This is a genomic window from Pseudomonas sp. WS 5011, from assembly GCF_012985775.1.
Lineage (GTDB): Bacteria > Pseudomonadota > Gammaproteobacteria > Pseudomonadales > Pseudomonadaceae > Aquipseudomonas > Aquipseudomonas peli.
This window is the reverse complement of the sequence record NZ_JAAQXA010000002.1, coordinates 111,212-168,184: the sequence shown is the minus strand read 5'-3', so window position 1 is coordinate 168,184 and position 56,973 is coordinate 111,212. Positions and strand designations below refer to the sequence as shown.

At 60.9% G+C, this 56,973-nt stretch carries 50 protein-coding genes (2 of these 50 only partly in view); 22 read left to right on the top strand and 28 right to left on the bottom strand.

The features are described 5' to 3' along the window. The 6 genes from HBN63_RS03165 to HBN63_RS03140 all read right to left on the bottom strand — a co-directional run. Nucleotides 1-1,047: the 5' portion of a MoxR family ATPase gene (locus HBN63_RS03165; protein ID WP_262498869.1), read on the bottom strand. It extends 60 nt beyond the left edge of the window; 1,047 of the gene's 1,107 nt are visible here — the first part of the coding sequence; it begins with the start codon at nt 1,045-1,047; its stop codon lies beyond the left edge, outside the window. Beyond that, on the bottom strand, nt 1,044-2,291 hold the full coding sequence (locus tag HBN63_RS03160) for a DUF4350 domain-containing protein (protein WP_170048362.1): 1,248 nt from the start codon (nt 2,289-2,291) through the stop codon (nt 1,044-1,046). Before HBN63_RS03160 ends, HBN63_RS03165 begins: the two co-directional genes overlap by 4 nt. Continuing rightward, entirely contained in the window at nt 2,288-3,871 is a 1,584-nt protein-coding gene (locus HBN63_RS03155) for a DUF4129 domain-containing protein (protein ID WP_170048361.1), read from the bottom strand. The genes HBN63_RS03160 and HBN63_RS03155 overlap by 4 nt, the downstream gene beginning before the upstream one ends. Next, entirely contained in the window at nt 3,858-4,838 is a 981-nt protein-coding gene (locus HBN63_RS03150) for a stage II sporulation protein M (protein ID WP_167142347.1), read from the bottom strand. Before HBN63_RS03150 ends, HBN63_RS03155 begins: the two co-directional genes overlap by 14 nt. Continuing rightward, nucleotides 4,835-5,557, bottom strand: a complete 723-nt coding sequence (locus HBN63_RS03145) for an RDD family protein (protein ID WP_170048360.1) — start codon at nt 5,555-5,557, stop codon at nt 4,835-4,837. Before HBN63_RS03145 ends, HBN63_RS03150 begins: the two co-directional genes overlap by 4 nt. A gap of 101 nt (nt 5,558-5,658) precedes the next feature. Next, nucleotides 5,659-6,420: a hypothetical protein gene (locus HBN63_RS03140; protein WP_167142342.1), complete on the bottom strand. Its 762-nt coding sequence runs from the start codon at nt 6,418-6,420 to the stop codon at nt 5,659-5,661. Between the two features lie 171 nt (nt 6,421-6,591). Here HBN63_RS03140 and sbcB point away from each other — a divergent pair, with 171 nt between their 5' ends. After that, entirely contained in the window at nt 6,592-8,022 is a 1,431-nt protein-coding gene (gene sbcB, locus HBN63_RS03135; protein ID WP_170048359.1) for an exodeoxyribonuclease I, read from the top strand. 103 nt (nt 8,023-8,125) lie between these two features. Here sbcB and mvaT read toward each other — a convergent pair whose 3' ends face one another. After that, nucleotides 8,126-8,500 carry a histone-like nucleoid-structuring protein MvaT gene (gene mvaT / locus HBN63_RS03130; protein ID WP_090248939.1) on the bottom strand — a complete coding sequence of 125 codons (375 nt, stop codon included), beginning with the start codon at nt 8,498-8,500 and terminating at the stop codon, nt 8,126-8,128. A gap of 295 nt (nt 8,501-8,795) precedes the next feature. On the opposite strand from mvaT, the gene purU reads away from it, so the two are divergent. From purU to HBN63_RS03115, 3 genes are read left to right on the top strand one after another with little or no spacing between them, the layout of a single operon-like run. After that, on the top strand, nt 8,796-9,647 hold the full coding sequence (purU, locus tag HBN63_RS03125) for a formyltetrahydrofolate deformylase (RefSeq protein WP_090248938.1): 852 nt from the start codon (nt 8,796-8,798) through the stop codon (nt 9,645-9,647). 44 nt (nt 9,648-9,691) lie between these two features. Next, a complete protein-coding gene (locus tag HBN63_RS03120) occupies nt 9,692-10,117 on the top strand; it encodes a CBS domain-containing protein (RefSeq protein ID WP_167142336.1) in 426 nt (141 codons plus the stop codon). A 27-nt stretch (nt 10,118-10,144) separates the two neighbouring features. Further along, complete coding sequence (locus tag HBN63_RS03115; protein WP_090248936.1) at nt 10,145-10,330, top strand: hypothetical protein; 186 nt, start codon at nt 10,145-10,147, stop codon at nt 10,328-10,330. A 43-nt stretch (nt 10,331-10,373) separates the two neighbouring features. Here the strand turns inward: HBN63_RS03115 and HBN63_RS03110 are convergent, their stop codons facing one another. Then, nucleotides 10,374-12,251, bottom strand: a complete 1,878-nt coding sequence (locus HBN63_RS03110; RefSeq protein ID WP_167142333.1) for a methyl-accepting chemotaxis protein — start codon at nt 12,249-12,251, stop codon at nt 10,374-10,376. A gap of 122 nt (nt 12,252-12,373) precedes the next feature. Here HBN63_RS03110 and HBN63_RS03105 point away from each other — a divergent pair, with 122 nt between their 5' ends. Beyond that, nucleotides 12,374-13,870: a helicase HerA-like domain-containing protein gene (locus HBN63_RS03105; protein WP_170048358.1), complete on the top strand. Its 1,497-nt coding sequence runs from the start codon at nt 12,374-12,376 to the stop codon at nt 13,868-13,870. 55 nt (nt 13,871-13,925) lie between these two features. Here HBN63_RS03105 and HBN63_RS03100 read toward each other — a convergent pair whose 3' ends face one another. After that, complete coding sequence (locus tag HBN63_RS03100) at nt 13,926-14,138, bottom strand: hypothetical protein (RefSeq protein WP_090251216.1); 213 nt, start codon at nt 14,136-14,138, stop codon at nt 13,926-13,928. Between the two features lie 243 nt (nt 14,139-14,381). Next, the gene (locus HBN63_RS03095) at nt 14,382-15,137 is read right to left on the bottom strand and encodes a transporter substrate-binding domain-containing protein (RefSeq protein WP_244152836.1); all 756 of its coding nucleotides are present in this window, start codon (nt 15,135-15,137) and stop codon (nt 14,382-14,384) included. 339 nt (nt 15,138-15,476) lie between these two features. Between HBN63_RS03095 and HBN63_RS03090 the strand changes: the two genes are divergently transcribed. Continuing rightward, entirely contained in the window at nt 15,477-15,761 is a 285-nt protein-coding gene (locus tag HBN63_RS03090; protein WP_170048357.1) for a hypothetical protein, read from the top strand. Nucleotides 15,762-15,771: 10 nt separating this feature from the next. On the opposite strand, the gene HBN63_RS03085 is transcribed toward HBN63_RS03090, so the two are convergent. After that, entirely contained in the window at nt 15,772-16,317 is a 546-nt protein-coding gene (locus tag HBN63_RS03085; RefSeq protein ID WP_170048356.1) for a tetratricopeptide repeat protein, read from the bottom strand. Nucleotides 16,318-16,547: 230 nt separating this feature from the next. Between HBN63_RS03085 and HBN63_RS03080 the strand changes: the two genes are divergently transcribed. After that, entirely contained in the window at nt 16,548-17,681 is a 1,134-nt protein-coding gene (locus HBN63_RS03080; protein WP_170048355.1) for a carboxypeptidase family protein, read from the top strand. Between the two features lie 59 nt (nt 17,682-17,740). Here the strand turns inward: HBN63_RS03080 and gcvT are convergent, their stop codons facing one another. The 5 genes from gcvT to gcvH all read right to left on the bottom strand — a co-directional run bounded on the left by gcvT (nt 17,741) and on the right by gcvH (nt 25,023). Beyond that, on the bottom strand, nt 17,741-18,862 hold the full coding sequence (gcvT, locus tag HBN63_RS03075) for a glycine cleavage system aminomethyltransferase GcvT (RefSeq protein ID WP_170048354.1): 1,122 nt from the start codon (nt 18,860-18,862) through the stop codon (nt 17,741-17,743). Between the two features lie 68 nt (nt 18,863-18,930). Next, nucleotides 18,931-20,307, bottom strand: coding sequence for an L-serine ammonia-lyase (locus HBN63_RS03070; protein ID WP_170048353.1), 1,377 nt, complete (start codon nt 20,305-20,307; stop codon nt 18,931-18,933). Between the two features lie 98 nt (nt 20,308-20,405). Further along, on the bottom strand, nt 20,406-21,659 hold the full coding sequence (glyA, locus tag HBN63_RS03065; RefSeq protein WP_170048352.1) for a serine hydroxymethyltransferase: 1,254 nt from the start codon (nt 21,657-21,659) through the stop codon (nt 20,406-20,408). Between the two features lie 118 nt (nt 21,660-21,777). Continuing rightward, nucleotides 21,778-24,630 carry an aminomethyl-transferring glycine dehydrogenase gene (gene gcvP, locus HBN63_RS03060; RefSeq protein WP_170048351.1) on the bottom strand — a complete coding sequence of 951 codons (2,853 nt, stop codon included), beginning with the start codon at nt 24,628-24,630 and terminating at the stop codon, nt 21,778-21,780. 9 nt (nt 24,631-24,639) lie between these two features. Then, on the bottom strand, nt 24,640-25,023 hold the full coding sequence (gene gcvH / locus HBN63_RS03055; protein ID WP_090248917.1) for a glycine cleavage system protein GcvH: 384 nt from the start codon (nt 25,021-25,023) through the stop codon (nt 24,640-24,642). 567 nt (nt 25,024-25,590) lie between these two features. Here gcvH and HBN63_RS03050 point away from each other — a divergent pair. The 3 genes from HBN63_RS03050 (at nt 25,591) to HBN63_RS03040 (ending at nt 31,460) form a co-directional block, all read left to right on the top strand. Next, nucleotides 25,591-27,363 carry a DUF1302 domain-containing protein gene (locus HBN63_RS03050; RefSeq protein WP_170048350.1) on the top strand — a complete coding sequence of 591 codons (1,773 nt, stop codon included), beginning with the start codon at nt 25,591-25,593 and terminating at the stop codon, nt 27,361-27,363. Between the two features lie 29 nt (nt 27,364-27,392). Further along, a complete protein-coding gene (locus tag HBN63_RS03045) occupies nt 27,393-28,763 on the top strand; it encodes a DUF1329 domain-containing protein (protein WP_170048349.1) in 1,371 nt (456 codons plus the stop codon). A 156-nt stretch (nt 28,764-28,919) separates the two neighbouring features. Further along, nucleotides 28,920-31,460 carry a LuxR C-terminal-related transcriptional regulator gene (locus tag HBN63_RS03040; protein WP_170048348.1) on the top strand — a complete coding sequence of 847 codons (2,541 nt, stop codon included), beginning with the start codon at nt 28,920-28,922 and terminating at the stop codon, nt 31,458-31,460. Here the strand turns inward: HBN63_RS03040 and HBN63_RS03035 are convergent. Next, a complete protein-coding gene (locus HBN63_RS03035) occupies nt 31,457-32,260 on the bottom strand; it encodes a transglutaminase family protein (protein WP_170048347.1) in 804 nt (267 codons plus the stop codon). The two genes, HBN63_RS03040 and HBN63_RS03035, sit on opposite strands and share 4 nt — an antisense overlap. Before the next feature lie 115 nt (nt 32,261-32,375). Here HBN63_RS03035 and HBN63_RS03030 point away from each other — a divergent pair, with 115 nt between their 5' ends. Beyond that, nucleotides 32,376-33,107 carry a hypothetical protein gene (locus HBN63_RS03030; protein WP_170048346.1) on the top strand — a complete coding sequence of 244 codons (732 nt, stop codon included), beginning with the start codon at nt 32,376-32,378 and terminating at the stop codon, nt 33,105-33,107. Nucleotides 33,108-33,173: 66 nt separating this feature from the next. Further along, complete coding sequence (locus tag HBN63_RS03025; RefSeq protein ID WP_170048345.1) at nt 33,174-34,193, top strand: Glu/Leu/Phe/Val dehydrogenase; 1,020 nt, start codon at nt 33,174-33,176, stop codon at nt 34,191-34,193. Between the two features lie 65 nt (nt 34,194-34,258). On the opposite strand, the gene HBN63_RS03020 is transcribed toward HBN63_RS03025, so the two are convergent. Both HBN63_RS03020 and HBN63_RS03015 read right to left on the bottom strand, forming a co-directional pair. Beyond that, a complete protein-coding gene (locus HBN63_RS03020; RefSeq protein WP_108485834.1) occupies nt 34,259-34,519 on the bottom strand; it encodes a YebG family protein in 261 nt (86 codons plus the stop codon). 147 nt (nt 34,520-34,666) lie between these two features. After that, complete coding sequence (locus HBN63_RS03015) at nt 34,667-35,665, bottom strand: MBL fold metallo-hydrolase (RefSeq protein ID WP_170048344.1); 999 nt, start codon at nt 35,663-35,665, stop codon at nt 34,667-34,669. A gap of 144 nt (nt 35,666-35,809) precedes the next feature. On the opposite strand from HBN63_RS03015, the gene HBN63_RS03010 reads away from it, so the two are divergent. After that, complete coding sequence (locus HBN63_RS03010; protein ID WP_170048343.1) at nt 35,810-36,991, top strand: diguanylate cyclase; 1,182 nt, start codon at nt 35,810-35,812, stop codon at nt 36,989-36,991. Between the two features lie 157 nt (nt 36,992-37,148). Next, entirely contained in the window at nt 37,149-37,616 is a 468-nt protein-coding gene (locus tag HBN63_RS03005) for a phosphate-starvation-inducible protein PsiE (RefSeq protein WP_170048488.1), read from the top strand. Between the two features lie 13 nt (nt 37,617-37,629). On the opposite strand, the gene HBN63_RS03000 is transcribed toward HBN63_RS03005, so the two are convergent. The 4 genes from HBN63_RS03000 to arsB form a co-directional block, all read right to left on the bottom strand. Beyond that, nucleotides 37,630-40,266, bottom strand: a complete 2,637-nt coding sequence (locus HBN63_RS03000) for a DEAD/DEAH box helicase (RefSeq protein WP_170048342.1) — start codon at nt 40,264-40,266, stop codon at nt 37,630-37,632. 175 nt (nt 40,267-40,441) lie between these two features. Then, entirely contained in the window at nt 40,442-41,320 is an 879-nt protein-coding gene (locus HBN63_RS02995) for an AraC family transcriptional regulator (protein WP_170048341.1), read from the bottom strand. An 86-nt stretch (nt 41,321-41,406) separates the two neighbouring features. Next, the gene (locus HBN63_RS02990; protein ID WP_170048340.1) at nt 41,407-42,162 is read right to left on the bottom strand and encodes a transporter substrate-binding domain-containing protein; all 756 of its coding nucleotides are present in this window, start codon (nt 42,160-42,162) and stop codon (nt 41,407-41,409) included. 193 nt (nt 42,163-42,355) lie between these two features. Next, nucleotides 42,356-43,426, bottom strand: a complete 1,071-nt coding sequence (gene arsB / locus HBN63_RS02985; RefSeq protein WP_170048339.1) for an ACR3 family arsenite efflux transporter — start codon at nt 43,424-43,426, stop codon at nt 42,356-42,358. 150 nt (nt 43,427-43,576) lie between these two features. Here arsB and HBN63_RS02980 point away from each other — a divergent pair, with 150 nt between their 5' ends. From HBN63_RS02980 to HBN63_RS02950, 7 genes are all read left to right on the top strand, one after another. After that, nucleotides 43,577-44,350: a metalloregulator ArsR/SmtB family transcription factor gene (locus HBN63_RS02980; RefSeq protein WP_170048338.1), complete on the top strand. Its 774-nt coding sequence runs from the start codon at nt 43,577-43,579 to the stop codon at nt 44,348-44,350. 24 nt (nt 44,351-44,374) lie between these two features. Beyond that, nucleotides 44,375-45,085, top strand: a complete 711-nt coding sequence (arsH, locus tag HBN63_RS02975; protein WP_170048337.1) for an arsenical resistance protein ArsH — start codon at nt 44,375-44,377, stop codon at nt 45,083-45,085. Nucleotides 45,086-45,103: 18 nt separating this feature from the next. Next, nucleotides 45,104-45,598, top strand: coding sequence for a dual specificity protein phosphatase family protein (locus HBN63_RS02970; RefSeq protein WP_170048336.1), 495 nt, complete (start codon nt 45,104-45,106; stop codon nt 45,596-45,598). 1 nt (nt 45,599) lies between these two features. Further along, nucleotides 45,600-45,932 (top strand): YnfA family protein, encoded by a 333-nt coding sequence (locus HBN63_RS02965; protein ID WP_345940466.1) that lies wholly within the window; start codon nt 45,600-45,602, stop codon nt 45,930-45,932. Between the two features lie 24 nt (nt 45,933-45,956). After that, nucleotides 45,957-46,961: an ArsJ-associated glyceraldehyde-3-phosphate dehydrogenase gene (locus tag HBN63_RS02960; RefSeq protein ID WP_170048334.1), complete on the top strand. Its 1,005-nt coding sequence runs from the start codon at nt 45,957-45,959 to the stop codon at nt 46,959-46,961. Nucleotides 46,962-47,065: 104 nt separating this feature from the next. Beyond that, nucleotides 47,066-48,286, top strand: coding sequence for an organoarsenical effux MFS transporter ArsJ (gene arsJ / locus HBN63_RS02955; RefSeq protein WP_170048333.1), 1,221 nt, complete (start codon nt 47,066-47,068; stop codon nt 48,284-48,286). A gap of 148 nt (nt 48,287-48,434) precedes the next feature. Next, nucleotides 48,435-49,340 (top strand): DMT family transporter, encoded by a 906-nt coding sequence (locus HBN63_RS02950; RefSeq protein ID WP_170048332.1) that lies wholly within the window; start codon nt 48,435-48,437, stop codon nt 49,338-49,340. Here HBN63_RS02950 and HBN63_RS02945 read toward each other — a convergent pair. Together HBN63_RS02945 and HBN63_RS02940 are read right to left on the bottom strand one after the other, a co-directional pair. Further along, nucleotides 49,337-50,518 carry an AAA family ATPase gene (locus HBN63_RS02945; protein ID WP_170048331.1) on the bottom strand — a complete coding sequence of 394 codons (1,182 nt, stop codon included), beginning with the start codon at nt 50,516-50,518 and terminating at the stop codon, nt 49,337-49,339. The genes HBN63_RS02950 and HBN63_RS02945 overlap by 4 nt on opposite strands. A gap of 52 nt (nt 50,519-50,570) precedes the next feature. Further along, nucleotides 50,571-52,940 carry a DNA polymerase II gene (locus HBN63_RS02940; protein WP_170048330.1) on the bottom strand — a complete coding sequence of 790 codons (2,370 nt, stop codon included), beginning with the start codon at nt 52,938-52,940 and terminating at the stop codon, nt 50,571-50,573. Nucleotides 52,941-53,092: 152 nt separating this feature from the next. Between HBN63_RS02940 and HBN63_RS02935 the strand changes: the two genes are divergently transcribed. Next, the gene (locus HBN63_RS02935; RefSeq protein WP_170048329.1) at nt 53,093-55,090 is read left to right on the top strand and encodes a U32 family peptidase; all 1,998 of its coding nucleotides are present in this window, start codon (nt 53,093-53,095) and stop codon (nt 55,088-55,090) included. Between the two features lie 29 nt (nt 55,091-55,119). Here the strand turns inward: HBN63_RS02935 and HBN63_RS02930 are convergent, their stop codons facing one another. The 3 genes in view from HBN63_RS02930 to HBN63_RS02920 are tightly spaced (at most 43 nt apart) and all read right to left on the bottom strand, a layout consistent with a single transcriptional unit that may run on beyond the window. Continuing rightward, on the bottom strand, nt 55,120-55,980 hold the full coding sequence (locus tag HBN63_RS02930; protein WP_170048328.1) for a DMT family transporter: 861 nt from the start codon (nt 55,978-55,980) through the stop codon (nt 55,120-55,122). A 43-nt stretch (nt 55,981-56,023) separates the two neighbouring features. After that, nucleotides 56,024-56,413: a hypothetical protein gene (locus tag HBN63_RS02925; protein ID WP_170048327.1), complete on the bottom strand. Its 390-nt coding sequence runs from the start codon at nt 56,411-56,413 to the stop codon at nt 56,024-56,026. 11 nt (nt 56,414-56,424) lie between these two features. Further along, on the bottom strand, nt 56,425-56,973 hold the 3' portion of the coding sequence (locus HBN63_RS02920) for an SDR family oxidoreductase (protein ID WP_170048326.1). Its footprint extends 282 nt past the window's final position; the window shows 549 of its 831 coding nt (coding positions 283-831); its start codon lies beyond the right edge, outside the window — the gene reads right to left on this strand; it ends in the stop codon at nt 56,425-56,427.

The following is a 56,973-nucleotide window of genomic DNA, read 5'->3' as shown; positions in this document are numbered from 1 at the left end:
GCCTTCGATATCCAGCTCTGGTGACAGCCGCACGCGGTGGCGCAGTACGGCCAGGGCGCAGCCCTTGATGTCATCTGGCAGCACGAAATCGCCGCCGCGCAGCAGCGCTCGGGCGCGGCCGCAGCGTACCAGGGCAATCGAGGCGCGCGGCCCGGCGCCGATGGCCAGGCCAGGCCAGGTGCGGGTGGCGCGGGCGATGCGCACAGCGTAGTCGAGCACCTGCTCATCAATCGGCAGGTCGCTGGCAATTTTCTGCAACGCCAGTACATCGCGGGCCTGCAGCAGGGTGCGCAGCGGGGTTATTTCGAGCATGTCGGCTTTGCTTGAGCGCGCCACCTGGCGAACCATGTTCAGCTCTTCGCTCTGCTCGGGGTAATCCATGCGCAGCTTGAGCATAAAGCGGTCGAGCTCGGCTTCCGGCAGCGGGTAGGTGCCTTCCTGCTCAATCGGGTTCTGCGTGGCCAGCACCATAAACGGCAGCGGCACATTCAGGGCGCGGCCTTCCAGGGTGACCTGACGTTCCTGCATGACTTCCAGCAACGCCGCCTGGGTCTTGGCCGGGGCGCGGTTGATTTCATCCGCCAGCAGCAGGTTGGTGAATACTGGGCCCTTGCGCAGTTTGAACTGCTCGCTTTGCAAGTCGTACACAGCGTGGCCGGTGACGTCGCTGGGCATCAGGTCCGGGGTGAACTGGATGCGCGCGAACTCGCCGCCAAAGCAGCGCGCCAGGGCACGCACCAGCAGGGTCTTGCCGAGGCCGGGAACGCCTTCGACCAGCACATGGCCGCCGGCGATCAGGGCGCTGAGCACGTCATCAATCACCGCCGTCTGGCCGATCAGGGCTTTCTGCAGTTCACCACGCAGTGCCTGAGCCAACTGACTAGCGCGCTGGCGCTGCGCATTCGGATTGGCTGCTGCGGCTGCCGGGGCAGCTGGTGCCGGGGCCGGTACAGGCGTTTCGCTGGCCGCAGCTTCGACGGTTTCAGCGGCGACGGGGGCTGATTCGATATCGCTGTCCGGCTGTTCGGGTGTGTGTTCGCTCGTCATAGGGCATTCCTGAGGGTTTGCAGGTTGGCGACCTGGCGGGTGAAGTCGGCGGCGGCCAGGCGCTGCTTGGGCAACGGCCGCATGGCTTGGCTGATAACGCTAGAAGGCTGGCGGGTCAGGCGGCTCAGCACCTGCCACTGCTCGGCCACGGCAAGGCGTTCGAAACCGGGGTGACGATGCCGCGCGCGGCGCTGGATGTCTTGTTGCAAGCCTTGCAGCAGGCTGTGCTGGCCGTTGTGGCGCAGCAGGAAGTCAGCGCTACCGCGCAGGTGTTCCTGCAGTTGGCGGCGATTGCGGCTGGCGGGCAACAGCAGCGGGCCTTGGCGCATGCCCAGATGCCACAGGCCGAATGCCAGCAACAGCACGAGTGCAACCAATGCCTGGGGGAAGTGCTCAAGCAGCAGGCTGAACAGGTCATCGCGGTCGGCGCGGTAGAGCAGGGTGACCTGGCTGTCTTGGGTCATGTACCAGAGCAACCAGGCGTTGTCGTATTCGCCGATGCCCTGGTTTTGCCAGATCCAGCTGTCGCTGACCACGCTGATCAGGCCATCGCCATGGTAGAGCTGCAGCAGGTGGGTGGCGGCGTCGCTGTTGGCCCAGGCGTGGGCGCGATTTTCGGAGTCGTAGAGGTGGAAGTCGGTGTCGAAGTTGAAGTAGGCCGGCGCCTCTTCGTTTTCCAGATACAGCTGGGTCAGTTCTGGGTAGGCATTGTCTGAACCCTTGGTTACCTCTGCCGCAGCCTCCGGTTCGGCTTGTGGTTCCGCGTCGGCCTTGTCCTCTAAAGCGGCGTCTTCTTCTGCTGCTTCGCTGGCGTCCTCGTCGAGTTCTTCACTTTCGTATTGCTGGATGCCCAGGCTGTCGAGCAGCAGATCGCCGCTTTTGCCTTCTTCTTCATCCCACAGCCGCTCTGCGACAAACAGCAGGTGGCCGCCTTTGGCCGTCCAGGCCAGCAGGCGTTCGGCCTGCTTGGGCGTCATGCGGTTGCGGTCGCCGAGCAGCAGCAGGGTTTGCCCGGCGCTCGGCAGGTCCTTCATGACCTCCAGGCCATCGGCGCGTTGTACCTGCAGGCCCTGTTTGCGCAGGAAATGCTCGGCTGCGAGATAAGGGTTGGCTCGGGCCTCGGGTGCGGGGCCGTGCTCGAGAGTCTCCTCATAGGGTGTGAGTTTGCCCAGCAGGTAGATGCCCAGCAGGCCGAGCACCAGCAGTAGTCCGGCACCGAGGAGGAACTGGAGACGCCGGTTCATGCCTGCGCTCCTTGTTCGAACAGGCGTCGCCAGGCATTGCACAGGCCCTGTTTAAGTGCCGCGGGCGGCAGTCGATGGCCGTAGGCGAGGTTCTGCCAGTGGCGGGTCAAGGCCTGGCTGAAGTGGCTGAGGTCTTTTTGTTGCAGCGCCTGCACCAGTTGCAGCACTTCTGCTTCGGTGTGCGAGCTTTTCAGCGGCAGGCGCTGTTCGTGCAACAAGCGGCTGAGCAGGGCGCGGTAAAGCAGGCCGAGGGCGGCGCGTGGCTGTTCATCCCAGAGTCGTTCCACTTCACCGGGGATATCCGCTGGCAGGCTTTGTGGCGCCACTTCCAGGCCAAATAGCTGCTCAGGTGGCTGATAGGTGCGCCCCTGCGGCAAACGCAAGCGTCCGGCAAAGGCGCTCAGCCAGTCGCGGTAGCGCCACAGCAACCAGGCGATCAGACTGAACAGCGCCGCCCACAGCAGCACCTCGAAGAACAGCGCCACTGCATCGACGCTTTTCCAGAACTCGGTGAGTTTGAAGAATTTTTCCAGCAGTTCGATCAGGGCCTTGGCGTCTTCCTCGCTCGGCTCCTTGGGCTCTTCGCCGAGGCGCCAACGGGTGACGGTTTCACGGTGCTCGAAGGGCGGCTGATCGAGCAGCTGGCCTATGCTTTTTTGCGCTTCGGCGCTGGTCAGCGGCTGCTTGAGCAGGCGGTCGGCTTCTGGCCCCATGGGGTCTTCAGCCGGCAGCGGGCAGCTACTTGCGGTTGCGGTATCGGAGGCCATGGCGCTGTTTGGCAGCTGCATCAACAGCAGGCCGCAGCCCAGCAGCAGGGCATAAGCCACGCCCGTCAGGCGCTGGCGTAGCTGGCGGAAGACCAGTTCGATGTCCCAGGCTTCCAGAGCAGTGCGGCGATTCAGGTAGAGGGTGAAGCCGCAGGCGACGTAGATCGGTTCCCAGAGGATCAGCAGCAGAACGTAGGTCAGGTTGGACAGATGTTCCAGCCATAGCCACTCGCCAGACGCCGCATTGATCAGGCTGTCCCAGGTCCAGTCCAGCTCCATCTGCGCCGGCAGCAGCATGTAGACGAAGCTGATGATGCCGAACCACAGCGCCATTTCCAGGTGCACGCCGACGATGGTGAGCCAGCTGGCACCGCCGGCATCGCGCTGGCCGAGGACGATCAGGCGCTGGCTGCGCGCCTTGCCGGACAGGCCTTCCAGCTGCATCACCGGCAGGTCGAAGCTGCGTGTGGGGCTTAGCCGGCGCCAGGTCAGGCTGGCCAGCAGTTGCGGTTTGAGCAGGCCGGGCAGGGCTTTTAGCGCCTGCCTGAGGCTTGGCGTAGCGCCGAACAGGGCATGCGAGAGGATATACAGAGGCAGGCGTTCGTAAGCCGGTTTCAGCCACCAGAAGATCAGTACGGCGATGCTCGGGTAATCCCACAGCAGCAGGCACAGCAGGGCGAAAATCGGCACGGTGACCAAGGCCCAACTGAGCATCAACAGGCCTGCATGCTGTTTGGCTAGTAACACGCCGAGGTCGACGGCTTCCCAGGCGCTACGAGGGCGGATGGCGACGCTGGCATCAGTCAGGCGCATGCGCACCTCGGCCAGCCAATAGCAGATAAGCCAGCACCAGCAGCCAAAGACCAGCGCCGACTGCATATTTGATCGCAGGGCTGGCCAGGTCCATGGATGACCAGTAGGCCTCGATAAACGCCGCCAGCAGCAGAAATACGATCACCCCGCCGACCAGCCGCACGCTGCTGCCGGCGGCTACGCGCAGCGCCTCGCCGCGTGGCAGTCGGCCGGGAACCAGCAGTGCCCAGCCGAGCTTCAGGCCGGCCGCGCCGGCCAGGGCAATGGCGGTGAGTTCGAAAGAACCGTGGCCGATGACGAACGACCAGAAGGTTTCACCGTAGCCAATTTGCGTCAGATGGCCGGCCACTGCGCCGATCATCAGGCCGTTGAACAGCAGGAAGAACAAGCTGCCCAGGCCAAACAGCAAGCCGCTGGCAAAGGTCTGAAAGGCGATGCCGATGTTGTTCATGATGTAGTAGCCGAACATCATCCAGTCATCGCCGGAGTCGCGTTCGCTGAAGCGGCCGATGCGCCTGGCGTCGGGGTCGTACATCTTTTCCATCTCGCCGACCTGGTCAGGTGCCATCACCCCGTAGACTAGGTCGGGGAAGTGATACACCAGCGTGCCCATCAGCAGCAGGCTGCCGAAGAACAGCAGGCTGGCGGCCACGACAAAACGCCACTCGGCGCGCACCAGGCGTGGAAATCCAGCCAGGATAAACCCGAGCAGTTGCGCCCCCAGTGGGCTGCGATGGCGATAAAACTGCTGATGGCCGCGCATGGCCAGCAGCTGCAACTGCTCGATCAGGTGGCTGCTGTAACCCCGGCTCTGGGCCAGGGCTAGGTGCTGGCACAGGCTGCGGTAGTTGGCGGCAAAGGCCTTGCATTGCTGGCTATCGGCCTTGCCGCGCTCAAGGGCTTCTAGCTGCGCATTAAAGGCCTGCCACTCGGCTTGGTGCTGGTGTTCAAACAGGCTCTGTTTCATGTCGGCCCCAACAAGCCACGGGCAATCCCGTGGATCTGCTGTTCGGCCTGCTCAGCAGGTACCTGCAAGGGCTCGGCAAGAATGCTTGCCAACTCCTGGCGTCGTGCGGTGGACAGACTCTGCGCGCGTTCGGCAAAACTGAGCAGGGCGCGCTGTTCACTCAAGCTCATGCTGAAGGGGGCACGCAGTGCTTCGGCTTGCGGTAGTTCGGGGGCGGCCGGGGCGTTATCGCGATACACCACCAGGGTGCCGGCGGCGATATCGCCCAGGCGCTTGAACGCCGGGTGATTCAGGCAGCTGAGAATACCCAAGGTGTAGCCAAAGGGCAGAATGTCGACAAAACGCAGCAGGTTGCGCGTGAGCGAGGCGGCCCAGCCAATCGGCGTGCCGTCGTCATGAATCACCCGTAGGCCCATCATCTGCTTGCCCGGTGAGCGGCCCTGGTTGAGCACTTCAAACAGCACCATGTACCACCAGGTCACGAGAAACAGCAGGATGGTGCCCAGGCCCATACCGAACTGCCCGAGCAACGCCAGCACGGCAAACATTGCGCCGAGCAGCGCACCGCGAATCAGCAGGTCAATGCTAAATGCCAACGCGCGCGGCACTACCCCGGCTGGGCGCAGGATCAGGTCGATGCCTTCCGGTGTTTCCACCTTATAGCGGGTATCCAGCAGCGGGCGAGCGGCGACTGAAGCAGGGGTTGGCGTGGGCGACATCGGCAGACTGCGTCGAGGAAAGCCCGATGCTAGCCAGCAGCAGGCAGGGAAGCAACCGGCTCAGTGATCTGAACCGGCGCAGCGGGGTTATTTAGTGAGGATTATTGCGGCGCAGGCAGTACACCGAAGATGGTGCGATAGAGCACGCCCATGGCGATGACAAACAGCGGAATGGTCCAGACCAGACCAATACCGAGCGGAATAGCGCTGATAAGCGTGATCAGGCCCAGCAGCAGGAACAAGCCGAACACCTTGAACCAGTGCTGGGTAATCGCCTTGCGCGATGCTTCCAGTGCTTGCCACGGCGTCAGGCCGCGCTCCACCACCAGCGGAATGGCCAGCATATAAGCGATGGCCAGGTACAGGCCGGGAATGATCAACAGGAACATGCCGAGGTAGATCAGCAGCATGCTGATAATCGCGGTGATCACTAGCGGCACGGTGCGGCCGAAGTGACTGAAAATGTCATTGAAGCTGATCGGTTGGTCGGCGGCGCGACGGATACCGATCATATTGATCCCAGCCATAAAGGGATAAGCCAGGGCCGAAGCCAGAATGCCGATGACCAGTTCGGCCACGACCGCGAGCATTGGGCTGTCGCTGACCACGCCCAGCAGGCCGAAGAATCCGCCAATCAGGAAGGATGCAGTCAGCAGCACGGCGTAGAACACCAGAAAACCACCGATGATGATGCCCTTGGTGCCTTTTACCCGTTGCCAGGCTTCGCTGAGCAGGTCACTGATGGTGAAGTCGTAGCCACGGCTCAGGGCTTCTTCGATGCTGGGCACCTGGCTGTCGCGTGGTGCTTCCTGCAGCGCGCTGGCAGGTGCTGCGTAGGGATTGCTGGGGTTGATCTCACTCATGGGGCGTCCTTGTACAGAGTGGTTAATCGGGTTTCCCACTTTAGTCTCCGCCAGGGGGGCCTACAAGGCACAGACCCCACGTGCGGCGTGCGCTGGCGCAAGGTTCTGCGCTTGTCTGCGTGATGCTGACGGGGTGGTAGACTGCCTGCGCCTCAGCATCAGGACATAACTGTGACTTCCAGCCTCTTTTGGTACGACTACGAAACCACCGGTATTGACCCACGGCGCGACCGGCCGCTGCAGGTCGCGGGGATTCGCACTGATGAAGACCTCAATGAAATTGCTGAGCCGCTGAACATCTACTGCCAGCCCAGCGACGACATCCTGCCGCATCCGGCAGCTTGCCTGGTGACCGGAATTACCCCGAGCAAGCTGGCGCAGCATGGCCTGGATGAAGCCGAATTTATGAGCCGTGTGCATGCCGAGTTGTCGCAGCCGGGCACCTGCGGGGTGGGCTACAACAGCCTGCGTTTCGATGATGAGGTGACGCGTTACAGCCTATATCGCAACTTCTTCGATCCCTACGCTCGTGAGTGGCAGGGCGGTAATAGCCGCTGGGATCTGATCGACCTGGTGCGTACGGCTTATGCATTGCGCCCGGAAGGCATCGTCTGGCCGGAAGAAGAGGGACGGGTGACCCTCAAACTGGAGCGTCTGACTGCTGCCAACGGCATCGAGCATGGCCAGGCCCACGACGCGCTGTCCGATGTGCGAGCAACCATCGCCCTGGCGCGCTTGCTGCGCAACAAACAGCGCAAGCTCTATGACTACCTGTATCAACTGCGCAGTAAACAGCGTGTGCAGGATCAAATACGCCTGTTGCAGCCGTTGGTGCATATCTCCGGGCGCTATGCCGGTGCGCGGCATTACCTGGCGGTGGTCTTACCGTTGGCTTGGCATCCGCGTAATCGCAATGCGTTGATTGTTTGTGATCTGCAGGCCGATATCTCGCCGCTGCTCAATGAGTCAGCTGAAACATTACGTACACGCCTGTACACCCGTCGCGATCAATTGGTCGACGGCGAGTTGCCGGTGCCGCTGAAGTTGCTGCATATCAACCGTTGTCCCGTTGTTGCTCCGATGAATGTCTTGCGCGCCGAGGATATTCAGCGTCTGCAGCTCGATGTGTCGGCCTATCAGGCACAAGCTGAACAATTACGCAGTAGTCCTGGGCAGTGGCAGGAAAAACTGGTGCAGGTGTATGCCGAAGAGCAGTTCGCCGCCAATCAAGACCCTGAGCAACAGCTATATGAGGGCTTTATTGGCGATCGCGATCGCCGACTGTGTGAGCAGGTAAGGCGTGCCGAACCGCAGCGTTTGGCCGAGGCAGTTTGGCCATTTGATGATGGGCGTTTGCCGGAGCTGTTATTTCGATACCGCGCGCGAAACTTTACCGCGACGTTGAGTGTGGAGGAGCAACAACGTTGGCGAACATTCTGTCAGCAGCGTCTGACCCAGCCCGAATACGGTGCCCCGAATACGCTTGAACAGTTCAACCAAGCACTTGCGGACGTTCTTCCAGAGAGTGATTCGGCACAACAAGCTATTTTGTTGGAGTGGCGCGATCATGCAGAACAGTTACGCCAGCGTTATGCCCTGTAGTTGATAGGGCTAAATGCTGTGGGCGTGACTGAAACAATGCCCATAAAAAACGCCAGCATCGCTGGCGTTTTTGCGTGAAGCTTTTGGCGCTTAAGCGGCAGGCTTAGCCCAGCAGGGTTGCCCAGCCTTCAACGACGTCACCGCCCCACTTGGCTTTCCACTCTTTCAGCGTCTTGTGGTTGCCGCCTTTGGTTTCGATTACTTCGCCGGTATTCGGGTTTTTGTACTGCTTAACTTTACGGGCGCGTTTGGTGCCAGTTGTTTTGGCTGCGCGGGTGATTTTGCTGCCTTTGGCTTCTGGGTCGAGCATGGCAATGATGTCGCGCAGCGATTTCTGGTATTCACCCATCAGTGCGCGCAGTTTGCCTTCGAATTCCAGCTCTTTCTTCAGTTTGTCGTCTTGCGACAGATTTTTCAGGCGATCTTGCAGTTCTTTGATTGCTTCTTCGGTGGCGCGGTATTCGTTGATCAACGACATGATGGGTACCTGTATTCGGGATTGGCGATTAAGTGATAGCAATAGTAGTCAGGCACTTTTAACAAGTAAACCGCTTTATAGGTATTTTTTATGAATTGTATTGTTAAGTAACTGGATGGCCGCTTGGCCTGTTGTATATAGCGAGTTATTAACTGTTTGGGCGTAAGTACTGCGCTATTTCGCCAGCGACAACTGTCCTGTCCCATTGCATGCTCTGGCATGTGCTGTCTGAGTACTGCAGTTTTTCCATGTTGAGACTAGAATGGCCGACTTTATTTGAGCCCCGGAGCCGTTGATGCGTACTTTTCGATTGGTCATTGCCTGTCCTGATCGGGTTGGAATTGTGGCTAAGGTGAGTAACTTTCTGGCCACCTATAACGGCTGGATTACCGAAGCCAGTCATCATTCGGATAATCAGAGTGGCTGGTTTTTTATGCGCCACGAGATTCGCGCTGACTCGCTGCCATTTGATCTGGACGGTTTTCGCCAGGCTTTTGCACCGATTGCCCGTGAGTTTTCTATGGAGTGGCGGGTTACCGATTCGGCGGTTAAGAAACGTGTGGTGCTGATGGCCAGTCGCGAATCGCACTGCCTGGCCGATTTGCTGCACCGCTGGCACAGCGACGAATTAGATTGCGATATTCCATGCGTCATTTCCAACCACGATGACCTGCGCAGCATGGTGGAGTGGCATGACATTCCGTATTTCCATGTGCCAGTTAATTCGCAGGATAAACAACCGGCATTTGATGAGGTGGCGCGGTTGGTAAAAGCCCATGCCGCCGACGTAATTGTGTTGGCGCGCTATATGCAGATTTTGCCTGCGCCACTTTGCGCCGAGTTCTCCCAGCGCGTCATCAATATCCATCACAGCTTTCTGCCGTCGTTTGTCGGGGCCAAGCCATATCACCAGGCATCGCTGCGAGGGGTCAAACTGATTGGTGCGACCTCGCACTATGTGACCGAGGAGCTGGACGCCGGGCCGATCATTGAGCAGGACGTGGTACGCGTCAGCCACCGCGATAGCATCGAAGAGATGGTGCGTCTGGGTAAAGATGTCGAGAAGATGGTGCTGTCACGTGGTCTACGCTATCACTTAGAAGACCGAGTGCTGGTGCACGACAATAAAACAGTGGTGTTCGACTGAGGCGTCAGTAGGGTTCGGTTCAGCGCAGATAGAGGGTATTACTGATGCTCAAGTCAATCAAAGTGCGAGATTACATGACCCGCAATCTGGTGACTTTCCGGCCTGAAATGAACCTGTTCACCGCGATTAACCGCTTGCTTGAGCACCGTATCTCTGGCGCGCCGGTGGTTGACGGACAAGGGCATCTGGTGGGGTTGTTGTCGGAGGGCGATTGCTTGCGCGGCATCCTTTCTGGCGCTTACTACGAGTCGGCGGGCGGTGATGTCAGCGCCTACATGACCACCGAGGTGGAAGTGATTTCGCCGGAGGCGGATATCATCGAAATCTCCGAGCGCTTTCTGCGCGGCCGGCGCCGGCGCCTGCCAGTGGTCGAAGACGGCCGTTTGATTGGCCAGGTGAGCCGCAGCGATGTGTTGCGTGCGGTCAAAGAGTTTGCCCAGCATGACGAAGGCCGTGTGGCGCTGAGTTGAAGGCTGGTACCATGCATTGGAGGTGTTATGACTGATCCACTCGCGCGTGGCACATCCAGCGCGCCACCGGTGCTTGGTGAGGGGTGTACGCAGCGCTATGACCCTGAGGCTTTAAGTCCTGAGGACGGTAGCGAATTTGCCGATGCCGCCGAGTTATGGCGGCAGTTGCAGCAAGACGAACAGTCACCAACGAACCACGAAAAGCAGAAATAAAAACGGGGCGCTCACTGAGCGCCCCGTATGTTTTCCGCATGGGTTAAATGCGGAAGCTGTCGACCAGTTGCTTGAGGCGGCTAGCCTGTTGCTCCAGATCGCCGCAGGCACGCAAGGTGGCGTTGAGGTTTTCCACACCTTCCTGGTTGAGGGTGTTGATTTCGGTGATGTCGACGTTAAGCGATTCGATCACCGAGGTCTGCTCCTCGGTTGCGGTGGCCACCGACTGGTTCATGCCATCAATTTCACCGATGCGTTCGGTGACGCTGCTTAGGCGGGCGCCGGCTTGGTTAGCGATCTCCACGCTTTCTTCGCTGTAGCGTTGGCTTTCAGTCATGGTGGTGACCGATTCGCGGGAGCCGACTTGCAGCTCTTCGATCATCTTCTCGATTTCCTGCGCCGATTCCTGGGTGCGGTGTGCAAGGTTGCGTACTTCATCTGCCACTACTGCGAAGCCTCGGCCGGCTTCACCAGCGCGTGCTGCCTCGATAGCAGCGTTGAGCGCCAGCAGGTTGGTTTGCTGGGAGATGCTTTTGATCACCTCAAGTATCTGCCCGATGTTCACCGTCTTGCTGTTGAGGGTTTCGATATTGCCGCAAGATGCGCTGATTTTGCCGGACAGTTCGTTCATCGCTTTGATGGTTTGTTCCACCACTTGGCGGCCGTCTTCAGCCAGGTGGCGTGCATCGGAGGCTTGGTTCGATGCATCGGCAGCGTTACGCGCAATTTCCTGCGCGGCGGCGCCCAGCTCATTAATCGCAGCGGCCACACTGTTGGTTCGGCTGGCCTGCTCGTCGGAGTTGATCATCGACGAGTTAGAGGCGCCGACCACCAGTTTCGCCACTTCATTGACCTGGCTGGTGGCGGATGACACCTCGCGGATTGAACTGTGGATACGCTCAACAAACTGGTTGAAGGCACTGGCCAGGCGGCCAAATTCGTCGTTGGATTGAATGCTCAGGCGTCTGGTCAGGTCACCCTCGCCTTGGGCTATGTCTTCCATGGCTTTACCCATGACATTCAACGGTTGCATCAGCACGCTGATCAGCATGCTCAGCAGCAACATGATCAGCACCACCGCGATGATGGTGGCAACGATCGCCGAGGCGCGGAATTCGCTGAGCATTGAGTAGGCCTTGGCCTTATCAATGGACAGGCCGACATGCCAGTTAACCGAGGGCAGGCCCTTGACCGGAGCGAAGGTGAGAATGCGCGTCTCGCCATTGAGTTCCGCTTCGCTGAACTCGCCGCTGATGCGCGGGGTGTCTTGCGGGTAGACCTCACTGATGTTCTTCATCACCAAGGACTTGTCCGGGTGCACGAGAATCTTGCCATCCGCGCTGATCAGAAAGGCATAACCCATGCCGGCAAAGTCCAGCGAGTTGATGATGTCGACCAGGGTGTTGAGGCTCAGGTCGCCGCCTACCACTCCTGCCGCTTTGGCGGGCGTTGCGATGGTGATGATCAGTTCGCTAGTGGCGGCGTCGACGTAGGGTTCGGTGAGGGTAGTGCCGCCTGCTGCCATCGCATCCTTGTACCAAGGGCGTTGACGCGGATCGTAGCCATCCGGCATGTCCTCGTCCGGGCGCATGGTGAAGCTGCCATCAGCGCTGCCCAGGTAGGTGAAGGCGAAAGTGGAGGCCAGTACCTTCTGCTCCAGCAGTCCGGTCAGAGCGTCGCCGGAAGAGTCGCGGGCGACCGATTGAGCAACGTTTTCTACCAGCAGAATGCGCCCTGACAGCCAGTTGGAAATATTACTGGCGGTGACATTCCCCATCTCCTTTAGGTAGCTTTCCAAATCATCACGGATCGCGTTGCGTTGCAGGTAATCGTTGTAAAGCGTGAACAGCGAGAATGCGGCGATCACCACCAGCGAGGCGGCGAGCAGAATCTTGTGGCTGAACTTCAGGTTGTTGGTCATGGCGTCTTGCGTCCGGTGAGTTCTGGCATCAGTCTTGGGCTGATGTTAGGCAGTGGCTATTGCAGGGCACGCTAACTATGTCGGCCTAATTGCAGTAAAGCTTTAACCATGGAGATAACAAGATGGTGCAAACCGATCAGTTTGTTGTGGGGGCCGATCTTGAGGGGCTGCCGGTGGGGCAGGCGTTGCGTCTGGCGAACCGTCACGGACTGATTGCTGGCGCGACGGGCACCGGTAAAACCGTGACATTGCAACGCTTGATCGAAACCTTCAGCGATGCTGGCGTCACGGTGTTTGCCGCCGATGTGAAGGGTGATCTCTGCGGTCTGGGGGCGGCTGGCGCACCGCAAGGCAAAGTGGCTGAGCGCATTGCCAGCATGCCTTGGCTCAACCATCAGCCGATGGCCTACCCGGTAACCCTGTGGGATGTGCATGGCAAGAGCGGCCATCCACTGCGCACCACGCTGAGTGAGATGGGGCCTTTATTGCTCGGCGCGCTGCTGGAACTGACCGACAGCCAGCAGGCTGCACTCTATTCCGCGTTCAAGGTGGCAGACCGTGAAGGGTTGTTGCTACTTGATCTTAAAGACCTCAAAGCGCTGCTGGCATACTTGAAAAATCACCCCGAGGTGTTGGGGGAAGACAGCGCCTTGTTTACGGCCACCTCATCGCAAGCCTTATTGCGCAAGTTAGCCGGTTTGGAACAGCAGGGCGCCGAGGCACTCTTTGGTGAGCCGGCACTGCAGCTGGAAGACATTCTGCATCCAGACCGCGATGGTCGCGGGCGTATTCACCTGCTCGACGCTAGCCGCCTGGTGCATGAGGCGCCGAAGGTCTACGCGACCTTCCTGCTCTGGCTGTTGGCTGAGTTATTTGAACAGCTGCCGGAGCGCGGGGATGCCGATAAACCGCTTTTGGCACTGTTTTTCGATGAAGCGCACCTATTGTTTGCCGATACCCCAAAAGCCTTGCAGGAGCGCTTGGAACAGGTGGTGCGACTGATCCGTTCAAAAGGCGTCGGGGTGTATTTCGTCACCCAATCGCCGGGCGATTTGCCAGATGATGTGCTGGCACAGCTTGGCCTGCGTATTCAACACGGCTTGCGTGCGTTTACCGCGAAAGAGCAGAAATCGCTGCGCGCGGTGGCCGATGGCTTCCGTCCGAATCCGGCCATCGACACGCTGACGGTGCTTACTGAGCTGGGTATCGGTGAGGCCCTGGTTGGTACGCTGGAAGCTAAAGGCACGCCGGCCATGGTTCAGCGTGTTGCTGTGGCGCCGCCGCAGTCGCGTATCGGTCCATTGAGTGAAAGCGAGCGAGCAGCGTTGATCCAGCAGTCCGCGTTGCGGGGGCGCTATGACAAGCCAATTGATCGTGAGTCCGCCTATGAGTTGCTGACGGCGCGTGCAGAGCAAGCTGCGCAGCAGGCAGAGTCCAATAAACCGAGTTCAGCGAGCAAAGGCGAGGTCGGAGGCGGTATGGCCGGTGCTGCGGGCGAGTTGTTAGGCGGTTTGGCCAGCCAAGTGATGAAAACCGCTATGCGCCAGGCGGCCAATCAGATTGGTCGGCAGCTGGTACGTGGTTTGTTGGGGTCGCTGATGGGCGGTAAACGGCGCTGAAGGCGTGGCCATCCAGTTAGGGATGGCCACGCTATCTGACTGATGCGGCGGGGCGTCAGCCAGCTGCTTCGTCGGCCTTGGATTGGAGCTCTTTTTCGATTTTTACCAGTTCTTTTTCAAACGCTTGGTCGAGAAGGTTAGCCTTCTTGCGCCACGGCTTGCGCTCGGGGTCCGGTTGAGCGGCGTAGGTAATCACTTCTCCGCCGTATACATCCTTGTAACGCTGCGCCTGGCGCTCGAGTTCGGCGCGCAGTTCGTCTTTCGTCACGTAGTTACCCATGGTCTTGAACAGAATAGTGGCTGGATGCCAGGCATAGGGCCTGGGCACTTGAGGCCGCCAAACAGGTTTAGTTCGCGCATTTAATAAGCGTGGCCAATAGTGTTGATGACTATTGCCGCGCCTGTTTGCCCTTTTATTGTGGATTACCTGAACGAGTTGTCAGGTTTGTTAAAGGGCTAATTAGGCTGCGCCCGGCAATTATGGCGAAGCCAAGTTAAATGTCCAGCGTGCTTAATTGGCAGGTTGTAGACCGTAACGCTGCACGATGGTTGCAAGCTGGCCGTTATTACGCAGTGTATTCAGCCCGCGATTAAATGCCTGGAACTTTACTGGGCTGACTCGCTTGCGGGAAAAACCAATGCCGTATGAAATTGACGTCAAATGTCCGGCGTTACGCAGCGCGTAGAGATATTCATGCTCGATCAAGTGACGAGCAACATCGCGATTAAGTAATACCAAACCCTTTTCACCAAAGCGCCCAGCATTAAGCATCAGGAGCAGACGATGGTTGTTGGTCACCAATTTAATGTCGACATCCGGGGTGTTTTTCAGGCTTTCCTGCAGGACGAATGAAGTTCCGGACGGTCCGTATACGCCGATCTGGCGCCCCCGCAAATCATCGGGTTGAGTGAATTGAAAGTGATTTGAACGCAGGGTGTAAAAGTCGTAGCCGGAGGTCACCACCATGGGGGTGATAAGAAATTCCTTACGTCGTGCAGGCGACTGAATCACAGTGAAAATACCATCAACTTCACCGTCTTCGGCTTGTTGCAGGGCGCGCCGCCAAGGCAATACTTCAATTTCGCAATGCCACTGCAAGAGGCCACAGGTTGCATTAACTATCTCGGGCAGCGCGCCGCTGGCAATACCGCCGCGCGAAAAACTGAACGGTGGGAATTCCTCGGTTACAAAGTGCACCGTTTCGGCTGCAGCCGGGACGGCAGTTATCAAGGCCGTGACGAAGAAAAATGCATGGCGTAACAGCACGACTTAATCCTTTAGTTACGATGAACGCTCGCGGGTCTGCATGACCTGGTGTTTCTGGTGTGTACAGGGAACATTATTAACCGCGTCTGCGCGTAATTGCCTAGTGTCCTTTTGTGCCAGCGAAATGAACGATGCATTACGCCTAGCACCCTGCATTGCCAGTGTGCGCCTAGCGGACTGGTAACACCTTGCAAACTCTATGCAATTGAGTAAATCCGTGTGCCTCCCTACATTTGCGCCCGCACCAGTGAGTCCCTGTTTGTGCTAGATCAATCCGGGTCATGGTCACTGGATCGCGGTCGTCAATCAGACCGCTCACGGCTGCTTCTGGAGAACGTTATGCGTAAGTCGATGCAAATGGGTGTGCTGGGGTTGGTACTGATCGGCCTGGTCGGTTGTGAGGCGGCTGAGCAGTCTGCGCAAAAGCTGGCTGAAAAGGCCGAACAAGCCGTGGTGGATGTCGCCCGCGAAGCGGTTGATGAGACGGTGAAAGAGCTCAATAAGCAGGTGGACGAGGTGCAGCAGTCAACCAATGAGTGGTTGGGCGAGCCGGTTGATGAGACTGAGCCGCAACAGCCTGAGCAGCCGGCAAGCGAGCTGGCGGAGCCCGCTACCGAGGCTTGATGCGAAGTTGTTAAGGGGCCTTGTTGAGTGCTTCACAGCTGGCGGCATAGCGTTGCTGGCAGGCGCTCTGGAACAACGCTTTGGCCTGGATCGGGTCGCGCGGCACGCCTTGTGCGCCCTTGAGGTAAAGGTTGCCAAGGATGTGTTGAGCCATCGGGTTGCCACCAGCGGCTGATTGGTTGAGGTACTTGAGCATCAGTTGGGGTTTGTTGAAGTCTGGATTGTCGCGGCCGGTGTACAGGTAGGCCAGGCTCACGGCAGCCATGGCGTGGCCTTTGTCGGCGGCGAGTTTCCACCAGTACTCAGCCTGTTTGAGGTCCTTGTGCGGTTTGCCGACGAAGTACAGGCTGCCGAGCTGGAACTGACTGTCTAGGTCACCCCGGTTGGCCTGGCTGCGCAGGTTGGCCTCGTCGACGCTATTTTCGCTGGCCGCAGCGGTTGTCTGGGGCGGCGGAGCGTTACGGTTTTGCTCTGACTGGTTGGCGCAGCCGACCAGCAGCATTCCTGCGCAGAGCAGTATTACCAGTGAACGATGGCTTGGCAGCGGTTTGATCATGCGAATGGCTGCTCCCTTAAAGGTGGCGTTGGGGGTTAAGTCGAACCTGAGGCGGTTAAACACCAGACTGCAGGCTTACCAGTAAGTTGCGCGTTGTCCGAGGGCTGTCGCAGGCGCGAGTGTCGTTCGCAGTTGCAGAATCCATATCAGTTTGTCGCCTGCAGCGTTTCGCTGCTGCGCCAGAGCTGCGATTCTTGTTCATTCTTGCGCCCCAAGCCATCGAGGTCCCCATGCAGATCAGCTCCAACTTCGACAGCGGCAATATCGAGGTTATCGACGCCAGCAACCCGCAGCAGGTGCAGCTGGCGATTCGTCCGGATCTCAACAGTGAACATTTCCAGTGGTTCCACTTCAAGGTCGAGGGCTTGCAGCCTGGTCAACCTTACGGCTTTAGCCTGGGCAATGCCGGACAGTCGTCTTACAAGAATGCCTGGAGCGGTTACCACGCCGTGGCCTCTTACGATCAGCGCGACTGGTTTCGGGTGCCCAGCCGCTTTGAGGAGGGCGCGCTGAAGTTCGACATCGAGCCGCAACATGGGCAGATCTGGTTCGCCTATTTCGAGCCCTACAGCCGCGAGCGCCATAGCCAGTTGATCGAGGATGCGCAGCGGTTGGCGGGCGCCGAGCTGTTTGCCACGGGTAAGAGCATCGAGGGCCGGCCTATCGAGTTGCTGCGCATCAGCCGTAATCCGCAGGCGCTGCGCAAGATCTGGCTAATCGCCCAACAGCATCCCGGCGAGCATATGGCCGAGTGGTTTATGCAGGGGCTGCTTGAGCGTCTGCAGCGGCGCGATGATGCCGAGCTGAATGCCCTGCTAGATAAGGCCGATCTGTACCTGGTGCCGAACATGAATCCGGATGGCGCCTTCCGTGGCCATTTGCGTACCAACGTCGCCGGGCGCGACCTCAACCGCGCCTGGCAGTCGGCCAGCGAGACGGACAGCCCTGAGGTGTATTTCGTCCAGCAGCAGATGCGCGCGGTGGGCGTCGATCTGTTTCTGGATATCCATGGCGATGAGGAAATCCCGCACGTGTTTACTGCTGGTTGCGAAGGTAATCCGGGCTACAGCCCGCGCCTTGAGCGATTGGAAAACCAGTTCCGCCAGTTGTTGATCGAAAACGGCGCCGAGTTCCAGACCACCTTCGGCTATCCGCGCGACGAACCGGGCCAGGCCAATACCACCCTGGCCTGCAATGCGGTGGGTATGGAGTTTGATTGTTTGGCCTTCACCATCGAGATGCCATTCAAAGACCACGATGATCGGCCCAATCTGCTGACGGGTTGGAATGGCGAGCGGTCGATGCAGCTGGGCAAGGATGTGCTCAGCGTTGCAGCCGCCATGGTTGGGCAGCTGCGCGATTAAAACGACGCTGGCGGGCAGGGTTGTTTGTCCTGCCCGCATAGGTTGTCGCTAAGGTCGCTTTAGCCGCGGTAGTAGCGCTGCGGCACAAACGGGGTTTTGGCCACTTTCATCGCTACGCGCTTGCCGCGCACCATGGCCCATACCTCGGTATCCAGGGCGATATGGCTGCTCTGCAGATAACCCATGGCCACTGGGGCGGCGAGAGTCGGGCCGAAGCCACCGCTGCATACGGTGCCGATCACCGTGCCGTCGGCATCAACAATTTCTGCGCCTTCACGTACCGGTACACGTTCCTGCGGCAGCAGGCCGACGCGCTTGCTAGCAACGCCTTCTTGTTGCTGGGCGAAGATTCGCTCGGCACCTGGGAAGCCGCCAGCACGGGCGCCATCGGCGCGACGTGGCTTGGAGATGGCCCACAGCAGGCTGGCCTCGATCGGCGTGGTGCTGGTGCTCATGTCGTGGCCATACAGGCACAGACCAGCTTCCAGGCGCAGCGAGTCGCGCGCGCCAAGGCCGATGGCGGCCACTTCCGGTTCGGCCAGCAGGCTGCGCGCCAGGGTTTCGGCGTGGGCTGCAGGCACCGAGATTTCGAAGCCGTCTTCGCCGGTGTAGCCGGAGCGGCTGACGTAGCAGTCGACACCCAGCAGACGTACCGGGGCGAATTGCATAAAGGTCATCTTGGCCACTTCTGGGGTCAGGCGCGCCAGTACGTCGACGGCTTTCGGGCCTTGCAGGGCGAGCAGGGCGCGGTCGAAACAGGCTTCGATCTGGCACTGGCTGGCGATCAGCAGTTGCAGGTGCATCAGGTCCTGGTGCTTGCAGGCTGCGTTGACCACCAGGAACAAAGTGTCGTTGCCCAGGTTGGCGACCATCAGGTCGTCGAGGATGCCGCCCTGGTCATCGGTAAACATGGCGTAACGCTGCATGCCCACGGGCAGGTCGATGATATCCACCGGCACCAGACGCTCCAGGGCCTGCGCTGCCTGCGGGCCGCGCAGAATGATCTGACCCATATGCGAGACGTCAAACAGGCCGGCGGATTCGCGGGTGTGCAGGTGTTCCTTCATCACCCCGAGCGGGTACTGCACCGGCATGTCGTAGCCGGCGAACGGCACCATGCGTGCGCCCAGTTCGAGATGCAGGGCATGTAGTGGGGTTTTTGCCAGGGTTTCAGTGCTCATACAGCTCTCCGGTAGGGTGCGCCGTGCGCACCGTTAGAGGGGGTGGTGCGCACGGCGCACCCTACGAATCAGCATTCAATGATGTTTACGGCCAGGCCGCCGCGGGCGGTTTCCTTGTACTTGTTGTTCATATCGGCACCGGTCTGGCGCATGGTGCGGATCACTTTATCCAGCGAAACGAAGTGCTGGCCGTCGCCGCGCAGGGCCATGCGCGCGGCGTTGATCGCCTTGACCGAGCCCATGGCGTTGCGTTCGATGCAGGGTACCTGGACTAAGCCGCCAATCGGATCGCAGGTCAGGCCAAGGTTGTGTTCCATGCCGATCTCGGCGGCGTTCTCCACCTGGTTAACGCTGCCGCCCAGCACTTCGCACAGTGCGCCGGCAGCCATCGAACAGGCCACGCCGACCTCGCCCTGGCAGCCGACTTCGGCACCGGAGATCGAGGCGTTCTCTTTATAAAGAATGCCGATGGCGGCGGCGGTGAGCAGAAAGCGCACCACGCCATCGTCGTTGGAACTGGGGATAAAGCGGCTGTAGTAATGCAGCACCGCCGGCACGATACCGGCCGCGCCATTGGTGGGGGCAGTGACCACGCGGCCGCCGCTGGCGTTTTCCTCGTTCACCGCGAGGGCGTAGAGGTTGACCCAGTCGAGCACGCTGAGGGCATCACGCAGCGCGGCTTCGGGGTTTTTGCACAGCTGACGGTGCAGATCGGCGGCGCGGCGTTTGACCTTGAGGCCGCCGGGCATGATGCCTTCGTTGCGGCAACCGGCTTCGACGCAATCCTGCATCACCTGCCAGATATGCAGCAGGCGCGCGCGGGTCTCGGCTTCCGGGCGCCAGGCAGTCTCGTTGGCCAGCATCACCTGGCTGATCGACAGCTTGTGTTCGGCGCAATGCGCCAGCAGCTGTTTGCCGGTGGTAAAGGGGTACTGCAGTACGGTGCTGTCTTCGACGATGCGGTCGGCGCCGGCGGCTTGTTCATCGACGACAAAACCGCCGCCTACCGAGTAGTACTCGCGCGAGCGGATCTGCAAGCCAGCGGCGTCGAAGGCGCGAAAAATCATGCCGTTGGGGTGAAAAGGCAGCGGCTTGCGGATCATCCCCAGGTGCTGTTTTTCGACAAAACGGATGGGCTTTTCGCCGAGCAGCTTGAGTTCACCGCTGCTGCGAATTGCTGCCAGACGGGCGTCGACGCTGCTGGTATCGACCGTGTCCGGCTGTTCGCCTTCCAGGCCGAGCAGCACGGCTTTGTCGCTGCCATGGCCCTTGCCGGTGGCACCGAGAGAACCGTACAGCTCCACTTTCACTGCATCGGTTGCGGCCAGCAGCTCATCGCGGCGCAGGCCTTCGGCAAAGCGCAGGGCGGCCAGCATCGGCCCGACGGTGTGCGAGCTGGACGGGCCGATGCCGATCTTGAAGAGGTCAAAAACGCTAAGTGACATGCTTGCTCCGACTGCGTGTTTTGCTGCCGCCCTTGTGGGGCGGCGGTAATGCGGTGCGCTGGGTAACCGCGCCGCGAGTGGCAAAATTGCGTGCTGTCTTAGTTAGCGTAGACCGGGAAGCTGGCACATAAGTCCGCAACCTGACCGCGGACGCGCTCAATCACGGCCGGGTTTTCCAAGTCGTCGAGGATGTCGCAGATCCAGCCGGCCAGGGTGCGGCACTCGTTCTGCTTGAAACCGCGGGTGGTCACCGCCGGCGTGCCGATGCGGATGCCAGAGGTGACAAACGGCGACTGCGGGTCATTCGGTACGGCGTTTTTGTTCACTGTGATATGCGCCGTACCGAGAGCCGCGTCTGCCGCCTTTCCGGTGAGGCCCTGCTTGATCAGGCTGACCAGCATCAGGTGGTTGTCGGTGCCGCCGGAGACCACGTCATAGCCGCGTGCGACAAACACTTCGGCCATGGCCTGGGCGTTGCCGATCACCTGCTGCTGGTAGGTTTTGAAGCCTGGCTCCAGTGCTTCCTTAAAGCACACCGCCTTGGCTGCGATCACATGCATCAACGGGCCGCCCTGGCTGCCGGGGAACACGGCGGAGTTGAGCTTCTTCTCGATCTCTTCATTGGCCTTGGCCAGGATCAAGCCGCCGCGCGGGCCGCGCAGGGTTTTATGGGTGGTGGTGGTGACCACATCGGCAAACGGCAGCGGATTCGGATACAGACCGGCGGCCACCAGGCCAGCAACGTGGGCCATATCGACAAACAGCAGCGCGCCGACCTTATCGGCGATGGCGCGGAAACGGGCGAAATCCAGGGTGCGCGAATAGGCACTGAAACCGGCGACGATCATCTTCGGCTTATGTTCGACGGCCAGGCGCTCGATCTCGGCGTAATCAATCAGGCCTTGCTCGTCGATGCCGTACTGCACGGCGTTGTACAGCTTGCCGGAGGACGACACCTTGGCCCCGTGGGTCAGGTGGCCGCCGTGGGCAAGGCTCATGCCGAGAATGGTATCGCCGGCATTCAGCAACGCCAGGTACACCGCGCTATTGGCGGAAGAACCGGAGTGCGGCTGCACGTTGGCGTAGTCCGCGCCGAACAACTGCTTGGCGCGCTCGATGGCCAGGGCCTCGACCTTGTCGACATGCTTGCAACCGCCGTAATAGCGCTTGCCCGGATAGCCTTCGGCGTACTTGTTAGTCAGGCCGCTGCCCTGGGCCTGCATCACGCGCTGGCTGCAGTAGTTTTCCGAGGCAATCAGCTCGATATGGTCTTCCTGGCGCTGCTCTTCTGCGTTGATCGCGGCGAGCAGGGCGTCATCGTAGCCTTGCAGTTGGTCGTGCTTGCTGAACATGGTGAGGCCCTCTGGTTTTTATATGAGGTGCAGCTAACCCGCCTCGGGTAGAGGTGAGTTGAAAATTGGGGAGGAGGCAGTCCCGCGGCCCGGAGGTGTTCCGGGCCGCGGGCTGTTATCACGCGTCCTGATACGCCTCGATGGACGGGCAGGCACAGATCAGGTTGCGGTCGCCGAACACGTTGTCCACGCGACCGACCGGCGGCCAGTATTTGGCTTCGATCAGGCTGGCCACCGGGTACACGGCTTGCTCGCGGCTGTAAGCGTGGGTCCACTCGCCGACCAGTTCCAGGGCGGTGTGTGGGGCGTTTTTCAGCGGGTTGTCGTTGGCATCCAACTGGCCAGCTTCCACCGCACGAATCTCGTTGCGGATGGCAATCATGGCGTCGCAGAAACGGTCCAGCTCTTCCTTGGATTCGCTCTCGGTCGGCTCGATCATCAGGGTGCCAGCGACCGGGAAGGACATGGTCGGGGCGTGGAAGCCGAAGTCGATCAGGCGCTTGGCCACATCGTCAACGCTGATGCCGCTGCTGTCCTTGATCGGGCGGATGTCGAGGATGCACTCGTGCGCCACCAGACCGTTGCTGCCCGAATACAGCACGGGGTAGTGCTCTTCCAGGCGGCGGGCGATGTAGTTGGCGTTGAGGATGGCCATCTGCGAAGCGCGCTTGAGGCCTTCGCCGCCCATCATGCTGATGTACATCCAGGTGATCGGCAGGATGCTGGCGCTGCCAAACGGCGCGGCGCTGACGGCACCTTCCTTACGGGCCATATGGCCGTGGCCGGGCAGGAATGGGGTCAGGTGTTCTTTCACGCCAATCGGGCCGACACCTGGGCCGCCACCGCCGTGCGGGATGCAGAAGGTCTTGTGCAGGTTCAGGTGGGACACGTCGCCGCCGAACTTGCCCGGGGCGCACAGGCCGACCATGGCGTTCATATTGGCGCCGTCGATGTACACCTGGCCGCCGTTGTCATGAATGATCGCGCAGATTTCGCGGATACCTTCCTCGAACACACCGTGGGTCGACGGGTAGGTGATCATCAGCGCTGCCAGACGGTCCTTGTGCTCTTCGGCTTTGGCCTTGAGGTCGGCGATGTCGACGTTGCCGCTGCTGTCGCAGGCGGTCACCACCACGCGCATACCGACCATGCTGGCGGTGGCTGGGTTGGTGCCGTGGGCCGATTGCGGGATCAGGCAGATATCGCGCTGATCATCGCCACGGCTCAGGTGGTAAGCACGAATGGCCAAGAGACCTGCGTACTCGCCCTGGGAGCCGGCGTTCGGCTGCAGGGAAATGCCGTCGTAACCGGTCGCCGCGCAGAGCATGGCTTCCAGTTCGGTGGTCAGCTGGGTGTAACCCTGGCTCTGTTCGGCCGGGGCGAAGGGGTGCAGGTTGCCGAACTCGGCCCAGGTCACCGGGATCATTTCGCTGGCAGCGTTGAGCTTCATGGTGCAGGAACCCAGCGGAATCATGCTGCGGTCCAGCGCCAGGTCCTTATCGGCCAGTTTGCGCAGGTAGCGCATCAGCTCGGTTTCGCTGTGGTAGCGATTAAATACTGGGTGAGTGAGGATTTCGCTTTCGCGCAGCAGGCCTTTTGGCAGCTGAGCGATTACCCCGGCAGCCAGTTCAGCAAAGGCGGGTACAGCCTTGCCGTCGGCGAATACCGCCAGCAGCGCTTCGATGGCCGCCTGGTCGGTGGTTTCATCCAGGGACAGACCCAGACGCTCGCCATCGATTTCACGCAGGTTGATGCCGGCCGCACGGGCGGCTGCATGCAGGGCTGCCGTTTTGCCGCCGGTGGCCAGGGTCAGGGTGTCGAAGAAGAACTCCTGCTCAACCGTGTAGCCCAGAGCGCGTAGGCCCTTGGCCAGGATCGCAGTGAACTGGTGCACGCGCTGAGCGATTTGCACCAGGCCTTTCGGGCCGTGGTACACGGCGTACATGCTGGCGATGTTGGCCAGCAGCACCTGAGCGGTACAGATGTTACTGGTGGCCTTCTCGCGGCGGATATGTTGCTCGCGGGTCTGCATGGCCAAGCGCAGGGCCGGCTTGCCGAAACGGTCGATCGACATGCCGACCAGACGGCCCGGCATATCGCGCTTGAATGCATCGCGGGTGGCGAAGTAGGCGGCATGTGGGCCACCGAAGCCCAGCGGCACACCAAAGCGCTGCGCACTGCCCAGGGCCACGTCGGCACCGAATTCGCCCGGTGCAGTGAGCAGGGTCAGTGCCAGCAGGTCGGCAGCGACGGCCACCAGCGCATTGGCGGCGTGGAAACGCTCGACCAGCTCGCGGTAATCGAAGATGTCGCCATTGCTCGCTGGGTATTGCAGCAGCGCACCGAAGTAGACGCTGGCGTCAGTGATCGCAGCTTCGTCGCCGATCACCACTTCGATGCCCAGCGGCTCGGCACGGGTGCGCAGCACGTCGAGGGTCTGTGGGTGGCAATGCTGGGAGGCGAAGAAGGCGTTGCTGGCCTTGTTCTTCGACAGGCGCTTACAGAAGGTCATGGCCTCGGCAGCGGCGGTGGCTTCGTCCAGCAGCGAGGCGTTGGCGATCTGCATACCGGTGAGGTCGCTGATCAGGGTCTGGAAGTTCAGCAACGATTCCAGGCGGCCCTGGGAAATTTCTGGTTGGTACGGGGTGTAAGCGGTGTACCAGGCCGGGTTTTCCAGCAGGTTGCGCAGGATCGGGCTCGGCGTGTGGGTGCCGTGATAGCCCTGACCGATATAAGTTTTGAACTGCTGGTTCTTGGCCGCGATGGTCTTGATCTTGGCCAGGGCGTCGGCTTCCGACAGGCCCGGCAGAGAGCCCAGCACGCTGGTGCCCTTGATGCTCTCGGGGATGACGTTATCGGTCAGCGCGTCGATGCTGGCGTAGCCGAGCAGTTCGAGCATGGCCGCGGTATCGGCATCACGTGGGCCGATGTGGCGGGCGACAAATTCGTTCTGGGTGGTCAGCTTGGTCATCACAATCTCTCAGGCGTCAGCATTGGCGTTGAGCAGGCGCTCGTAGGCGGCCTGGTCGAGCAGGTCGGCTACCGCGCTGGCATTGGCTGGACGAAAACGGAAGAACCAACCCTTGCCCAGGGGATCTTCGTTGACCAGCTCAGGGCTGGATTCTAGCTCGCCATTGACCTCGACCACTTCACCGTCCAGCGGCATGGCGATATTGCTCGCAGCTTTTACCGATTCCAGCACCGCCACTTCGTCACCCTCGGCGTAGCTCTGGGCTTCCGGCAGCTGAACGAATACCACGTCACCCAGGGCTTCCTGGGCATAGGCGGTGATGCCCACGGTAACCAGGCCATCGGCATCCTGACGCAGCCATTCGTGCTCAACGGTAAAACGCAATTCGCTCATGTGTACTCCTCAAGGGTGGTGACTCGCCCTTTCTGCTGGGGGCGATGTGCTGGACGCGCGTGCTGGGCACGAGCGGAAGGTGAAAAGACCATAGCAAAGTAGGTGCCATTGTTATTTTTATCAATAAAAACAATAACTTAAGTGCTTTCAGTTGGTATGGGTTTTTGTTGGTGTGTATTGAATTCAATACGGTCCTGATCGGCGCGTTCGCCACGCGCTGCGCAAAGGCTCTGGTGTCGTGGGCTGAACGGTTTGTGTCGCTTTCATTACGGTGTATTTAAATCGATACGTTTTTTGTTGGGCTTGCGGGCTGTGTTGGAGTCACGGCGCCTGGAGGTGCAGGCAGCAACGTCAGCAGTGGTCAATACGTAACGGGCCGTCACTGTCATTCATCCACCCTATAAAGCGCCATTGAACGGGTCGATGGATCGGCGGCGGGGCAGCTTTTTAGGGGCGTATTCACTCTTTTGGCTGACAGGGCAAATACCTCTTTCGGGCGCTTATCCCACTCAAGGTGGCTGGGTAGCGTGGAGGCTCAACACGAAACCCGCTTTCCAGGAGAGCCGCATGAGAACAAGAACAAGACATGCCATCTTCCAGCCCAGAGTTTTGGCGATTGCCATTGCTGTTGGCTGTGTCGCGCCTGTCCAGGCTATTACATTCAATATTGGTGATGTCGAAGCGCAGTTCGACTCTTCACTTTCGGTGGGGGCCAGTTGGAGCGTGCGCGGTGCCGATCCTGACTTTATCGGTACACGTAACGGCGGCAAGGCGTCCTCTCAGACCAACGATGACGGCCGCCTGAACTTCAAGAAAGGCGAAACCTTTTCGAAGATATTCAAAGGCATTCACGATCTTGAATTGAAGTACGGCGATACCGGCGTGTTTATTCGCGGCAAGTATTGGTACGACTTCGAGACCAAGGACGAAAGCCGTCTGCTGTATGACATTGACGACCACAACCGCAAGACGGCGGCACAAGCCTCCGGCGCGGAAATTCTCGATGCCTTCATCTATCACAACTACAACCTGGGCAGCATGCCGGGCAGTGTGCGGGTCGGTAAGCAAGTGGTCAGCTGGGGTGAGAGCACCTTTATCGGCAACTCGATCAACTCGATCAACCCCGTGGATGCTGCAGCGTTTCGCCGGCCTGGCGCGGAGATCAAGGAGGGGCTGATTCCGGTCAACATGCTCTATGTCTCGCAGAGCTTGACCGACACCGTCAGCATGGAAGCGTTCTATCAGCTGGAGTGGGACCAGACTGTTATCGATAACTGCGGGACGTTCTTTGCACCCAGCGACACGGCCGCCGATGGCTGTAACGACCGTCTGGCGGTATTTGGGGCTGATGTGGCGCCTGATGTTTCTAACAATACCGGTGCGCCTGGCAATCCTATTTTTATTCCGCGCGCGGGTGACCGGGATGCCCGTGACAGCGGACAGTTCGGAGTCGCCCTGCGTTGGTTTGCCGAGTCGCTGAATGACACCGAGTTCGGCCTGTATGCCATGAACTATCACAGCCGCTCCCCAAGCGGCAGTTTTATCCGCACCACCACGCCATCTGCTGACCTCATCCCCGGAGCGCCGAATGCTCGATACTTTCTTGAGTATCCCGAGGATATCCGCCTCTATGGCGTGAGCTTCCAGACCAACGTAAACGGCACTGCATTGTCGGGTGAGGTCAGTTACCGGCCGAATATGCCTATATCGCTCAATTCAACAGATCTGACCTTTGGTTCGCTCGGGCTGCCCAACTCGCCAGTCTTCACCAGCGGTCATGCGCGCAATGTCGCGGGCGAAGAAATTGCCGGGTATGTGCGCAAGCCCATGACCCAGGCTCAGGTTACCGCCACTCACTTTATCGACCGTGTACTCGGCGCCAGTCGGCTGACCCTGGTGGGTGAAGTTGGATACAACCACGTCAGCGGCATCGGTGACGACGTAGGCGAACTGCGCTACGGCCGCGACCCTGTCTATGGCCTGGGTGAGCTGGCCGCTAACGCGACCTGTACTGCAGCGCTCAATGTCGCCAACACCGACCAGTGCAATGACGACGGCTTCTTCACCAGCAGTTCTTGGGGATACCGTCTGCGCGCCAGTGCCGATTACAGCAACGTCTTCGCCGGGGTCAATCTCTCGCCAAGCATTGCCTGGTCGCATGACGTCGATGGCTATGGCCCCAACTTCAGTGAAGGCAGCAAGGCGGTGAGCCTGGGCCTGAATGCTGACTACCAGAACACCTACAACGCCAGCCTCAGTTACACCGACTTCTTTGGTGGGGATTACAACACCAACGTCGACCGTGACTTTGTTGCCCTGAGCTTCGGTGTGAACTTCTGATCAACGCAGTGCAAAAGGATCCGTACACCATGAAAAATACAAGAATCCTGCAAGCTGGGGCGCTGCTGCTGACCCTGTTAGCCAGCAGCGTGATGGCCGCAGTCTCGGAACAAGAGGCCGCTCAGCTGGGGACCAGTTTGACGCCGCTGGGCGGAGAAATGGCTGGGAATGCCGATGGCACTATCCCGGCCTGGGACGGTGGTCTGTCTACCAGTGCGGCAGCGGTCGACGCCAAAGGGTTTCTCGCTGACCCCTTTGCCAGTGAAACGCCGCTCTTCACCATTACTGCCGCGAATGCCGAGCAGTACAAAGACAAGCTGTCAGCCGGCCAGTTGGCCATGTTCAAGCGCTACCCCGAGAGTTACAAGATTCCGGTTTACCCCTCGCATCGAACCACTGCCGTGCCGGCAGCGATTGCCGATGCCGTCAAGCTCAGCGCGGTCAATACCACGCCTGTTGACGGGGGTAACGGCCTGCAGAACTTCAACGCCAGCCGTTATTACGCCTTCCCCATTCCCAAGACTGGGGTTGAGGTGATCTGGAACCACATCACCCGTTACCGTGGCGGTAACACCCGCCGGGTGGTGACTCAGGCCACGCCGCAAACCAATGGCTCTTACAGCTTGGTGAAGTTCGAGGACGAAGTGGCCTTCCCGGCGGACATGCCTGATCTTGATCCGGCCAAGGGCAGCAATATCCTGCTGTATTTCAAGCAGCGGGTGACTGCGCCTTCACGTCTAGCGGGTAACGTGCTGCTGGTGCACGAGACCATTGATCAGGTGAAAGAGCCGCGTCTGGCCTGGATCTACAACGCCGGTCAACGTCGCGTACGCCGCGCACCGCAGGTGGCTTACGACGGTCCAGGTACTGCTGCTGACGGCATGCGCACGGCCGATAACTTCGATTTGTTCTCTGGCGCGCCGGATCGGTATGACTGGCAACTGGTTGGCAAAAAGGAAATGTACATTCCCTATAACAGTTACAAGCTTGATTCGCCGGCGCTGTCGTACGACGACGTGATCAAGGCTGGGCACATCAACCAGGATCTGACGCGCTACGAGCTGCACCGCGTCTGGGAAGTGGTTGCCACGTTGAAGAGCGGCGAGCGGCACATTTATGCCAAGCGCCATATGTACATCGACGAGGACAGTTGGCAGATCGCACTGGTTGATCATTACGATGGCCGTGGTCAGCTCTGGCGTGTTGCCGAAGGGCATGCGCAGCACTACTACAACCATCAAGTGCCGGGCTACACCCTTGAAGCGCTGTATGACCTGATGGCCGGTCGCTACTTAGCTCTGGGCATGAAAAACGAAGAGAAGTCGGCTTATAACTTTGGTTTCAAAGCCACCGCTGCCGACTACACGCCAGCCGCCTTGCGCAGCTCCGGCGTTCGTTAGGCCAGCACGCTGCACGAAACACTCCGTGATTGGGCGGCCTTCGGGCCGCCTTTTTTATCGTTAGCCATCACCTCTCGTGATAGAGCTGTGAGCGATAGGTGTTGAGGTTTAGCCTGCAACGATCCGGTTCCTGTAAGAACAATAAAACGAGCCGTCATGAACGCATTAGCGCCTTTCCCGCAAAGCGCCACAGCGTCCGCGTGTGGCGGCGTACAGCGCCCGCCACCTGGGCATATCGCTCGGCTATCCCTGCAGCAGCGGCTTTTGTCGCACGACTGCCGCCTGCGCTTGCTGGTCGGCCCGGCCGGTTTTGGTAAAACCGTACTGCTGGCAGATTGCGCCCGTGAGTGCCCGGCCACGCATCACCTGCTCTGGCTGAGCTGTGCAGGTGAAGGCTGGCATGTCGAACAGCTGGCGCAGCAGCTCGGCAAACTCCTCAATTACCCCGCAGACCTCAGCAGTGGCGAGGTGCTGGAGACCTTGGCGCAGGAGTCGCGGCCGCTGTGGATCATGCTCAATGACTACCCGGCGCAGCCGAATCTCGCCCTCGATGCGTACCTCAATCAGCTGCTGATGGTCACTCCCCCTGGCATTTGTTGGTGGCTGGGCAGCCGGCGGCGGCCGGGCTGTAACCTTTCCCGCCTGCTGCTGGAGGGCGAGCTGCTCGAATTGGGTAGCAGTGAGCTGGCCTTCAACGAGTCTGATGTGCTGGCCTGGCTGCAACAGCTGGACCCTGGCCGAAACGCCTGGGCGCACGACTTGCATGCACTGACCCAAGGCTGGCCGGCGGCCTTGCGCCTACTGCTGTTGGCGGCTCAAGCCGAGCCGGCCGCGCTGAGCGCACCGCAGGACGGCGAACATGACCAACTGCTGGTTGAGTATGTCGAGCGTGAGGTGCTGCAAACGCTGCCCGATGAGCTGTTGCGCATACTTGAGCAACTGGCCCAGTTGCCGCGCTTCAATCCGGCGCTCTGTGACCACTTGTTTGGTGTCGGCGAAGGCGCGCAGTGGTTGCGTGCGCTGATTGAACGTGGCGTATTTATTCAGGAGCTGGACACAGCCAAGGGCTGGTATGTGTTGTTCCCACCGCTGGCTCGGCTGCTGCAGCGGCAGGCCATGAATCTGCCGTGCAGCGCGTTGCATGTGCATGCCAGTCAATGGTTTGCCAGTCATGGTGATATTCGCGCAGCGGTACAGCACGCCTTGCTGGCCGGGCAACCGGACGTGGCCGGCAGTTTTCTTGAGCGTTTTACCGAGGAGCAGGTGCTGCAGGGGCAGGACCTGGCGCTGATTCTGCGCTGGCGCAGCGAACTGCCGGACAGCCTGCTGTGCAGCACGCCACGGCTGATTCTGCTCAACGCCTGGGTGTTGCTACTGGTTGGCCGTCTGGATGAAGCGCAGACCTGTATCAATCAACTGGCACGCTTTCAGCCGCGCAGCGATGGCGCGCGAACCCGTGAGCTGTTCGCTCACTGGCAAGCTATTCAGGGCATCATCGCCTACGGCCGAGTCTGTGCCGTGGATGCTCGCGCCCACCTGCATGATGCCCTGCAAGGGCTGCCGCAAAGTGCGTGGGCGCAGTCGTTGCTATGTCGTTCGGCATTGACCTTGGTGGCCATTGGCGAAGGTCAGCTTGAGGTGGCACAGAAACTCAGTTTTGAAGCGTTGAAGCAGGCGCGCCTGCATGGCAACCCAGTGTTTGAAGCCCTGCTGGAACTTGACCACGCCCTGTTGCTGGAAACGCGTGGTGAGTTTGCCCGCGCCGAAACGCTGCTGCAGCGGGTGCTGACTGCAACCGCACCGACCGCTTTGCGCAACACACCGGTGCTGGCGCGGCTTGAGTTGCGTCTGGGGCGTCTGCAACTGCGCCAGGGGCGTGCAGATGAAGCAGAGGCAGCGCTGCAGCGCGGACTTGAAAATGCCCTTGTCTGTGGCGATCCAAGCGCGTTTCATGGCTACCTCGGCCTGGCCGAGTTGGCGATGGGGCAGGGTGATATGGCCACAGCCTTTGCTCACCTTGGGCAGGCCGAACGGCAGATGCAGCGTCAGCGTGTGAGCGAAACCCTGTACCGCGGCACCCTGTTGTTGGCCAGCAGTCATCTGTGGATTGCCCAGGGCCACTATGCGCGGGCGCGTGTCGCGGCGACTCGGGTATTGAGTTATGAGCAGCGGGTTAAAGCGGTGTTGCCGACGCCGAACTTTCCCGAGCTGATTCCGCGGTTTCAAGCGTTATTGCTGCAATTGGACCGCATGCAGGGTGAGGATGTGCGCGAGCCTCTGCGGCAGTTGTTGGCGAAGGTGGCCGAGCAGGGCAGGCAGGCCCTGGTCAGCGACTTATGGCTGAGCTATGCCGATGCCTGTGCGGCCTGTGACGATAAGACGGGTGCCGAACAGGCTCGGCACACCGGCCAGGCACTGCAGCAGCGCCTGGGCTATCGACGTCCGTGGTTCCGCGTGAAGATCCCCGTGGAGGGTATGCCGTCTGCTGTGACCGTCGCCAGCAGCAATGCGCTGAGCAGCCGTGAGTTGGCGGTGCTCGGGTTGATCGCTCAGGGGCTATCCAATCAGGAAGTGGCCGAGCAGCTGTTTATATCCCTGCACACGGTGAAAACCCATGCACGCCGAATCAACGGCAAGCTGGGTGTGGCGCGGCGCACCCAGGCGGTGGCCAAGGCCAAGGCGTTGGGCTTCTTCTAGTGCAGCGCTGGGCTGGCGCTGAGCAGGCGTAGGCGTTGGCTGAGTTGCAGGTGCTGCGCCGGGTTATCGCTGAGCAGCAGAGCGCACTGCAGATCGAAACGCTCGCCCTGTGGGCAGTCGAGCTGTTGATAAATCTCGGCGCGGGCCAGGTGGTCCTGCAATGTCGGCGTGCCGAGCAGCAGCACGCGCTCGGCATCGCGCAGCGCGGCCAGCGGATCATCGTCCAGTTGATGCAGTTGCCGCAGGTTGCGCGACAGGCGCTGCAACATGCTGCGCGCGTCGCACGGCTGCAGTTGGCTGGCGTTTAATTCGGCAGTCGGCCCCAGATGGCGTTGCAGCAGCTCGCGGCACTCGCGGGTGTACAGCCGCCGGCCGCTGCAAGGGTCGAGTAGATGGTCGGCGCCCGGTACGCGTAGCAGGAAATGCCCGGGAAAATTGACCCCCTGTAATGGAATTCCCAGGCGCCTGGCCAGCTCCAGTGCCAGTAGGGCCAGAGTGAGCGGCTGGCCGCGGCGGCGCAACAACAGCTGATCCAGCAACGCGGCCCTTGGCCGTAGCGGGCGTTCGTCGTCCTCATGGAAGTCCAGTTCACTCAGCCGACGCAGCAGCGGTTGCGCCAGCTCCTGCAGCGGCAGGTTAGGCAACCCCTGACTGACCTGCTGCTGCAAACCGTTGAGCCGTTGCAGCACGTCGGTCGGTTGCAGCGTGGGCTGGTGTTCCACGGCAATCCACAGCGCAGCCTCAAACAGCGCAGGTGGTGTTTGTTCCAGGCAGGCAAGGCAGGCAGCGCGTGGGGTCATCACATTCTCCCAGGGTCTCTGGCTTTGTAGTCAAGCGCCTAACCTTCGTCCAGTACATTGTTGTTTCAGGGCTGTGCCAGTGTGGCTGCTGTGTTGTTGAACAAGGACGCCAAGCATGCCTGCAACCCTTCGCCGTTACACCCTGATCGTGCTGATACTGATGAGCCCTGTGCTGAGCGCGGCACAGGCTTCGCAAGCGCCGCTCCTGGCTCAAGAGTTGTCAACCTACCGGCTGCTAACGCTGTTTCACTTATTGCGTTTGGAGCAAGGGTCACCTGACGTGCAGGCACGCCTGGAGGCAGAAGTTCAGCATTTCGCCGGTTTGTTAACTGCGCACCCTGAGGCGTTGCCAGCGCCGTTGCAGCAAAAGGCGCAGCATTTTCAGATGGTGTTGTTGAACAATGCCCGGTTGAACTACGAAGCGATTGATTTTTATGCCCTCGATACGCTGTCGCAGAGCGCCCATGACCTGCTGCAACTCAATCGGCGGCAGCAGGCGTTAGCGCCGGCCGCATCACCGACGTTGGATCTGCGTCAGGCCATCCTGATGCAGCAAATTGCTGCTGAGTATGTGCGTGAAGCGGCCAGTTTTGACTCCGGCTCGGCGGTGTACGACAGCGCACAGGAACGCTTTGAGCCTGTGGACGTGCTGGCCAAGGCCTTTCGCCAGCGGCTTGAGCAGCTGCAGCCAATCCTGGCCGGCAGTGCCGAGCAACGTAAAAAGTGGGGCCAGGTGCAGGTGATCTGGAATTACATTGAACAGCCGCTGCTGGAATACCGCGAGCGCTCGCTGCCCTTTGTCGTGAACCGCTACAGCGAACAGATTGTCGCCCTGCTGGTGAACTGATCACCGGCGGGGTGTGATCAGCCGTGCTGCCTATACTGATGAGCAACGCAGTAGGGGAGCAACAGCATGTTTACCCTGATGGAAAGCGCTCGGCTGGAGTCGCTGCATTTTGCCGATGACCCGGCCACAGGCCTTAAGGCCATCATTGCCATTCACAACAGCCGCCTCGGCCCTGCGCTGGGCGGTTGTCGATACCTGCCCTATGCCGATGAACAGAGTGCCGTGGACGATGCCCTGCGGCTGGCCAAGGGCATGAGTTACAAGGCCGCGCTGGCCGGCTTGGCGCAGGGCGGTGGCAAAGCGGTGATCATCCGTCCTGCGCATGTCGACAATCGTGGCGCGTTGTTTGAAGCCTTCGGGCGCTTTATCGACACCCTTAACGGCCACTACATCACCGCGATGGACAGCGGTACTTCCAGCGTTGACATGGACTGCATCGCTCAGCACACCCCGCATGTCACCAGCACCACGGCCGAAGGAGACCCTTCACCGCATACGGCGCTGGGCGTGTTTGCCGGTATCCGCGCAACTGCCCTGGCGCGCCTGGGCAGTGACAACCTGGAAGGTTTGCGGGTAGCGATTCAGGGGCTGGGCAATGTTGGCTTTGCGCTGGCCGAGCAGCTGCATGCTGCGGGGGCCGAATTGTTGGTCAGCGACTTGGATCACGGCCGCGTTCAGCTGGCAGTTGAACAGCTGGGCGCACGGCCGGTGGCCAGCGAAGCCTTGCTCGCCACGCCGTGCGACATCCTGGCGCCATGCGGGTTAGGGGGTGTGCTGAACAGCACAAGCGTCGGGCAACTGCGTTGCTCGGCAGTGGCGGGCGCGGCGAATAACCAATTGGCCAGTGCTGATATTTCCGACAGCCTGCAGGCGCGGGGGATTTTGTATGCGCCGGATTATGTGATCAATGCGGGCGGCTTGATCTACGTGGCGCTGAAGCATCAGGGGGAGCCTCTGCCGGCAATCACCGCGCATTTGACGCAGATCAGCCGGCGGCTGACCGAGATATTCGGCCATGCCCAGGCCGATAAGCGCTCACCGGCAAGGGTCGCCGATGCGATTGCCGAGCGCTTGTTGTATGGCTGAATGTGGCACTGATAAAAACGCAAAACCCCAGTCATGGACTGGGGTTTTGTTGACTGCCGCCGGCGTTACTCGGCAGCCGGTTCGCTCAGTTCACTCAAGGCATCAGGCTGGTTCTTGAATGCCTTGGCGAAGATGTCGCGGTTCTTCGCCATATAAATCCCCAGCTCTTCACCCTGGGTTTCATTCAGCGATGGCACGGCTTTTTGCAGCACTTCGGTGAGCAGCTCGGCCAGTTCGAGCATTTTGTCATGACGATCGGCTTCGGCTTTATCCATGAACAAACGCTCCAAATCCCGGCTGCTGCGGTACACCACTTCGACGGCCATTCATCACCTCTACGCCTTCACGCTGATAGGTTGCAGTTAACTGTTTATCTGTACAGTATTTGCGAGCATAAAGAACTCGCCGGCATTTGACCAGCAGCAATTGCCATGCCGGCTAACACCATAGCCGATTCTGTGCGTCACAGCCGTTCAGCGGTCGCTGCGCAGCGGGCCGAACTCGGCCGGTACCCAGGCGTAGCCTGCACCTTCTTTGCGCACATGGCCCAGCCCTGGGAAGGGCATGTGTGCGCCAGCCACCCAGAGTTTGTCGCGGCTGGCGTTGGCGAATATCTGCTGGCGCGTAGCCTGGGCCTGGGTGCTGTCGATGTCGAACTCGATCACTACTTCCGGCTTGGCGAACTGCACCGCGTGGCTGTGCACAATATCGCCCCAGACCAGCAGGCTCTGGTTCTGTGAGGTGAACAGGTAGGAGCTATGACCGGGGGTGTGGCCGTTGCTCGGCACCAGGCTGACGCCTGGGATCAGTGCGCTGTCCGGGGCGTAAAGCTTGAGACGCTGCTGAGCGTCGTAGGGTGCCACGGACTGCTTGGCCATCTTGAACATGCCGCGCATGGGCTCAGGGGCCTTGGCAGCCGCCTCAGCGCTAAGCCAGAAATCTGCTTCGGCCTGGGGCACGTAGACGCTGGCATTCGGGTAGGCGACCTGGCCGTCGCTGTTCAGCAGGCCGCAGGCATGGTCGGGGTGCAGGTGGGTGAGCAGCACAGTATCCACCTGTTCCGGGCTATAGCCGGAAGCTTTAAGGTTGCTCTGCACCACGCCCAGGGTTGGCCCGAAGCATTGCGCCGCTCCCGTGTCGACCAGCACCAAGTGGCTGCCTGTATTGATCAGGTAAGCGTTGACGGCGGTTTGCACACCCTTACTGGAGTCAACGAACATGCGCGCCAGCAGGCTCTGAATATCTTCGGCGCTGGCGCCGGTGAGGATTTTGCTATCGAGGTCAACGTAGCCGTCGTACAGCGCCGTCACTTCGAATTCGCCCAGGGTCATGCGGTAGAAGCCGGCGACCTGATTCTGCTGTTTGGCCACCGGCGCCGCATTGGCACTCAGGGGCAGGGTGTAGCCCAGGATCAGGGTCTGGGCTGCAAGCAGTGCGCTAAACAACCGGGTGCGGGTGAATAAGCTTGGCATGCTGATGTCCTCGTGTGGTTAGAAACCTATACGTAACTTATACGGTTTTGGCGAAATACTTGTACATTGTCGCTGTAAACTATTGCTGGTCGCAGTGGCCAACAACAGTATTCGGCACGCCATCGGCTCTCTCTGAGGTGCACCATGTTGCTGTCTGCGGGTCGAGTCGAGCGCAAATTGCTGGCCCTGTTGGCTGTTGCCTATCTCAGTCTATTCGTCATTGTCGGTGCTATCTGGGGTAGCCGTGCCCACTTGATCGACGGGCAGCGTGTCGAGGTGCTACACACCTCGCTTTATCAGCTCAGTGAAACCCTGTCCTTGCTCAAGGATGCCGAAACTGGGCAGCGCGGCTTTCTGCTGACGGGCGAAGATTCATTTTTACAACCCTATAACGTGGCGGTGCAGCACTTGCACGCCCAGTTTCAGGCGTTACGCGCGATACCGTTGATGGAGATGTACGCCGACGACATCGCGCGGATTGAGCAGCTCGCCGAGTTGAAAATGACCGAGCTAAGCGAAACCATTGCACTGCGTCGTTTGGCTGGCGCTGAAGCTGCCCGCCAGCGCGTGATGGACAATCAGGGCCGGCGCTACATGGATGAGCTGCGTGAGCGGATTAGCAGCCTGGAGGGCAACGTCAGTGATGAGCTTGAAGCGCTGCATGAAAGCACCGATGTTCGCTCGCAAGTCGCCATCTGGGGCGGCAGTGCGGTGGCGTTGCTGATGCTTGGACTGCTCGGCCTGACCTACCTCGACCTGCGCCGTGACCTGCGCGAGCGTGAGGAGCTGCTAAAACGTCTGGCCTTTGAATCGCAGCATGACGCCCTGACCCAGCTGCCAAATCGTCGCGCCTTTAACGATAGCCTCGATCAGGCCCTGGCCTTGGCGCGGCGTGCCGAGCGACCGCTGGCGCTGATCTACCTGGACCTCGATGGCTTCAAACCGGTCAACGATGAACATGGTCACGCCACCGGCGACCGTGTGCTCAAGGCCATTGCCCAGCGCTGGCGGACGGTACTGCGCGAGGGCGAGGTGTTGGCACGGTTGGGTGGCGATGAATTTGCCGTGGTGGCCGAGGGGGATGTGGCGGCTATCGAGTGCCTGGCCGCCCGCATGATTACTGCACTGGAAACGCCGCTGCTGGAAGAGTTGCCGCATGTGCGAGTGGGCGTGAGCATCGGCATGGCGCAGTTTCCTCAGCATGGTGAAGACCGGCGTCGCCTGGTGGCGGCGGCGGATACTGCCATGTATCGGGCCAAGGAAGCGGGTAAGCATTGTTTCGCCTGGCCTGAGTCCAGCAGCGCCATTCCAGCCGCGGCGCTCTGATGCGCCCTGGGACGTGTCTTGGCCCACGTGAGCGCCATCTCCTGAGAGCTGGTCTTGTTTCTGCATGGTGCAGGTACATTCCGCGTTGGAGCGGGCCGTCGATTTTAGGAGAGCAAGGATCGTGAAGGACAATCTGGCTGAACGCGCCCGCGAGCGCATGCATGGCTTGGCGGAGTCGCTGGGCAATCTGTTGATGGAGGCGTTCCACTACCTGGCGCTGTTCGCCATCGGCGCTATCACCGCCTGGGCGGCGGTGATGGCCTTTCTCGGCATGCTGGAGAAGGGCCATATCACGGTCGATGACATTCTGCTGCTGTTCATCTATCTGGAATTGGCAGCAATGGTCGGGATCTATTTCAAGACCAACCACATGCCGATCCGCTTCATGATTTATGTGGCGATTACCGCGCTGACCCGCCTGATGATTTCCGACATTTCGCACAACCACAAACCCGACATGGGCGTGGTGATGGTCTCCGGGGCAATTCTGTTGCTGGCGATAGCGATTTTTGTGGTGCGTTTCGCCTCCTCGCGCTTCCCCGCAGTGCAGGCTGGCGGGGTGCGGAAAAAGGCCAATCCTGCGGATGAAGCGGCAGAGCGTGATTATGCGCAGAGCGATGACTGAGGCTTCAGGCTGATCAGTCGTTTAACGGTGCAAACAGTGCCTGCACGTCGTCTTCACTGAGCTGCAGCTGGCTCTGGCTGCCACCTTCCAGCACGCCGCGGGCCAGGTTGGCTTTGGCCTGCTGCAGCTGCTGGATTTTCTCTTCCACGCTACCCCGAGCTATCATCTTGTAGACGAACACCGGCTTGTCCTGACCGATGCGATAGGCGCGGTCGCTGGCTTGTGCTTCGGCGGCGGGGTTCCACCAAGGGTCGAAGTGGATCACCGTGTCGGCAGCGGTCAGGTTAAGCCCCGCGCCGCCGGCTTTCAGGCTGATCAGGAAGATCGGCAGTTCGCCAGCCTGGAACTGCTGCACCGGGGTGCGGCGATCCTGGGTGCTGCCGGTGAGCTTGGCGTAGGGAATGTTGCGCACCTTCAACTCAGCTTCGATCAGCGCCAGCATTGAGGTGAACTGCGAGAACAGCAGCACCCGCCGACCTTCGGCGAACAACTCTTCAAGCATCTCCAGAAGGCCGCTGAGTTTGCCGGAATCCGCACTGGTCAAGTTGCTGTCGCCTTCCTCGCTGAGTAATCGCAGGTCGCAGCAGGCCTGACGCAGACGCAGCAGTGCTTCGAGAATCACGATCTGGCTGCGCGCCAAACCCTGGCGGGCGATTTCCGCGCGGACCTTCTGATCCATGGCCAGGCGCAGGGTTTCGTAACGGTCACGCTGGGCCGCGCTGAGTTCGACCCAGTGGGTGATTTCGGTTTTCGGCGGCAGTTCGCTGGCCACCTGCTCCTTGGTGCGGCGCAGGATGAACGGTTTGATCCGCCCGGTGAGGTGCGCCAAACGCTGCTGGTTGGCGTTCTTCTCAATCGGCGTGCGGTAGTCGCGGGTAAAGCTTTTGCTGTCACCCAGCCAGCCGGGCATCAGAAAGTTGAACAGCGACCACAGCTCGCCTAGGTGATTTTCCAGCGGCGTGCCTGTCAGGCACAGACGTTGCCCGGCCTGCAGTTGCCCTGCAGCGACGGCGGCCTTGCTGCGTGGGTTCTTGATGTTCTGCGCTTCATCGAGAATCAGCAGGCGATAGCGGTAGGCGCTCAATGCCTTGAGGTCGCGCGGCAGCAGGGCGTAGGTGGTCAGGATGATCTGGTGCTCGTCGATCTGCTTGAACAGCGCGCGGCGCTTCGGCCCGTGCAACGCCAACACCTTGAGCTGCGGGGTGAAGCGCGCGGCTTCATCCTGCCAGTTGGGAATCAGGCTGGTGGGCATGACGATCAGCGCCGGCTGCTGCAAACGCCCGGCGTTGAACTCGCAGAGGATATGGCCAAGGGTCTGCAGGGTTTTACCCAGGCCCATGTCATCGGCCAGCAAACCGCCGACATCCAGCTCGGCCAGGCCCTGCATCCAGGCTAGGCCTTGCAGTTGGTAGGGTCGCAGTTCCGCGAGCAAGCCGGCGGGCGCTTGCAAGGTATTGCTGTCCAGTTGTTGCAGGCGTTGGGCGAACTCACGCAACTGGTCGCCACCTTGCCAACTGATTGCCGGGCCTTCTTGCAGGTGATTGAGGCGCGCGGCATCCAGGCGCGACAGGCGCAGGCGCTGGTTGGACTCACTCGGTTCGCGAACAAACAGCTCGCCCAGGGTCGCGAGCAGCGGTTTGAGGCGGGCCAGCGGCAGAGCGGCGCGTTTGTGGTTATGCGGCAGGCTAACCAGCACCACTTCGTCGTCATCGCGTTTGTTCAGCGCTTCGCCGTTGAGCAACCAGGGTTTTTGGCGGATGGCCTGCAGCAGTATCGGCAACAGGCTGATGCGCTGGCCTTCGACCTCGATACCCAGTTCCAGATCGAACCAGGTTTGCTCGGGGTCTTCTTCGACTTCGGCGTACCAGTCATCGACCTGTGCCAGGTTGAACTGGAAGTCCGGCTGCATGCGGATCTGCCAGCCCTCTGCGCGCAGCGCTGGCAGATGCTCACGAATAAACTGCAACCAGGCAGTCTCACTGGGTTGCTCGTAAGCTTCGCCGGCGCTTTCCGGCAGCGCTTCGCTCTGCCGCAGCGCCACTTGCAGGCCGGTTTGTTCCAGGCGTTTGCGCAGTTGGGTTTCAGCGCTGATGTCACGCACGATGCGCAGGCTGTGCTGGGCGCTCTGCTTGATCAGCAAGTCCTTGCCCTGTTTGCCAGATGCCAGGTGGCCCTGGTAATTGAAGGCCAATGCGGCACGGTGCTGGGTTTGTTCCTGCATACGGCCCTTGCGCGCATCAAAGTGCACGCGCACCAGGCTGCCGAGGCTCAGTACCGGGCTGGGCTGCAGGTTTTCCAGGCACTCTTCGCGGGCCTGTGGGCTGCTGACGATCAGTGGCGAGAGGTCGACGCCTTGTTCCTGCTGGGTTTGCAGGGTGAGTAGGGCGCTGGCCACGTGTTTGCAGTTGAAGCCCACCGGGCAGCTGCAATGGCCGGTTACGCCCCAGCCCTGGCCGTAATGGTGCAGGGTGATGCGCTGTTGATAGGTTTGCGCACCGGAGCCACGGCAGCTGGCCAACAGGGTGCTGTCTTTGAGGCTGAGCAAACGGCTGCGGCCTTGGGCGGCATAGGCCTGACCGCGCAGCAAGTCGCCATCGCCGAATTCTGCGCGCCAGTCTTCCTGGCGTAGATGCAGGATGTCGAGGGCCATCAGAGGCACCGGGCGGGCGAGTGGACGAATCGTGGCATGGGCAGCTTTCTCGAAGGCAGCCGATGATTCTTGCACAGCCAGCGTGGGATTAGCAGGCTGTTTTCAGGCTCAGGGGGCGCAAGCTGCGTTGCCTGATAGGCGGGTATGCGGCGGGCTGATGCTGCTTGGCGTGGGCTCAGGGGCGTTGCAGGGCCGCTCGGTATTGCCCCGGAGTGGCGCTGAAGGCCTGGCGGAAACGGTTGTTGAAATGGCTGGCACTGGCAAAGCCGCAGGCCAGGGCCACTTCAGCCAGTGGCAGCGTGCTGTGTTGCAACAGGTGCTGACCATGGCGCAGGCGTTGCGCCAGCACATAGCGATGCGGCGGCAGGCCGAAGCTGAGTTGGAACATCCTGGCGAAGTGGTATTCGGAGAGCGCACACAAACTGGCCAGCTGACCCAGGCTGAGCGCTTCACTGAGGTTGGCCTGGATAAACTCGCGCACTCGCCGTCGCTGGCTGGGTGCCAGGCCGCCAGTCAAACGCAGCCCCTCGCGGCGTCCCACTTGGGACAGCAACGCGTGGTTGATCAGGCCGTGTGCCAGGCTGCTGCTGAGCAGGCGTTCGGCCGGTTCCTGCCAATCCAGCTGGCTGAGCTGACGAAAGCGCTGGGCTTGCTGCGGGTCATCGAGAAAGGTGCCTTCGCGCAGTTCCAGTTCCCGTGGTTCGCGGTCTAACAGGTTCACGGCCGCCAGGGCGAATTGCTCCTGGCTGATATACAGATGGGCCAGATGGATTTCACCGTTGATCACCCACTCCGACTGATGGCCGGCCGGAAGGATGCACAGCTTGTCTGGCGCGCCTTTGCTGTGTGGGCTCTCGCGGCGGAAGGTGCCGGTGCCGCCGGCCAGGTAGCAGGACAGCGTGTGATGGCTGGGGGCTTCGTAATCGCGGGCATCATGACGGTTGCTCCACACGGCAGCCGCCAGCCCGTCGCCCAACTCGGCGCTGCGGTGCAGGCGGGTGTTGGGCGAGCTGTGCATGCTCTGGAAAACCTGTAGGTGCTCAAGTTGCGACATAAATCCTCCGTCGCTCCATGCTACGCCGGGCATGCCCGCGTGCCAGCCCCCGCGCGCGGAAAAGCGCAAGATTATGCAAGGCGCGGTTATCTGTAGCTGTCGAGTATTTCCAGGTAGCGCGGCTGTTGCTTGAGCGCATTCAGGCTGTTCTGCAGCCGGGTGAGCTGCACCGCGTCGGTGTCCAGGCTGAAGGCGTAATACATGGCGCTTTCCTTGAGCACATGCACCGGGGTGAAGTCGTGGCTGTGCATGTCCAGGTTGCGGATAAACCAGTAGGCGGTGGTTTCGTCGTAGGCCCATAGGTCGATACGGCTGTTATGCAGCAGGTTGGCCAGCTGAATCGCGCTGGCCGAGATCTGCAGCTGGTTGTCGTTGATGCCAAGGCTATTCAGCAGGTGATGGCCGACATCATCTCGAATCACACCGATGCGGTGTGCGCTGAGATCTGCCGGTTGCTTGATCTGTAACTGGCGATCCTTGCGCGCTAATAACACGATGCGGCTGGGCATGATCGGTCCGACCCACTTGAACTGCGGGCCACGCTCCTCGGTGCGGGTCATGGAAAACAGCATCACCCCCGGACCTTTGCGCGCCATCTGATAACCGCGCGCCCAGGGCAGTGAACGAATATCCCGGCGCGCGATGGGCAGGCCGGCGCTGGCGGCCGCTTCCAGCAGGATGTCCACGGTAATGCCACGGGCGATGCCGCTTTCGGTGTAGTTGTAGGGTGGGAATTCTTCGGTGATGAAGTCCAGCGACTCCCACTTAGCTTCGGCATGCAGCGTCAGGCTGAAAAAACACAAGGAAACAAACGCAAGCGCGTTGCCAAGGCGAGAAGACATGCGGCGTACCTCAGGCTACAGCGACCGGCAACGCCGGGTGGCTCAGGCAGTGTGGCGGGTGCGCATGCGTCAGCGACACCCTGTATTGACGCTAGCCTGCCGGGTATAGGCTGTCGACTCGTCACATATACCGCTCTGTATGGTTATCTGCTTGCTTGCAAGTGAATGGCTATTAACCGTCGAGGGTGAGGCATCAGCTCTGCGTGCGCTCGTACCAGCCCTTGCTGTTATTGACCATGCGCACCAGCCAGAGCATCACCGGCACCTCGATCAGCACACCGACCACCGTGGCCAGCGCCGCACCGGAGTTGAAGCCGTACAGCGCGATGGCCACGGCTACGGCCAACTCGAAGAAGTTCGACGCGCCGATCATTGCCGCCGGCCCAGCGATATCGTGGCGCACCTTGAGTTGCCGGCACATCCAGTATCCGAGGGCTGCGATAAACAGCGTCTGCAGCAGAATTGGCACGGCCAGCATGGCGATGATCAGAGGCTGGGCAATGATGGTCTGACCCTGGAAGGAGAACAGCAGCACCAGGGTGGCGAGCAGGGCGAGGATGGAGAACAGGCCGATACGCGCCAGCACCGCTTGCAGCGCAGCATCACCCCGGCGCAGCAGACGCGCGCGGATCAATTGGGCGATGGCCAGGGGGATAACGATATACATCACCACCGACAGCAGCAGGGTGTCCCAGGGCACCGGAATCGATGACACGCCCAGCAGCAGGGCGACGATGGGGGCGAAGGCGAACACCATTACCAGATCGTTGATCGCCACCTGGGTCAGGGTGAAGTTGGCGTTGCCCTTACACAGGTTGCTCCAGACGAACACCATTGCGGTGCAGGGCGCGGCGCCAAGCAGAATCAGCCCGGCCACGTAGCTGTCGATCTGCTCGGCTGGCAGCCAGTCGGCGAATACATGACGCAGAAACAGCCAGGCCATAAAGGCCATGGTGAAGGGTTTGATCAGCCAGTTGATGCTCAGCGTCACGCCCAGGCCGGCGCGCTGCTGGTAGACCTCACCAATCGCGCGAAAGTCGATCTTCATCAGCATGGGGATGATCATCACCCAGATCAGCAGCCCCACCGGGATATTCACCTGAGCAACTTCCAGAGCGCCCACCGCTTGCGCTGCTTCGGGGGCGAACAGGCCGAGCAGGGTGCCGCCGATAATGCAGAGAAATACCCAGAGCGTCAGGTAACGCTCGAACAGACCGAGCGGCGAGCGGGTTTGAGGATCGGAGGATTCTAGGGCGTTGGCCATACTGGATTCCTTGGGTGAGTGGCGAGTCTAGCCAGTCCCGCTGCGCTCGTTATTGATCTGGGTCGGCTTGGGTTAGGCTGAATATACGGTTTACAAGATATATGGATATCAATATATTCGCCAAACCGTATTTACCTGACACCCATCGCCATGAGCCAAAAGATTCGTGTGTTGTTCCTCTGCGTAGCCAACGCTGCCCGCTCGCAAATGGCCGAAGCGCTGCTACGCCATACCGATCCCGAAGGCTATGAGGTTTTTAGCGCCGGCACTCTGCCTGGTGAGGTTGATCCGCGTGCACGTCAGGCCCTGGAGCAGTTGGGCGTCAGCACGGAAGGCCTGCACAGCAAGGCGCTGGAGAGCTTCGATGGCCAGCAGTTCGATTACGTGATCACCCTGTGCGACAAGTCCGCCTTCGAGTGCAGCACCTTGCCCGGGGCCGGCGAATACATCGCCTGGGATTTCGAGGACCCGGCCAGCAGCCAGCAGCAGAATGCCTACAAGCACTGCCTGCAGCAGATCCATGAGCGCATCAAGATGTTCGTGCTGGTCAAGAGCAAGGCCCAGGCTCCGCTGCAGATGCTGGCGCCGGTCACCTTGTTCAAGTGCCTGGCCGACGACACCCGTGCGCGCATGACTCAGCTGATCGCCCAGGAGGGCGAGCTGTGTGTCTGCGAGCTGACCGCCGCCCTGCAGGAAAGCCAGCCGAAGATCTCCCGTCATCTGGCCCAGCTGCGCAGCAGCGGCCTGTTGCAGGATCGCCGCGCCGGGCAGTGGGTCTACTACCGCCTGCATCCGCAACTGCCGGCCTGGGTTGGTCAGATCCTGGCGCAGGTGCTTCAGGCTGACGATCCGCAACTGGCCGAAGATCGTTTGCGCCTGCACAGCATGCGTGACCGTCCTGATCGCGCCTCGCTGTGCGGCTGAGCCACTGTTTTCTGGAGAAAGGCCATGACCTTTGAGTTGCCGAATATCGACTCCGAACTGCTCGAACCGCCCAGTCAGGAACAACTGTCCAAGCCGGCCCCGCTGCATAAGCCACGCATTCTGCTGCTGTACGGCTCAAACCGAGCGCGCTCCTACAGCCGCCTGCTGACCGAAGAGGCCGCGCGCCTACTGCAGCAGTTCGGCGCCGAAGCGCGGATCTTCAACCCCAGCGGTTTGCCGCTGCCGGACGACGCCCCGGAGGATCACCCCAAGGTGCAGGAACTGCGCGAACTGGTGCTGTGGAGCGAGGGCATGGTCTGGTGCTCGCCGGAGCGCCATGGCGCGATGACCGGGGTGTTCAAATCGCAGATCGACTGGATTCCTCTGAGCATGGGCGCTGTGCGCCCGACCCAGGGCAAGACCCTGGCGCTGATGCAGGTCAGCGGCGGCTCGCAATCCTTTAATGCGCTGAACCAGATGCGCGTGCTGGGGCGCTGGATGCGCATGTTCACCATCCCCAACCAGTCCTCGGTGGCCAAGGCCTTCCTCGAATTCGACGACGCCGGGCGGATGAAGCCATCGGCCTATTACGACCGCGTGGTCGACGTGATGGAGGAACTGGTCAAGTTCACCCTGTTGCTGCGCGGCCAGACGGACTACCTGGTGGACCGTTATTCCGAGCGCAAGGAATCCGCTGAGCAGCTGAGCAAACGGGTCAATCAGGCTTCCATTTAATTTTCAGGATTACTTCGCATGTCCCATCCCTTTGATGTTCTAAACATTCCCGGTCATGCCGGTCGACTGATCTTTACCCCCTGCCCGGGCACCAAGGACAGCAGCCTCGGAAGCGCCCTGAGCACCCTGCAACAGGCCGGCGCCGATGCCTTGCTGACCCTGATGCCCTACGCCGAGCTGGCGCAAAACGCCGCCAGCGAGTTGCCCGCGCTATCTGCCGGCCAAGGGCTGCTCTGGCTGCATTTGCCGGTGGCCGACGAGCAGGTGCCACAGGCGGATTTCGACGCCGCCTGGCCGGCGGCCATGGCGCAGATTCGTGAGTTGCTGGCGGCCGACAAGGCCATCGCCATCCACTGCAAGGGCGGCTCCGGGCGCACCGGGCTGATTGCTGCGCGCATCCTCATCGAGCTGGGCATCGCCCGCAGCGAGGCCATCAGCCTGGTGCAGGCGCTGCGGCCGAAAGCCATCCAACACCCAGCCCATGCGGGCTGGCTCGCCCAGTTCGGCAACTGAGGTGAGCACGCTCAACACTCTGGGCCTGTTCGCACTGACGGCGCTGGCCGAGATCATCGGCTGCTACCTGCCGTACCTGTGGCTCAAGCAGGGCAAGAGCATCTGGCTGCTGGTGCCGGCCGCCGCCGCCCTGGCGCTGTTCGCCTGGCTGCTGACCCTGCACCCGACCGCCGCCGGGCGGGTGTATGCCGCTTATGGCGGGGTGTATGTGGCGATGGCAATTATCTGGCTATGGCTGGTGGACGGTATTCGTCCGACCCATTGGGACCTGCTGGGCGCGGCGGTGGCCATGCTCGGTATGGCGATCATCATTTTTGCGCCGCGCAATATTTAACCCGTTCAACGAGAGAGTCTGTCATTGGCTATCAAGGTAGGTATCAACGGTTTTGGTCGTATTGGTCGTCTGGCGCTGCGCGCTGCATGGGGCTGGCCGGAACTGGAGTTTGTGCAGATCAACGACCCAGCAGGCGACGCCGCAACCCACGCCCACCTGCTGAATTTCGACTCGGTGCACGGTCGCTGGCAGCACGAGGCGAGCAATGAGGGCGAGTGCATCCTGATCGACGGCAAGCGGATCAAGGTCACGGCCAATAAGGCCATCACCGATACCGACTGGAGCGGCTGCGATCTAGTGATCGAGGCCAGTGGCAAGATGAAGACTGTCGCTGTGTTGCAAGGCTATCTGGATCAAGGCGTAAAGCGCGTGGTGGTCTGTGCGCCGGTGAAAGAGCAGGGCGCGCTGAACATTGTGATGGGCGTCAACCAGCAGCTGTTCGACCCGGCGCAGCACCGCATCGTCACTGCGGCGTCCTGCACCACCAACTGCCTGGCTCCGGTGGTCAAGGTGATCCACGAAAACCTCGGCATCCGCCACGGTTCGATCACCACCATCCACGACCTGACCAACACCCAGAGCATCCTCGATACGCCGCACAAGGACCTGCGCCGTGCCCGTGCCAGCGGCATGAGCCTGATCCCCACCAGCACCGGCTCGGCCACGGCGATCGCGGAAATCTTCCCTGAGCTGCGCGGCAAACTGAATGGTCACGCCGTGCGCGTACCGCTGGCCAATGCCTCGCTGACCGACTGCGTATTTGAAGTGCAGCGCGCCACCACGGTGGAGGAGGTCAACGCACTGCTTAAGGCCGCCGCTGCTGGGCCGCTGGCGGGGATTCTGGGCTATGAAGAACGGCCGCTGGTGTCCATCGATTACCGCACCGATCCGCGCTCTTCGATTATCGATGCGCTGTCGACCATGGTGGTCAACGGCACCCAGGTGAAGCTGTACGCCTGGTACGACAACGAATGGGGCTACGCCAACCGTGCGGTGGAGCTGGCGCGAATGGTGGGTTTGGCAGATTAACCAGGCTCTTGTGAGAGGGACTTTAGCCACGACTTGCTTTAACTGCTGTCGCGGCTAAAACGGAATGCCGCCCAGCCCCTCCCACGGTTTACATAGGATTCGTTATGCACGCCTTATCCCGCCTAGCCCCCGAAGTGCGCCAATACCTGCTGGTCACCGGCAATTACTGGGCTTTCACCCTGACCGACGGCGCACTACGCATGTTGGTGGTGCTGCATTTTCACAGCCTGGGTTACACGCCACTGCAGATCGCCGCGCTGTTTCTGTTCTATGAGATTTTCGGCGTGGTCACTAATCTGGTCGGCGGCTATCTGGGCGCGCGGCTGGGCTTGAATCGCACCATGAATATCGGCCTGGGCCTGCAGGTGGCGGCGTTGCTGATGCTCACCGTGCCCGCGGCCTGGCTGACGATTCCCTGGGTGATGGGCGCGCAGGCGCTGTCCGGTATCGCCAAAGACCTGAACAAGATGAGCGCGAAAAGCTCGATCAAGCTGCTGGTGCCGAACAGTCAGCAGGGCACGCTGTACAAGTGGGTGGCGATCCTGACCGGCTCGAAGAATGCGCTGAAGGGCGTGGGCTTCTTTATGGGTGGCGCGCTGCTGGCGTTGCTCGGCTTCGCTGGGGCGGTGTTGGCCATGGCCGCTGTGCTGGCGCTGATCTGGTTGGCCAGCCTGTTGCTGCTGAAAAAGGATCTGGGCAAGGCGAAAGCCAAACCGAAGTTTCGCGACATTCTGTCCAAGAGCCGGGCGATCAATATTCTGTCGGCCGCACGCTTGTTCTTATTCGGCGCCCGCGATGTGTGGTTTGTCGTGGCTTTGCCGGTGTACCTGTCCAGTGTGTTTGGCTGGGATTTTTGGATGGTCGGCGGCTTTCTCGCTGCCTGGGTGATTGGCTACGGCATGGTGCAGTCCTTCGCCCCAGCCATCACCGGCAAAGCCAGTGGCCAGTTGCCGGATGGCCGCGCGGCATTCGCCTGGGCTGCGGTGCTGGCCGGGTTGCCCGCCGTCATTGCCCTGGGTTTGAACAGTGATTTGCCGGTGCAGTGGGTCTTGCTCGGCGGGCTGATGCTGTTTGGCGCGCTGTTTGCGGTGAACTCCTCGCTGCACAGCTACCTGATCGTCAGCTACGCCAAGGCAGACGGCGTGTCGCTGGATGTGGGCTTCTATTACATGTCCAACGCCCTCGGCCGGTTGATCGGCACGCTGCTGTCGGGCTGGGTGTATCAGGCTTATGGCCTGGAGGCGTGCCTGTGGGTGTCCTCGGCTTTTGTCCTGCTGGCGGCATTGATTTCTATTGGACTGCCTAGGCATCGGGCGGCGGATTAAAAAAATTGCCGGGAGCAATTTTTAACGTCGCGTAACGACGGCCCGTAGGGTGGCCGCCAGGGATGGCAGGCCATAAAAGCGCAAGTTTGTGCAAGAACAGCCGGGTCGATCAGGCGCAGACTCCTGAATATTCAAAGGGAGTCTGTTGATGAATCTGTCGCTCTATCTGCTCACCGTACTGATCTGGGGCACCACCTGGATTGCTCTCAAACTGCAACTGGGCGAAGTAGCGATTGCCGCGTCCATCGCCTATCGCTTTGCCCTGGCCTCGCTGGTGCTGTTCGCCATTCTGCTGCTTAGCGGCCGTTTGCAGAAACTCGATACGCGTGGTCAGCTGATCTGTCTGGTGCAGGGACTGTGCCTGTTCTGCCTGAACTTCATGTGCTTCTACACCGCCTGTCAGTGGATTCCCAGCGGCCTGGTCGCGGTGATCTTTTCCACTGCCACGCTGTGGAATGCGATCAATGCGCGGCTGTTCTTCAAGCAGCAGATCGCCGCCAATGTACTGGCCGGTGGTGCGCTGGGCCTCGGCGGCCTGGCGCTGCTGTTCTGGCCGGAACTGGCCGGGCAGGAAGCCAGCCATGAAACCCTGCTGGGCATCGGCCTGGCATTGCTCGGTACGCTGTGTTTCTCCGCCGGCAATATGCTCTCCAGCCTGCAGCAGAAGGCCGGGCTCAAGCCGCTGACCACCAATGCCTGGGGCATGCTCTATGGCGCGTTGATGCTGGTGGCGATCTGCCTGGTCAGCGGCACGCCGTTCGGTTTCGAGTGGAACACCCGTTACGTCGGCACTCTGCTGTACCTGGCGATTCCCGGCTCGGTGATCGGCTTTACCGCCTACCTGACTCTGGTCGGGCGCATGGGCCCGGAGCGCGCGGCCTACTGCACCGTGTTGTTCCCGGTGGTGGCGCTGAATATCTCGGTATTTGCCGAGGGCTATCAATGGACCGCACCGGCGCTGTTCGGCCTGGTGCTGGTGATGTTGGGTAACGTGCTGGTGTTTCGTAAGCCCAAGGCGCTACCGGCAACGGTTGTACTGGCCGCCAAGGGTTAACTCGGCCACTTCCAGGCTGGCTCATCGAACATGCCCTGGCCCTGGATCACGGTTTGCCCCAGCTGTTTTTCCAGGACGATGGCGTTGCACTCGGGGTGTTGCTCCAGGGTGGCGATCAGGCGGCTGGCATGGGATACCACCCAGACCTGGGTGTGCCGCGACGCAGCGATAATCAGCCGGCCGAGGGCTGGCAGCAGGTCGGGGTGCAGGCTGGTCTCCGGCTCATTCAGCACCATCAGTGTGGGTGGCCGTGGGGTGAGCAGGGCGGCGACCAGCAGCAGATAGCGCAGGGTGCCGTCCGACAGTTCGCTGGCCGACAACGGCCGCAGCAGGCCGTCCTGTTGCAGTTCTACGGCGAAACGCCCGCCTTGTTGAAAGTCGATACGCAAACGTGCGCCGGGGAAGGCGTCGCTGATGGCCGCATCCAGCGCAGCGGCATCGCCGATTTCACGAATGGTCTGCAACGCCGCCGCCAGGTCACGACCGTCGTGGTGCAGCACCGGGGTACGGGTGCCCAGTTGCGGCTGGCGCGCGGGCGCTTCGGCATCGCTGCGGAAGTGATCGTAGAAGCGCCAACGGCGAATATGCTCGCGCAGGTGGGAGACTTCCGGGCAGGCCGGATCATTACCGATCTGCTCATACAGGCTGTCGAAGCTTGGCAGGTGTTGGGCCATTACCTGCCAGTTGCGCCCCTCACGCATACGCACCATCGCGCCGGCACGATCCACCAGCAGCGAGGCGGGGCGAAAGCTGCCCCCGGCCCAGATGCATTCGCGTTTGATCTCGGGATCCAGGGCGAAAGCGCTGGGCATATCGCGGCTCTCGCCGGAGTTGGACTCCGGTAGCCCGAGGGAAATGGCATAGCTGAAGTCATCGCCGGCAAAACCCAGACGCAGGCGCCGAGCCTCCTTGCGCGGGCCGCCCTGCACCGGCACCTCGCCGCTGAGCATGCGCCGGCTGAGGGTTTCCGGCCCGGCCCAGAAGGTGGAATCCAATCCGCCCTCACGAGCCAATGCATTGACCACGCCGCCCTGGGCGGTTTCCGCCAGCAGGCGCAGGGCGCGATAGAGATTCGACTTGCCGCTGCCATTGGCCCCGGTCACCAGATTGAGCCGACCCAGCGGTAGCACCAGATTGTTGATCGAGCGGTAGTTGGCGACGGCGAGGGTGTGCAGCATGGGTGTCGTCCTGACGGTGGATTGATGGATGCTGGCAGCGTGTAGGGTGCGTTTAAAACAAGCCCAACTGTCCGCCGATCAGCGTGGCGAAGTCATCTTCTACAAACGGCAGGATGGCGTCGGCCACCGGTTGCAGTTGGCGGGTCAGGTAGTGGTCGTAGTCGATGGCGGCGCTCCGCGCTTCCAGCGGTTGCGGGCCGGCTGTGGTGATCACGTAGCTGATCCAGCCGCCGCGCTGGTATTGCAGCGGGCGGCCGTGGGCGGCGTTGTACTCGTCGGCCAGGCGCGCGGCGCGCACATGGGGCGGTACGTTGCGTTCGTAATCGGTGAGCAGGCGGCGCAGGCGTTTGCGGTAGACCAGTTGCTCATCCAGCTTGCCGCTTAGGGTGCGCTCGACGTAATCACGCACATAGTCCTGATAGGGCTGGCCGAGAAAGATGCGTTCGTACAGCTCGCGTTGAAACTGCTGAGCCAGTGGCGACCAGTCGCTGCGCACGGTTTCCAGGCCTTTGTAGACCATCTTGTGGTCACCGTCAGGCTGGGTGATCAGCCCGGCGTAGCGCTTCTTGCTGCCTTCCTCGGTGCCGCGAATGGTCGGCATCAGAAAACGCCGGTAATGGGTTTCGAACTGCAGTTCCAAGGCGCTTTCCAGGCCGTACTCATCATGCAAGTGATCGCGCCACCAGGCATTCACCTTAGCCACCAGTGCGCGGCCGATCTGTGCGGCGGCGTCTTCAGTATGTGGGCGCTTGAGCCAGACGAAGGTGGAGTCGGTGTCGCCGTAGATCACCGCATAACCCTCTGCCTCGATCAGCGCGCGGGTGCGGGCCATGATCTCGTGGCCGCGCAGGGTGATGGAGGAGGCCAGGCGCGTATCGAAAAAGCGGCAACCGCTGGAACCGAGCACACCGTAGAAGGCGTTCATGATGATCTTCAGCGCTTGCGACAGCGGCGCGTTGTGCTCGCTTTTGGCCGCCTCACGGCCCCGCCACACGCGCTCGACAATCGCCGGCAGGCAATGCTCGCTGCGCGAGAACCGCGCGCCGCGAAAGCCCGGCACCGAGTGGGCGTCATCCGGCTGGCGCAAGCCCTCGATCAGCCCCACCGGGTCGATCAGAAAGCTGCGGATAATCGATGGGTACAGGCTCTTGTAATCGAGCACCAACACCGACTCATACAGCCCCGGCTGCGACTCCATAACAAAACCGCCGGGGCTGGCTTGCGGTGGGTTGTCCCCCAGATTCGGCGCAACAAAACCACGGCGGTGCATCAGCGGCATATACAGGTGCTCGAAGGCTGCCACCGAGCCGCCGCTGCGGTCGGCGGGCAGGCCGGTGACCGTGGCGCGCTCCAGCAGGAAGTCGAGGATCGCGGTTTTGCCGAAGATCCGTGTAACCAGCTCGCAATCGCGCAGGTTGTAGCGCGCCAGGGCCGGTTTGTCCTCGCGGAACATGCGGTCGATTTCGTCCATGCGCTGGTAGGGCGTGGAGATGTCCTTGCCCTCACCGAGGAGGGTTTGCGCGACGTTTTCCAGACTGAACGAAGGGAAGCTCCAGGTCGCCGAACGCAGCGCCTCGATGCCGTCGATGATCAAGCGCCCGGCCGCGTCAGCAAAAAAGTGACCGTTGCCGCTGCCATGCTCGCGCCACTGCATCTCGCTGCCATCGCGGCCCAGGCGCAGGGGGATGGCCAGGTTGCGCGCATGTTCATGCAGCACACGCAGGTCGAATTGCACCAGGTTCCAGCCGATGATCGCGTCCGGGTCATGCGCGGCCATCCACTGGTTCAGGCATTCGAGCAGCTCGCCACGGCTGGCGCAGTAGTGCAGCTGGAAATCCACATCTGGCTGCTGCTCCGGCGTGCGGCCGAGCATGTACACGTTGCGCTGGCCGCAGCCTTCAATGGCGATGGAGTACAGCTCACCAAAGGCATTGGTCTCGATGTCCAGCGAGGCCAGTTTGAGCGTCGGGCGGTAACCCTCGCAGGGCTTGATCTGTGCCTCCAGCAGCAGAGCGGGATTGGTCACATCGGGCGTGCCGGTGAACTGCACGGGAGCGGTGATAAAGCGCTCCATCAGGTAGCGCTCGGGCGGTCGCACATCGGCTTCGTACACGTCCAGGCCAGCGCGGCGCAGCTGTTTGTCGAGGTCCATCAAGGTACGGTGCTGTTGGCAATACAGGCCGAGCACCGGGCGCAGGTGAAAGTCCTTGAGGCCCAGCGGGCGTAGCTCGACGCCGCGTTCGTTGGCCAGCAGCGCTTGCGCCTGCTCGCGTTGCGCAGCCGGGATAAAGGCCACCGAGGTTTGCAGCGGCAGACGCAGCAGGCGCGGACCGCTGTCGGTGGCCAACCAGAACTCCACCTTCGTGCCGGCCGGCGTATCACGCCAGTGGCGAGTCAGCAGAAAGCCCTGTTGTAGATCCACCGTGTTGTTCTCGGGTTGTGTTCATCGGGCAATTCTACGCGGGCTTTTATCTGTATGCCTATACAGTTGTTGTGCGGCTGCCAAGCGGGCACAGACAAATCAGCTATTCCGAGTAAAATGCTCGGCCTGATTGACTGCCCGATAGCGAAACCATGTCCCTGCCCAAGCACCACCTCGAACTCCTGAGCCCGGCGCGCGATACCGCGATTGCCAAGGAAGCCATCCTGCACGGCGCCGATGCCGTGTATATCGGCGGCCCCGGCTTCGGTGCGCGGCACAACGCCAGCAACAGTGTGGCGGACATTGCCGAGCTGGTGCAGTTTGCCCACCTGTTCCATGCGCGGGTGTTCGTTACCCTCAACACCATCCTGCATGAGGATGAGTTGGAACCGGCGCGGCAGATGATCTGGCAGCTCTACGAGGCGGGCATCGATGCGCTGATCGTGCAGGACATGGGCGTGATGGAAATGGACCTGCCGCCCATCGAGATCCACGCCAGTACCCAGTGCGACATCCGCACCCTGGAAAAAGCCCGCTTCCTCGACAACGCCGGTTTCTCGCAGTTGGTGCTGGCCCGCGAGCTGAACCTGGAAGAAATCAGCAACATTTGCCGCAACGTCGATTCGGCGGTGGAGTTCTTTATCCACGGCGCGCTCTGTGTGGCGTTCTCCGGGCAGTGCAATATCTCCCACGCGCAAACCGGCCGTAGTGCCAACCGGGGTGACTGTTCGCAAGCCTGCCGCCTGCCATACACCCTGAAAGACGATCAGGGCCGCGTAGTGGCCTTTGATAAGCACCTTCTGTCGATGAAGGACAACAACCAGACCGACAACCTGATTCATCTGGTCGATGCCGGCGTGCGCTCGTTCAAAATCGAAGGGCGTTACAAAGACATGAGCTACGTGAAGAACATCACCGCGCACTACCGCCGCGAGCTGGATGCGATTCTCGAACAGCGCCCGCACCTGGCCCGTGCCGCCAGCGGCCGCACCGAGCACTTCTTCACCCCGGACACCGACAAGACCTTCCACCGCGGCAGCACTGATTATTTCGTCACCGACCGCAAGGTGGACATCGGCGCGTTCGACTCGCCGACCTTTACCGGCTTGGCGGTGGGCTATATCGAGAAAGTGAACAAGCGCGACCTGATTGCCGTCACCGATACGCAGCTGTCCAACGGCGATGGCCTGAACGTGCTGATCAAGCGTGAAGTGGTAGGTTTTCGCAGCAACATCTGCGAGCTCAAAGGCGAGTTTGAAGAAGACGGCGAGAAGCGCTACCGCTACCGCGTCGAGCCTAATGAGATGCCCGAAGCCATGCACCGCGTGCGCCCGCAGCATCCGCTCAACCGCAACCTCGACCACAACTGGCAACAGGCCTTGCAGAAAACCTCCGCCGAGCGCCGCATTGCGGTCAGCTGGCAGTTGGCGGTGCAGGGTGATCAGTTGAATGTGAGCGTCACCAGTGAAGAGGGCATCAGCGCTCGCGTTAGCCTGGCCGGGCCGTTCGCCGCCGCCAAGGATGCCGAGCAAGCCCGCGAGCAACTGACCGATGGCCTGAGCAAACTGGGCACCACCATCTACTACAGCACTGGCGCGCAGATTGACTGTGAGGCCGTGCCATTTGTCCCTGGCTCGCAACTCAAGGCCCTGCGCCGTGAAGCGATTGAGGCGCTGACTCAGGCCCGCGTTGCCGCTCATCCGCGTGGCGGGCGTAAGCCGGTCAGCGTGCCGCCACCGGTCTACCCGGAATCGCACCTGACCTTCCTTGCCAACGTCTACAACGACAAGGCGCGCACCTTCTACAAGCGTTACGGCGTGCAGCTGATCGACGCGGCGTATGAGGCCCATGAAGAGGCGGGCGACGTGCCGGTGATGATCACCAAACACTGCCTGCGCTTCTCCTTCAACCTGTGCCCCAAGCAGGCCAAGGGCGTGACCGGCGTACGCACGAAGGTCTCGGACATGCAGCTGATCCATCAGGACGAAGTGCTGACCCTGAAGTTCGACTGCAAACCTTGTGAGATGCACATCATCGGCAAGATGAAGGGCCATATCCTGCATCAGCCACAGCCGGGCAGCGCGCAAAGCAGCGGCGGTGTAGTGGGCTATATCACCCCGGATGATCTGCTCAAGACCATCAAGCGCTGAGTGTCGGTCAGCGGTTGCACACCGCCGCGTCAGCGGCGGGTTGGTCTGGCCTGCTTGTCAGTCAGGATCACCAGCGCAATGCCGCCGAGTATGGCCAGTGAGGCCAGGAGCAGGCGTAGGCTGAGCGGTTCGGCGAGCAGCACCACACCGCCCAGCGCAGCGATCACCGGTACGCTGAGTTGCACGCTGGCGGCCGTGGTGGCTTTCAAGGCCGGCAAGGCGCTGTACCAGACGGCATAGCCGAGCCCGGATGCCAGCGCGCCCGAGGCGATGGCGTAGGCGATTCCAGCGGAGTGTTGCAGCGAGAGATCGCCGAGCATGGCGACACTCAGAATCAGCGCAATCGGCACCGCTCGGAGGAAATTGCCGGCGGTGACCTGCAGCGGATCGCCCGTGCCTTTGCCGCGCAACGAATAGATTCCCCACGCCATGCCCGCACCCAGCATCAGTGCCGAAGCCAGTGGCGGCGGTGCGGAGATACCCGGTAACAGCAACCCAACCAGTCCGCCAATGGCCAGCAACAGGCCGCCAAGCTGGGGCACTCGCAGGCGTTCGCCACGGTACAGGCCATAACCGATCATGGTGCTTTGCACTGCGCCAAACAGCAGCAGGGCGCCGGTGGCCGTCGACAGTTCGAGGTAAGCGAAGGAAAAGCCGGCGGCGTAGGCAAACAGGGCCAGTGCTGATAGCCAGTTGCCTTGGCCAGCGGCGCTACCGGCGCGGATACGCACAATTAGCCAGAGCACGGCTGCCCCGGCGAGCAGGCGAATGCTGGTAAAACTGGCGGCATCAATGCTGCCGTCGGCGAGTGCTGCCCGGCAGAGCAGGGAGTTGGCCGCGAAGGCGATCAGCGCGAGTGTCGTCATGCAGACAAGGCGGGTGGATGACATGGGCGTTCCCACGGCGGCGTCAGTGGGGCGTTTGGCGAGGCAGTCACTCACTGCGCTTGCCAAAACCCTTGGCAAGAAACAGCCAGGCCATCAGCGGATAACAGAAATAATGCAGGGCAAAGATCAGCAAACCCATGGGGCTGGGATCATCCTTCCACGCCATCATGGCCAGTAACCCCAGGTAGAGCAGCGCCAGGATGCCGCCATACAGCGCGACCAAGCGGCGACGTTCGCCTTGCAAGGGTGCGCGGCGGTTGCGCCAGGAGAACCACAGGGTCATACCAGCGGCCACCAGGGCGGCGATCAGCACCGTGGTCAACAGCCCGCCGAGTTTGACGAAGGTGCGCAGCAGCAGGTTGAGCACGATAACCGCCAACACGCCGCCAAGGGCCAGGCGGGTAACCGCGACGCTGCTGGGGCTTGGCTCGCGCATGAGGCGTGCTCCTAGAGGCTGCGATTAAGGCCGAAACGTTTCTTTAATACAGCTTCGAGCAGGCGTTTAGGCAGTAGCGCCGCCAGTAGCGGCATGCTGCGGCTGCCATTACCCAGGCGTACCAGGTTCGGCCGGGATTTACTCTGCACGGCGGCCAGCAGGTTGCGGGCAAAGTGGCTGGTGGGCGTGGGGTTATCCTGCGAGGCGTTGGCACGGGCGCGGATGCCGTCGCGGATCGGCCACCATGGCGAGGCTTCATCAATCAGCTGTTCGGCCTGCTGGCTGGCGTTGGCGCCAAAGCTGGAGGCAATCGCGCCGGGCTGCACTTCCATCACCTCGATAGCGAAGGGTGCCAGTTCCAGGCGCAGGGCGTCGGTCAGAGCATGCACGGCGGCCTTGGAGGCGCAGTAGGCGCCGGCAAACGGGGTGACCAGCACGCCGGAGACGCTACCGATATTCACCACCAGCCCTTTGTTCTGCCGCAGCAGCGGGAACAGCGCGCGGGTCACGCCGACCAGCGAGAACACGTTGGTTTCGAATTGCTTGCGCATGGCTTCGAC

Excerpts from the sequence above, each read along its gene's own strand:
- HBN63_RS03160 (WP_170048362.1), bottom strand. The coding sequence starts at position 2,291 with ATGAACCGGCGTCTCCAGTTCCTCCTCGGTGCCGGACTACTGCTGGTG.
- HBN63_RS03155 (WP_170048361.1), bottom strand. The coding sequence starts at position 3,871 with ATGCGCCTGACTGATGCCAGCGTCGCCATCCGCCCTCGTAGCGCCTGG.
- HBN63_RS03150 (WP_167142347.1), bottom strand. The coding sequence starts at position 4,838 with ATGAAACAGAGCCTGTTTGAACACCAGCACCAAGCCGAGTGGCAGGCC.
- HBN63_RS03145 (WP_170048360.1), bottom strand. The coding sequence starts at position 5,557 with ATGTCGCCCACGCCAACCCCTGCTTCAGTCGCCGCTCGCCCGCTGCTG.
- HBN63_RS03140 (WP_167142342.1), bottom strand. The coding sequence starts at position 6,420 with ATGAGTGAGATCAACCCCAGCAATCCCTACGCAGCACCTGCCAGCGCG.
- mvaT (WP_090248939.1), bottom strand. The coding sequence starts at position 8,500 with ATGTCGTTGATCAACGAATACCGCGCCACCGAAGAAGCAATCAAAGAA.
- purU (WP_090248938.1), top strand. The coding sequence starts at position 8,796 with ATGCGTACTTTTCGATTGGTCATTGCCTGTCCTGATCGGGTTGGAATT.
- HBN63_RS03120 (WP_167142336.1), top strand. The coding sequence starts at position 9,692 with ATGCTCAAGTCAATCAAAGTGCGAGATTACATGACCCGCAATCTGGTG.
- HBN63_RS03115 (WP_090248936.1), top strand. The coding sequence starts at position 10,145 with ATGACTGATCCACTCGCGCGTGGCACATCCAGCGCGCCACCGGTGCTT.
- HBN63_RS03110 (WP_167142333.1), bottom strand. The coding sequence starts at position 12,251 with ATGACCAACAACCTGAAGTTCAGCCACAAGATTCTGCTCGCCGCCTCG.
- HBN63_RS03105 (WP_170048358.1), top strand. The coding sequence starts at position 12,374 with ATGGTGCAAACCGATCAGTTTGTTGTGGGGGCCGATCTTGAGGGGCTG.
- HBN63_RS03090 (WP_170048357.1), top strand. The coding sequence starts at position 15,477 with ATGCGTAAGTCGATGCAAATGGGTGTGCTGGGGTTGGTACTGATCGGC.
- HBN63_RS03085 (WP_170048356.1), bottom strand. The coding sequence starts at position 16,317 with ATGATCAAACCGCTGCCAAGCCATCGTTCACTGGTAATACTGCTCTGC.
- HBN63_RS03080 (WP_170048355.1), top strand. The coding sequence starts at position 16,548 with ATGCAGATCAGCTCCAACTTCGACAGCGGCAATATCGAGGTTATCGAC.
- gcvT (WP_170048354.1), bottom strand. The coding sequence starts at position 18,862 with ATGAGCACTGAAACCCTGGCAAAAACCCCACTACATGCCCTGCATCTC.
- HBN63_RS03070 (WP_170048353.1), bottom strand. The coding sequence starts at position 20,307 with ATGTCACTTAGCGTTTTTGACCTCTTCAAGATCGGCATCGGCCCGTCC.
- glyA (WP_170048352.1), bottom strand. The coding sequence starts at position 21,659 with ATGTTCAGCAAGCACGACCAACTGCAAGGCTACGATGACGCCCTGCTC.
- gcvP (WP_170048351.1), bottom strand. The coding sequence starts at position 24,630 with ATGACCAAGCTGACCACCCAGAACGAATTTGTCGCCCGCCACATCGGC.
- gcvH (WP_090248917.1), bottom strand. The coding sequence starts at position 25,023 with ATGAGCGAATTGCGTTTTACCGTTGAGCACGAATGGCTGCGTCAGGAT.
- HBN63_RS03050 (WP_170048350.1), top strand. The coding sequence starts at position 25,591 with ATGAGAACAAGAACAAGACATGCCATCTTCCAGCCCAGAGTTTTGGCG.
- HBN63_RS03045 (WP_170048349.1), top strand. The coding sequence starts at position 27,393 with ATGAAAAATACAAGAATCCTGCAAGCTGGGGCGCTGCTGCTGACCCTG.
- HBN63_RS03040 (WP_170048348.1), top strand. The coding sequence starts at position 28,920 with ATGAACGCATTAGCGCCTTTCCCGCAAAGCGCCACAGCGTCCGCGTGT.
- HBN63_RS03035 (WP_170048347.1), bottom strand. The coding sequence starts at position 32,260 with ATGACCCCACGCGCTGCCTGCCTTGCCTGCCTGGAACAAACACCACCT.
- HBN63_RS03030 (WP_170048346.1), top strand. The coding sequence starts at position 32,376 with ATGCCTGCAACCCTTCGCCGTTACACCCTGATCGTGCTGATACTGATG.
- HBN63_RS03025 (WP_170048345.1), top strand. The coding sequence starts at position 33,174 with ATGTTTACCCTGATGGAAAGCGCTCGGCTGGAGTCGCTGCATTTTGCC.
- HBN63_RS03020 (WP_108485834.1), bottom strand. The coding sequence starts at position 34,519 with ATGGCCGTCGAAGTGGTGTACCGCAGCAGCCGGGATTTGGAGCGTTTG.
- HBN63_RS03015 (WP_170048344.1), bottom strand. The coding sequence starts at position 35,665 with ATGCCAAGCTTATTCACCCGCACCCGGTTGTTTAGCGCACTGCTTGCA.
- HBN63_RS03010 (WP_170048343.1), top strand. The coding sequence starts at position 35,810 with ATGTTGCTGTCTGCGGGTCGAGTCGAGCGCAAATTGCTGGCCCTGTTG.
- HBN63_RS03005 (WP_170048488.1), top strand. The coding sequence starts at position 37,149 with ATGCATGGCTTGGCGGAGTCGCTGGGCAATCTGTTGATGGAGGCGTTC.
- HBN63_RS03000 (WP_170048342.1), bottom strand. The coding sequence starts at position 40,266 with ATGGCCCTCGACATCCTGCATCTACGCCAGGAAGACTGGCGCGCAGAA.
- HBN63_RS02995 (WP_170048341.1), bottom strand. The coding sequence starts at position 41,320 with ATGTCGCAACTTGAGCACCTACAGGTTTTCCAGAGCATGCACAGCTCG.
- HBN63_RS02990 (WP_170048340.1), bottom strand. The coding sequence starts at position 42,162 with ATGTCTTCTCGCCTTGGCAACGCGCTTGCGTTTGTTTCCTTGTGTTTT.
- arsB (WP_170048339.1), bottom strand. The coding sequence starts at position 43,426 with ATGGCCAACGCCCTAGAATCCTCCGATCCTCAAACCCGCTCGCCGCTC.
- HBN63_RS02980 (WP_170048338.1), top strand. The coding sequence starts at position 43,577 with ATGAGCCAAAAGATTCGTGTGTTGTTCCTCTGCGTAGCCAACGCTGCC.
- arsH (WP_170048337.1), top strand. The coding sequence starts at position 44,375 with ATGACCTTTGAGTTGCCGAATATCGACTCCGAACTGCTCGAACCGCCC.
- HBN63_RS02970 (WP_170048336.1), top strand. The coding sequence starts at position 45,104 with ATGTCCCATCCCTTTGATGTTCTAAACATTCCCGGTCATGCCGGTCGA.
- arsJ (WP_170048333.1), top strand. The coding sequence starts at position 47,066 with ATGCACGCCTTATCCCGCCTAGCCCCCGAAGTGCGCCAATACCTGCTG.
- HBN63_RS02950 (WP_170048332.1), top strand. The coding sequence starts at position 48,435 with ATGAATCTGTCGCTCTATCTGCTCACCGTACTGATCTGGGGCACCACC.
- HBN63_RS02945 (WP_170048331.1), bottom strand. The coding sequence starts at position 50,518 with ATGCTGCACACCCTCGCCGTCGCCAACTACCGCTCGATCAACAATCTG.
- HBN63_RS02935 (WP_170048329.1), top strand. The coding sequence starts at position 53,093 with ATGTCCCTGCCCAAGCACCACCTCGAACTCCTGAGCCCGGCGCGCGAT.
- HBN63_RS02930 (WP_170048328.1), bottom strand. The coding sequence starts at position 55,980 with ATGTCATCCACCCGCCTTGTCTGCATGACGACACTCGCGCTGATCGCC.
- HBN63_RS02925 (WP_170048327.1), bottom strand. The coding sequence starts at position 56,413 with ATGCGCGAGCCAAGCCCCAGCAGCGTCGCGGTTACCCGCCTGGCCCTT.